We start from the raw sequence: 55982 nt of genomic DNA, 5'->3' as shown, positions 1-55982 counted from the left end.
GCTATTCCAAGTCAATTGAGATGCTTCAGGCATCGATTCGCTTGTTGATTTACTACTTGAAGCATCGACAAGTGCCTGCTTTGAGATGATCATTCATCCATTGTGCAACGCCCAGCATCAACTTAGACAATGTTCATTTCGTAAAGTCCAAGTGTCATGAACACGACATTGCTATTCATCGAACTGCTGATTACGGGTCTACAGGGTAGCACCTGGGTCTTTTTGCTAGTTCTAAGTATTTCAGGATATGGTTGGTTACAGACTCAACAGCTACAAAACCTTGGTGATTGGTCTGCTTTGCTCACAGTGTTCGTACTTTCCTTTGCTTATGCCATTGGCATAATTATTGATAGACTTGCGGACACTATTTTTAATAAGTGGAATAAACAAATTGGTAAGCAGATACTTCCAGATATAGCTCGTCCTTCTATCAGAAGATTTGCGTTGGGTAAGGAAAATGAGTATTTAAACAATCAATTTGAGTACACACGCTCAAGAATAAGAATTGTCAGAGCTTCATCTCTCAATTTTGCTCTCATCGCTATATTCGCGACTATATTTATCTGGATACAACTTCAATTTCTCAGCATTGGGCAGAAATTGATATATACACTGATTATTTTAGTAGGGGGAGGCTTACTTTCAGGTTTCTCTATATATGCTTGGCTTAAACTAACCCAAACTTACTACCGCTTGATACAGTCAAACTACAAGGAGTTAAGCTGAGGTTTATGCTCTGAGCAGAGGGCTAACATCCTGTTGCACGCCGACTTTATCAAGGTTATGGTTGTGCCAAAAAGTTACTAGCGGCGGGTGAACGGGAACATTAAGCGGCTTTCCATTTATGAACGACCATACTCGCAAGTTAAATGGCAGGTTACGCGCTCTCAAGGTGCAGCCCCCTCCTAACCTTGGGAGCGTGTATCCACTCATGCCGTTAATGGACTCACAGAGGTTGGGTACGCTGAAGGCTCGGACTGGCTGCTTGTGGTTTCTTCTCAATGTAGAGGTCTGTTCGACTGCCTGAGCGGTGAGCGAACGGATAGGGATTACGCCGAGCCTGCCAGCGACGTTGCTTGGTATGATGATGTCCGCTTAGTAGCCTACGGCATCGGTGCTATCGAGAGGCAACTCGTGCGTTTGTCCGGGCTACATGGCGGCGGGCTACCGCGCTGCACGTCCGCCAGATGGAGCTTAGAGTTGGTCGCACCAGATTGGCCGATTACCGGCGTTGTCCTTTCGCCTCCGCATCAATCGGTGTACATTGAGTCTCATTCAGCGGGGTGCGTTAAGGTGGCGGAGGACTACGAGATTCGGGCGTACGGGTTTTCTGACACGGGGCGTAGTTTCGCCGTGGCTATGAATCACACCCTAGAAATCTACCCCGACCAGACGTTAGCCAGCTTAAGTTTCGAATTGAGACGTAATTGCAAAGTTACTTGTCGACATTTAGCAACAAGAAAGATATAAAAAAAGATATGTCAGTTTCAATGAGCCAGGGTAACCGTTATGTCCTAATTTCTGCTTTGCCGTTTGTAGTAGTGCTGTTTGCAATCTATATTTATAGGTGGGGATGGCAGCATTTTCTCATTGGAATTAGTGACCTCTCTAGGCATCCTATTCTTTGCCTTATGAGTTATTTTGCAGGGCTTATCGTACATGAATTGATACACGGATTGACTTGGAGGTTTTTGGGAAATAAGCCTTCAAGTGCAATCAAGTATGGTGTCAACTGGAAAGCACTCATGCTATACGCTCATTGTAAAGAGCCGATGGACGTAGGAGCTTATAAGCTAGGAGTAGCTATGCCGGGAGTACTCTTAGGTCTATTACCTGCATTTTTGGGAATATTGACAAGTAATAGTTTGTTCCTGACCTTTGGCTTATTTTTTACGCTGGTAGCAGGTGGAGATATTTTAATATTATGGCTATTAAGAAAAGTAGAAGCTGGGATGCTTGTTGAGGACCATCCAACGTGAATTGGCTGTTATGTTATTAATCCAAATGACCAATAGTAGTTCATATAAGCTAACAAATCGCTAAACCGGAACAGTGCGATCGCTATCTTGTAGGGTGCGTCATGACGCACCTTTAATTATGTGTAGTCACAACCAGAATAATCGTTGAATATTCAAGCATGATGGGCTGGTGCGTTTGCTTATCCGCAACGAACACGACCCTAATTTGAATCTTGATTGTCTACCCAACCACCTAAACAGGCGTGTTATACAGGAAGTTTCTGTCTAAATAATAAGTAGCTTGCCAAATTGGCTATGGGACAATCACAGCAAGCTCAGTTGTCAGTATTCAAAGACAGAGTCCTTCCAGGATATGTAGGAGCGATCGCATAATTCAATGCAACATACGATTAAAGGGTGGTTGTTTGAAGATATTCTTCTGGAGTTTTATCGCTATGCTCCGTGTCCTCCAGAGTGGCTGCCGGAACACTGTCACGACGAATACCAGTTTTGCTTGAGTCTTGACTGTCCTGGCGAATATTACTATCGAGGCACTCACTATTGGGTGCCTACCAATAGTCTTAGCGTGATCCATCCAGGAGAAATGCACACAGGGCGTGACATCGAAGATCGTCAGACTGCTGCTACATTTCGAATGTTGTACATCAGCTCTAATGCTGCCACGTCGATCGCTTCAGATGTGGCAGAAAAGGAAATAAACACCCCCTTTTTCGCAGAGCCCATTATTCTGAATGTCGAGCTTGCACAGCACTATTTAGAGTTTCATAAAGCGACACAAGGGCTGACTTCAAGATTAGAACAGGATTCGTTGCTGCAATCGTTGATAGCGCAATTAGTTGTCAATCATACTAATGCTGCAGTGGAGTTAAGACTGACCGGCAGCGAACGGAAAGCTACCCAGCGAGTGCGCGAATATCTACAAAACCACTATGGGGAAGATGTCACCCTCAATCGTTTAGCAGAAATTGCAGGTTTAAGTTCGTATTACCTCAGTCGCGTATTTAAGGCTGAGGTTGGTATCTCTCTAAAACAATATCAGTCTCAAATTCGGATCAACCGTGCCAAGATTCTGATTTCCCAAGGAATTTCACTTCAGCAAGTTGCGACCGATACAGGGTTTGTCGATCAGAGCCACCTGACCCATCACTTTAAGCGTTTCGTTCAAACCACACCAGGGCAATATCGTTTACAAGATCGCAAAAATCTACAAGACAGGACTGATTAGATTGAGTATCCTGCGAAAGGGAAAGTTTAGAAAAGCTTGGATATCTTGTAAAAATGTCAAACCAGTTTGTGAATTCTGATATTAATGCAGGCGATCGCCACCCAAAATCTACAGAAGGATTGACTCGGCGACAGATAGTAGTCGGTGGTGCTGCCATTGCTGGGCTGACAACAGCAGTGGTGAGCGGAAAAGCTCAGGCAAACACACAAACCCCACCTGAACCTGCATCAGCTACCAACCCTAACGGCAGGTTTGCAGGCAAGGTTGTGTTAATTACGGGAGCTACATCAGGAATCGGTGAAGGAACCGCCTATGCCTTTGCTAAAGAAGGTGCCAAAGTCTTCTTTTGTGGTCGGCGTGAGAATCTAGGAACTCAGGTCGAAGCTCGCATCAGGGAATTCGGCGGCGAGGCAACTTACATGCGGGCTGACGTGAGACGCGAGGAAGAAGTTAAAGCCTTCGTTGATAGCTGTGTCCAAACCTACGACCGTTTGGATATTGCATTTAATAACGCAGGCATTGTGAATCCAGAACTCGTTAGGCTGCATGAACAGTCAACCGCAGATTTCTTAGATACGCTGAATACAAATGCGGTTGGGGTATTCTACTCACTCAAATACGAAATTCCTTACATGCTAAGGCAGGGCGGTGGCTGTATCGTTAACACTGCTTCGGTTTCAGGTCACAAGGGGTTCACAGAAATTGGACCTTACAGTGTGAGCAAACATGCTTTGCTGGGACTCACAAAAGTAGCAGCCTTAGAATATGCCAGAGACAACATTCGGATTAGCTCCATTTCTCCTGGAGGCGTAGATACACCAATGTTGCGCTTTGCAAGAGAACAGCGTGGTATTTCCTTTGAGGAAGGATCAAACGCGATTCCAATCGGACGCACCAATACCGTAGAAGAAATGGCACGGGCTGTCATGTTTTTAGCATCTGATGACGCAACTGCATTTCATGGCTCACTGGTTGATGTAACGGGTGGATTCTTGAATTAGTGCGATCGCCCTAATTCAAAATTACTATCAGCAGCAACGCTTATATCTCTTTAGAAAGTCTCCACAAGTATTAACACTTGTTAAGATTTTGAAGTTGGCAAGTAATGATCGGCACATGTTCAACCAGGCTTCAACGTCACAATCTCTACTGAGCAATCATCACATTGATTTGAATGATTGCAGAATTTCCTATACACAAGGTGGGTTAAAGTCGAATTCAACACCCATCGTGTTTTTGCACGGTTGGGGAATCTCCGCTGAGCCTTATCACGAAATTCTACAACTGCTGGCGCAGCAACACGCCGTGATAGCTCCTGACCTGCCTAGTTTTGCCCGCTCATCCTATTCAAAGCTTATTCCAGATTATGACAGCTACGCTCAATTGCTGCTTTCGTTTCTTGACGCCCTAAATCTTCAACAAGTGCATTTAGTAGGACACTCACTTGGAGGAGGAATTTCAATTACTTTATCTACTCTTATTCCCAATCGAGTAAAAAGTTTGGTTCTTGTGGATAGCACAGGTGTTCCCTCTGTATCTATCCTAGAAATCATACCGCGCAGAGCTTTTGAAATGACCGCTCAGTTCCTTTTGCCAAAGCTGGAATTGAAACTATTTGATATTCCTCAAGTCTTTTCACACAATCTTTTGTTCAATACGGGCAACGTAATTCAAGCATTACTCCTTTCATTACACGGAGATCTCAAACATCTGTTGCCGAAAGTTCAAGCGCCTTGTCTGTTGTTGTGGTCGGAGAAAGACTTAACTACACCACTTGATGTAGCCCGAGAGATGGCTGCAACGATTCCAGATGCCAGCCTCACTGTTGTAGAAGAAGGTTTTCATGAATGGGGACTTTGGTATCCCGAAAAATTTACATCGATTGTGCTTGATTTTGTTCGTCAAGTTGAGCGTAAAGAGGCGATCGCAACTAGCCCTATGTGAAAATTCTCAGCCAACATAGATTGTGTTACAGCAGTGTAGGAGAGACCCCTTAACTAGAATCTTTCTACATCTGGGAACTGCCCTTGCGCCTGTGTTCTTGCCGCTTCGCCGCAGGTGCGAGGAGTGGGGAAGATTTTCTCAGGGTTTGCCAGACCTTGCGGGTTGAACACTTGACGTACCCACTGCATGGTTTCTAGATCGGTCTCACTAAACATATTGGGCATATAGCAGCGCTTGTCGGCTCCGATGCCGTGTTCTCCAGAGATGCTGCCACCAACTTCTACGCAAAGTTTGAGAATGTCACCACCCAGTTCCTCCACGGTTTCTAGCTGACCGGGAATCGAGTTGTTATAAAGAATCAGTGGATGCAAATTGCCGTCACCTGCGTGAAACACGTTTGCCACTTTGTACCCATGTTTCTCACTCAACTCTTCAATTTGCTTTAGCACATACTGCAATTTGGTACGCGGAATTACGCCATCCTGAACGTAATAATCAGGGCTGATTTTACCCATCGCAGCGAAAGCGGCTTTGCGCCCTTTCCAGAGCGTTAAGCGTTCCGCTGGGTCAGTGGCAGTGCGAATGCTGCGGGCTCCGTTGTGGCGGCAGATGGCTTCGACGCGTTCACTATTTGCGGCAACTTCTACCTCTAACCCATCGATTTCGATTAGCAGAATTGCTTCGGCATCGCGGGGATAGCAGTTTGTGGCGACGACATCTTCTACCGCATTAATGCTGAAGTTGTCCATCATCTCCATGCCAGCGGGAATGATTCCAGCACTGATGATGTCCGAAACGGCTTGTCCGGCAGCTTCGACACTGGTGAAGTCTGCTAGCAAGACGTGAATGGCTTCGGGTGCTTTGAGAATTCTCAGGGTGATTTCGGTGGCGATGCCCAGTGTGCCTTCGGAGCCAACGAATAGTCCTGTCAGGTCATACCCTGGCATTTCAGGAATTTTGCTGCCCGTATCGATGATGGAGCCGTCAGGCAGGACAACTTTGAGTCCCAGTACATGGTTGGTCGTAACGCCATATTTGAGGCAGTGAACGCCACCAGAATTTTCAGCGACGTTGCCGCCGATTGAGCAAACGATCTGGCTAGAAGGGTCAGGCGCATAGTAAAAGCCGGAGCCGCTAACTGCCTGCGTCACCCAGTTGTTGATCACACCGGGTTGAACGACAACGCGCTGGTTTTCCAGGTCGATGTCGAGAATTTGGCGCATCAGGGCGGTGACGATGAGGACGCAGTTTTCGATGGGCAGAGCACCACCTGATAGCCCTGTGCCAGCACCTCGCGCAATGAAGGGAACGTTGTACTGAGTGCAAATTTTTACGGCGGCGGCGACTTGCTCGGTGGTGCGAGGCAGGACGACCACGGCAGGGCGCTGGCGATAGCTGGTTAGCCCGTCACATTCGTAGACCAGCAGTTCTTCACGCTTCTGAATTACGCCGCTTTTACCGATCGCCTGCTCAAAGGCTTTAATGATCAGTCGCCAATCTTGGGACGTGACTTGAGTAACCATGACCTACACCTCTAGAGGATCTGACAGCTTTTCAGGTCCCTATTCAGATTGTAGGCTTACATTTGCGCCTAATTCATATCGTTTAACGCGATCGCCCCATCGCAGCGATACCAATTCCAGCCCAAATGCCGCCTAACAGCATCCAGGTGCCGTCAAACCCGACATTGATTCGATGAGTGTTTTCTCGATGCGCTGCGATAAACAATTCTTCCTGAGTAGCTGATTGACGAACCAGCCGATCGAACTGCTGGTTTGCTTCCGTCAAAGCTATAAAATCGTTAACGCCCCACCAAGCCCCCAGACCAAAGCTGGCAATTCCAGGAACGACCAGAAGCAGAAGCAACAGCAAGTTTCGGACATTCACGCGATCGCTCTCCATTGAAAAAGCCCCCGGACGTCTTGCCATGTTTCGACTCCAGGGGCTTCGTCATTCAGTTCACTCCTCACAGTTACTAATATAGAACCCTGCTACGGGGAGAATGGCGATCGCGTGACACTTTGTTCAAGTGTCCCTTAAGCGATGACACTTGAAAGACACACACTGTCGCCGCAAAGCCATATTGCAGTAGGAGAAACAGCAGATTTGCCTCAGAGCTGTCACATTGTTTTCACACCTGCGGACTAAGCTCTGGGAATGGTTGAGGGGCAAAAAGGTTTAGAAATTCTGCTCAATCACCCGATCAGATGAGACGGAGGAGGGAGGTGCGATCGCCCTTACCCCATTTAATCTGATAACATCCTGCACTCCGACTCAGGGAGTCGAGCTAAATCGATGAAACCGACGTTGCGAAACCGATTGATTCAGTTCCTCCAGGAAGAGTTGGCAATTCCTGCGAATGGAATTGCGATCGCGCTGCGCCACGACGAGGAAATCCCTAACCTGTTGCCAATGGTGCTGTGGCAATATGGGCTAGTGACGCTAGAACAGCTCGACAAAATTTTTGATTGGCTAGAGACAGCGTCGACGACGGTGTAGGGAGTCAGGGGCACTCATCCTTTTGAAAGCCGCTGCAATTCGCTAATCTGCTGAAGATCGACATTGCCACCGCTGATAATTACGCCAATGCGAGAATCTTTTGCTTTGACAATGCCTTCTAACAGAGCAGTGGCGGCTAAGGCTCCGGTGGGTTCGACGACGATTTTGAGCCGTTCCCAAAGGAAAAACATAGTTCGTAGGAGCGCTTCGTCAGGCACAGAAACGATATCGTGAACGTAGCGCATCACTAGCGGAAAGGTAATTTTGCCGAGGGAAGGAGTTCTTGCTCCGTCCGCGATCGTGGCGGGGTTGTGAACAGTTTGCAAGGTTTTGCTGTGAAAGGAACGGACGGCATCGTCGCCCAAGGCTGGTTCAACCCCAATCACTCGACAGTTAGGGGAGAGGGTATGAGCCGCGATCGCCGACCCCGACAGCAAGCCACCGCCTCCACAGCAGACCAGTAGCAGATCCAAATCGCTAACGGTTTCAAGCAATTCTTTGGTGGCAGTGCCCTGTCCAGCAACAACATGAGGATGGTCAAAGGGAGGGATGATGGTGAGTTGGCGAGCGCTTGCTATTTGCTGAGACAGCGCCTCTCGGGTTGTTTCATGTCGGTCGTAGAGAATCACTTCTGCGCCATAGTCACGAGTAGCAGCTTGCTTCACGGCAGGAGCATCCTGAGGCATCACGATAGTTGTGGGAATTCCCAGAAGTTTGCCAGAGAGGGCGATCGCTTGAGCATGATTGCCAGATGAGTAGGCTAGAACCCCTCGCTGCTGTTGCTCTGCGGGAAGTTGTGACAGAGCAGTGTAGGCTCCCCGAAACTTGAAAGAACCCGTCCGCTGGAAGTTTTCGCACTTAAAGAAAACTTGATTTCCGGTAAGTTGGTTAACTGTTCTAGAGGTTAGCACGGGAGTTTTATTGGCTGTGCCCTGCAAACAACTGGCAGCTTTTTCGATATTGGCGTAAGAAACTTCACTGATATCTGGCATCTCAATCCCAATCCTCAAAATGAGTGGTCGGTTTATCGAATTTGTGACAACACACTTTCAGGAATCAATACCTGATCGATGACATGAATGACTCCATTGGAAGCTTCAATATCTGCCTCAATGACATCAATGCCGTTCACTGAAAGGCTGCGTCCTCTTCTGCTGACGGTGATCTCGCTGCGTTCCAACGTTCTGAGTGACTGTGAGCCAGAGAAGTCATCTACAGAATAAGGCTCTCTTTCCGCTACAACGTGATAAGCCAAAACCTGTGCCAACAGTTCGCGATCGCCTGCCAATGCTTGCAAAACGTCATTAGGAATTGCCTCAAAGGCAGCATTGGTGGGCGCAAATACAGTGAATCGTCCGTAGCCTCTCAGATCTTCTGCCATGCCCAGTTCTGTCAGCAATCCTATTAAGGTGTTGAAGGAATCGCTAGCTGTAGCTACATCAACGATATCATTGTTGGACTGAGCCACTAGTATTTCGGACTGAGGTGTAATCTCAGAATAGCGATTGTGTTGGGGAGAATGGGCGATCGCTGGGGTCACCAGCGCTACACTTATTCCGGCAAACCCAACTAGACCGATCGCACCCAGACAAAACCTGCGATTGTTGGCTTTCATCACATTCCCTCTGTTGAAGTTGCAAAACCTGCCTCATTCAATCAGATATTTCTGTCGCTAGACCTCCTCCAATTGGGGCTATAGCAATCTGTTGAAATAAAAAATCAGCCGTATTCATAACCGAATAAGCTACTTTTTCTTTTTACCTTTTTTGTTAGATTTTGCCTGCCCAAATCCCTGAACTGGTTTAGCGCTTAGTTTTGGCACTTCTAAAAATCCCTCACCGAATTTAGCAGGTGCTTCTGATGAAACTCCCCAATTTGCAGGGGCTCTCAATGGACCTGAATCCTCATAGGAGTCATATTCAGGATTCCGAATCAAGGCAGCCGCATGGATATTTTTGACAAATTGAGGGCGAAAGTCTTCTTCTGAGAAATCTGCTTTTGACTTCAACCCCAAATCAACCTGAACTCTTGCCCAAGTGCCTGCCACCATATCATCAATCTTTTTGTCTGCGTAAACCTGCTCCATCAAAGGAGCTGCCTCTACTGCCTTTAACTTGATCAATGCCGACACCAGCATACCGTTCAAGGATTGCCCGTTATCAGCATACTGTTCGAGTTGTTTAACCAACACATCAATACAGTTCTCCCGGCATTCGGGATAATGTTCCGCAATATGCCCGATCCCTTCGGCGATCGCAAAGCGAGTCCACTCCTGATATGAAGCATCGGCTAAAGATTCCGTCAACTTAGGTAATGCCGCTTCACCCATGAGTTCAAATACTTTGGGTGCATCAGCGTGTAGCCAATCGTCATCCTCATATTTCTCTAATAAAGATAGAAAAGGGGCGATCGCCTCTACTGCCTTAAGCTGCGCCAATGCCCGCCAAGCATGAGCAACACCCCAAGACTCGAAACCCTCAAAGTCGCTCTCCCAAAGTTCATCATCTATCATCATCCGAATCAGTTCGGCAATGTGGGTTTCAGTTAATCCAAGGTCTGTCACATAATCGAACCAAGGCTGATTGGCTGGTTCGAGTCCCCCATAGCTAAGCAAATCGGTAAGAGGCGGTTGGTAAACGCTGACGCTTTTCTCTGACATAGCGGTAATGATAACTCTCCTGACTTCAGCCATAATACCAATTCCAAAAACTAGGGCTGGGCAATATCAGGGACTTCCGTGCGAAGGGTAAAATCTGTAGGCTGATCAGACATAATATTAATTCAATATCTGCCGCTCTTGGTTATTTGAGCTTGCCAGAAAGCGATTCCGATTGCATTAGAGGGCAACCCACCGCTAGGTCGCATATCAATATCGGGTTGTGCTCACCACTACTTTCCAGCGCAGTGCAGTCTCACTCTTTGGCAGGATACCTGCCTGGAACTAGAGACGGACTTCAACTATAAAACGCCTGACTAGGATGAGAAGCATAACAAGCTATGAAAGAGGTCATTGGTCATTGGTTGCGGGTCAATGGCTATTGGTTATGAGTTGACGACCGATAGTTCTTGATGTGACAAATGACTTGTGTTTCAACTTATGTTTCAACAATCTGAAATCACTCATTTAATCGTTAACCTGTCATTAGGACAGGTGGTTACTCCGGATGAGTACTCGGCGCTCACATTTCTTTCAGGACCACAGTTTTTCATTGCCCTGATTGCAGGCGTGGTCATGGCGTTTGCCTTTCAATTTTTGCTCAGCAACCTCTCTATTGCGGCTGGAATTTCTGCTGGCATCAATCCAGCGGATACAGACGACGATCAGAAAAGTTGGGGAAAGAAGATTCGCAAAGTTGAAGCAAAGGTTGGCAGCGCCACAGTTTTTATTGTCAATACAGCTCTGTTTGCTGCTTGCTTTTTGGCAGTGAAGCTGACGCTCATTCATCAGGCAGGGTTAGGGGCGATTGTTGCAGTGGTGATCTGGTCGGTCTATTTTTTACTGCTGCTGTGGTTGAGTTCGCAGGCGATCGCCTCCCTCTTAGGAACTGTGGGAAACACTGCCAGTGTGGGTGTACAGGGTGTAATGGCAACTGTGGCGACTGCCTTGAGTGGTCAGGCGGCAAGTAGCCAGATCACCAATACGGTACAAGCCTCGGTCGATGCCGTTAGCAAGGAGTTGCGATCGACCCTGTCTTCCAATCAGCTACGCGAAAACTTGGAGAACTATATCTCGACATTACAGCTACCTCAGCCCAATCTGAAGAACCCACCCAATCAGGCATTGAGTTTATTAGGTGGCTCAGGTTTGTTATCTGGTGCAAGTTCAGAATTGGTTGATTTAATCCAATCGGCAAGCTCAGAAGATTTGGCATCGGGTAAGCTGCGCGATCGCCTGACACAGATTCTAGGACTCAAACCTGCCGAAAACGGCAATGGACACCAGAGTGATGAATCAACCTCTGAGCAACAGTCTCATAGAAATGAGCAACCTGAAACTCAGCAAGGTGCTCAGCAAGGTGTAGGCTTACGGGAACGCACTTTAGAACTGGGAATGAGTGCGTTGGTAACAATGCTGACGGGACGAGGTGGTGTTTCGGGTCTGAGTTCTGAAGCCTTGAAAAAGTCGCTGAGTTCTCTTAGTCAGCAGGTGGGTAATCAGGCTCAGCAGGTAGCTGCTCAAGTGACTCAATCTACCCCTTCCCTGGTGATTCGGTCAGATGTGGAACACTACTTGCTCCATTCTCCAACCTGGTATCTCCAGCCGGACAGCCTCGATCGCGGTTTCCGAGAAGTGTTGTTTGATCCAGAGGCAGATGCAGAACTGGTGCATCAACAGCTTGCTCAGCTCAACCGCCCTTACTTTGTGGAAGTGTTGAATCGTCGAGAAGAGCTAAATCCTGAGCAAATTAATAGCATCGCTGATGGGCTAGAACTAATTCGTCGAGAAGTTTTGGATCAGGTTCAGGTAGCAGAAGAACAGGAGCGATCGCAAGCATTGCGCCATCAGGTTGAAACCTATCTCAGTTCTGCTCCGAAGGAAGCGCTGAATTCAGATCAGATTCAACAGGACTTTACAGCACTGTTGGCAGATCCAGATGTAACTTATGAAATGCTTGGCAATCGGCTGCTTCAGTTTGACCGAGATACGCTAACACAACTGTTGTTAGCAAATCGGCAAGATCTGAATCCAGACGAAACTGAACAGATTCTAAATGACCTGGAAGGGGCACGCGATCGCTTCTTAAATCAATCCCAGGAAACCTGGAATCAGTTGCAAGCGCAAGCTGGTGAGTTTCGTCAACAGGTTGAGTCCTATCTGCGAGAAACTAATTCAGCAGAGTTGTCGCCTGAGTCCATTCAGCAAACATTCCAGATGTTACTGGAATCTCCTGGTGGTGGTTTGCTAGCCCTGCGAACCGGACTGAGACAGCTTAATCGCAGTTCGTTAGAGCAGATCCTTTCTCAGCGGCAAGACCTGAATCCGCAACAGGTCAATCAACTGGTTGATCAGATTGAAACCATTCGAGATGGCATTCTACACGCTCCACAAGCGCTAACTGAGCAAGCAAGAAAACAGGTTGATCACATTACTCATCAACTTGCGGATTACTTGCGCGGCGTTTCGCAAAACACAGGTATAGGAGAACTCGACCCAGAACAGCTTCAGAATCAGCTACAGCAGCTTTTGGACGATCCACAGGCAGGAATCTCAGCCTTAAGAACCTGGCTTTCTCACTTTGATCGAGAGACATTGGTGAGACTGCTCAGCCAGCAGCAAGGAGTGAGTGAAGAGCAAATTGATAGAAGGATTGATCAAGTCCTGAATGGAGTGCGAGGGCTCGCCCGTTCTCCCCGTGAACTCGTCAATCGTGCTCGCGATCGCGTTCAGGATGTATCTCGTGATGTTTCTGACAGTACTCGAAATTATCTCAACTCACTAGAGCAGCCAGAGCTCAACTATGAGGGAATCCAGCGCGATATTCGCAAATTGTTTGACGACCCCGAAGCAGGACTAGAAGCACTGCGCGATCGCCTCAGCCAGTTTGATCGCGACACACTGGTTGCTCTGCTCAGTTCCCGACGAGATATCTCTGAGGAAAAGGCTAATAAAATTGTTGACCAGATTGAGGCGGCACGAGATAGCGCACTGAGCCGGGCTGAACAAGTGCAAACAAAAGTTCAAGAGCGAATCAGTGCTCTCAAACATCAGGCAAAAGAACAGGCAGAAGAAGTCCAAAAAACAACGGCCGCCGCCGCCTGGTGGGTGTTTGGTACTGCCATTACCTCTGTCGCAACAGCGGCGATCGCAGGCGTCATCGCCTCTAGCGGATTTCACCTGATCGATTAAACATCGAAGTGCTGCGTAGGATGCGTTACCGACAGCGTAACGCATCTCCCTTTCCTCCAACACAAGCAAACTTATCACTCACAAAGCAAAGTAAATCATGGAACCACAACAGCTTAGTAAAGAGCTTCGCGAAGGCACCAGTCCCGATCTAGAACGCCGTCGCTGGATTGTTGGACTCTCAATGCTGGGAGGAACAATGGCTCAAATCGTCACCCTCTATCAGAGCGGTGTACTGAAAGAACTCCCCGATCTGCCCATTCCATTTGTGGATTCCGATCGCGTCGATGCTTCCAACTATGCCTACAGTCGGCTAAACACACCCGACGGACCCCTCATGATGATTAACTATGGCATCACAGCCTGGTTAGCCACAACAGGTGGCGAAAACCGTGCCAAAGAAAACCCACTGGTGCCGATCGCGATGGGTGCCAAAATTCTGGTTGATGCGATCGCATCGGCTGAGTTGGCGCGTGAAGAATGGAGTGAAAACAAAGCCTTTTGTGAGTACTGTCAGGTTGCAACACTCTGCTCCTTTGCTTCCCTAGCGCTAGCGATGCCTGAGATAACAACCGCCGTTCAGACCTTAATGGGACAGTCCGAAATAGAGCAATCCCGATAGCTTGTGACCAAAACACGGTTGTCTATTCTTCTGTAGGGGCGGTTCGCGAACCGCCCCTACGAATATGTATCAACTCCAAAGGTGAGTTTTTCTTGAATTAGCGCTCCTAAAGCCTATATTTCAAACAGCCACTCACGCTAAAACACGGCTGAGAATACTCATTACCTTTCCAGGACAGTTAGTCAGCGGCAAAGGTTTACTCCATAGCCCCGCCTCAGCCACACCTAACGTATGCTGCCTGAGAATATGCGCTCTCACATTCTCCTCAGTGCCAATCACAATCAAAGTGAGAATACGCGGGTCAGCATTATCAAAGCGATCGAAATCAAACAAAAGGCTGTCCGTCATAGCAGTAAAGCTCCATGAGGTTAAGAGGTTAACCCCCCAAAACTCAAAGCCACCCCCGGTGCAATTTTGTGCAGCAAAACAAGGGTGGCTAGAGGAAGTGCTAAACTGCCTAACTAGCCCACCAGACTGCTGTGATCAGTTTGGGGGTTAGTTCCTTGAGGGTGTTACCAGCACCTTCAGGGAGCGCTTTAAGTCCGAGGTATTTTAGGTTGTGAGATACGAGACTACGCTAAAGAAAAGCTTTTGGCAAGCCCTTGATGCAAATCGGAATACGCAGCATCATTGGGAAGCACTGGTTGAACAAAATAGGCTCATTAACGCTAGAAAAAGAAACTGAGCTTAGCGCAACTGGAGAGGGCGATCGCATTTTTCCTTAGCTCAACGAATCGATTGGTTCTCTCGACAGGTCGATTCAGTATCTTTACGGAGCGATCCAACCTCTCGGCATAGAAGAACGAGAAATGCGGGCTTCTGCCGTGATTTCGATGTGAGCGCAGTTAGAATCTTAGGCAGGTATAAACTCAATCATTCCTCCAATGTCAGATACCCTAGAAGTCCTGATTGACCTGAGCCAAGCAAACCTTGACCTGGAGCCAGAAGCCTTAGAAACCTACACTCGACGATTGGTTGAAGAACTCAAAGATGGACTGGCTGAAGAGGCTAGCCTAATGCGCTTTACCGAAACTCCCGAAGGCAGCAAATCAGGGGAAGCAGGCTTTGACCTGGGCATTCTCAAAGCCGAAGTGAACCTCAAAAACATTAAGGCATTGCTGGACTGGCTGGGCGATCGCATCTACGGCAGAAACCTCATCCTGGAATACGGCGAGGTCCGCCTCGAATATCGCAACACCCAGCAGCTAGAGCAACAGCTTCAGGCGCTAGAGCGAATAGACAAACTCAAGGTTAGAGTAGTCAAAAGCGAGTCTGAGTAGCACAGATGGCAAAGGTTGCGCTGCTGATCGGAGTGAGTAATTACGGGGATGGTTTAGCCTCCCTGCCTGGACCCCAAACAGATATCCAGGAGATGCAGCGTGTCCTACAAAACCCTAAAGTTAGCGAGTTTGATGTGGTCGCTCTGTTACCTAATCCTGACCCGTTCGAGATGCAGTTGGCGATCGAAAAGCTGTTTAGCGAGAACCGCAGTCGGGATGATCTGATTCTGCTCTACTTCTCCGGTCATGGAGTCAAAGCTGATGATGGCACCCTTTACTTTGCCACTCGCGTTACTCAGAAAAATCAGCAGGGACGCATTTTCGCCAGCACTGCCGTTTCCAGCAGCTTCATTCAAACCTGCATGAGTCAGAGCTGCTCAAAGCGCCAAGTTCTTATCCTGGACTGTTGCTTTAGCGGAGCCTTTGCCAACGACATGAAGGCAAAACAGGCAGTAGATGAGGCGATCGATGTCAAAACACAGCTAGGCGGCGAAGGTCGAGCCGTGCTAACCTCCTCAACCGCAACTCAGGTTTCCTATGAAAAAGAAGGAATCAGCATCTACACCCGATACCTGGTGCAAGGGCTAGAAACCGGAGCCGCCGACCGCGATAGCAACGGACAAATTACAGTTGATGAACTGCACGAATATGCCAAGGAAAAAGTGCAGGAAGCCGCTCCGACCATGCAGCCTGAAATTTATGCAGTGAGGGAAGGCTACAAAATCCTGATTGCTCAAGCGCCCCAGGATGATCCAAAACTGATTTACCGCAAAGAGCTAGACGAACGCGCCAAACTAAAACGGGGCAAACTCTCACCGATTGATCATCGTGCCTTTGATTATCGTCGTCGAGAGTTAGGACTCTCTGTTCAAGAGGCAGAGCAAATTACCAATGAAGTGTTACAGCCCTATCAAGAGTTTTGGGAAAAACTGAATGAATTTGAGCAGGCTGTAAAAGAGACGCTAGATTACGACCCAGTGATGAGTCCCGCTAGCTTAGATGACTTGCGGTATCTCCAGCGGGTGTTGAAGTTGCGGGACGAAGATATTGCTCCGATTTTAAGCGTCAGTCACGTCAGTTTGACATCATCTGAACATACTCCATCTGAATCTGTAGAATTGTCCCTTTCAACAAGAGTAACTTCAATATCCACACCTTCATTCTTAGAAAACGATTTGAGTTCTCAGGAAAACGTTGACTATACTAACCTACGAGGTTTATTGGCAAATGGTGATTGGCGGAAGGCAGATGAAGAAACTTACTTAATCATGATTTACATAATAGGGAAGAGAAGAGGAGATTGGTTTACAGAGGATGAATTGTTAAGGTTCCCCTGCACTGATTTGAGGACAATTGATCGCCTCTGGGTGAACTATAGTCATGGAAAATTTGGTTTTAGTGTGCAAAAACAGATCTATGTCGATTGTGGTGCAAAACTCAATGGCAAATACCCAGGCGATAGAATTTGGGAGCAGTTCTGCGATCGTACAGGATGGCGATGGAACAACACGTACATAACACCTCACCATGTAACTTACGATGTTATTACAGCATCTCAAGGTCACCTTCCAGCATTTGGTATGATAGGTGGGTTTTGGCTAGGAGTTATTGGGACAGAGAAGTTTTCTTCCCTTGCATTGAGGCTTGTGGATTGTAAGATAATGTAGCCGCCTTTTCTGGTTCCCAGGCTGAGCCTGGGAATCCAACTCTAGAGGCTCGCCTCTAAATCATGAGGCAGAGCCTCAAAAGCAGCATTCTCGGTCAGAGTCCGGGAACGAGGAGTTTAATGTTGCGACTAATCGAATTACTTTTGGGCGATCACCACTTTCAACGTGAATACGGCGATCGCCCCTCAATCAAGCGACTTCAGCAAAAACTGGTGAAGGCGGACTAATACCCTCATCCTCGCAGTATTCTAGATAGCTAGCGATCCTCAATAGAGTTTCTACGCTGAGAATTGGGCGTTGCTGAATGTGGGCATGGCATTGCCATGCCCCTACAGGGAACCTGCTATCCAACCTGAGCTTCAAACTGACCATAACGTTCAATGTAGAAGTTTTGAGACTGGGCGATCGCTCGTACCGAGTCACGGGCGGCAATAGCTTCCCACCATTGCTTTAGGCGATCGAGTCCCGTAGGAAATTTAAACCCTCGGTACTGTTCTAGCACAGTCCATTGCTCGAACCAGGGATAATAGGTCAAGTCAACCAAACTCACCTCTGACCCTAACCAGTAGGGACCTACCGCTGCCGTTGTTTGTAGTCCGGCTTCAATAAACTGTAGGTGCTTGGTGAGTTCCTGAAGTGCCTCTGTTGGTGGTTGCGAATCACGGGCATATAAAACTTTGCCAGTAGTAGCAAACAATCGGGTATCGGCAAAATTGATCCAAATCCTTGCTTGAGCACGCTGAATCGGCTCTTTGGGTAACAGAGGACGCTCTGGGAAGGATTCCTCCAAATACTCGTTAATGATGGCAGATTCCCAGACGCGATTCTTGCCATGCTTGAGTACAGGCACCTTACCATAAGGAGAAATTTCCTTGAAGTTTTCAGGTTTATTGCGCAAATCGATCTCGATTAGCCTAAACGGTAATCCTTTTTCAATTAGAGCCAAGCGTGTTCGATGAGCAAACGGGCATAGAGCCGCACTATAAAGTTCAATTTCAGTCATGGAAGAAGCCCCTTTTTGATTGAGGGTTAGATGATTGTTGTTTGAAAGTTGGGTGAGAAGAATGTAGGGATCGCCCACCCCACTCCTAAACCACTACAGGTTGAATCGGCTGACCTAAAATTTGCTCAATCATTTCAGGTTGCATCGTTTGCAAATATTGGGGTTCAAACCCTGGTGGCAAAAACTCAAATAGGATGCGATTCTCTACCCAAAACTCGACTAGCCGGAAAGGTCCATCTCCCTGCTCACGAGTCAAAACGCGCCATCCTTCCCGTTGCCCAATCTGCTCAATCTGCTGCTGGGTTGTAGGGACTGAGATCGCAGCATGAACAGCGACCAAATCGGTAGACACAGCGGGGAGCAGGTGAGCTGATTGAGTATCAGCACCAGGAACCCATACCGTTCCTTTAGGGAACACCACAATCCCTGTACCGTAGCGATCGCAGGGCATCACGTGATAACTGTTGGGATAAAAGAATTGATAGGCTTTGCCATTCCAGATTTCTGCAAGAACACTAGCAACCCGTAATGGATTGTGAGCATCAATCGAAATATGGTGAATCATGAAAGTTACTCCGTTAAATTAAACAATCAACTAAACAGTGGGTGAGAATGCCTGCATCAGCATCATGAGTGTGAGAAAGGCAGAACCCATGATGCTAAAGGTGCGGGGCCAGTTATAGCGGATTAATTCTTGGATCACTTCCTCCTGTTTGCCACCTTTTTCCAGGCGATCGTGACGCGGTATTTCTAATGCCACTGTTACAACGAGGGATAACAGCCCACAGGCGGCATTAGCTAAAGCAATTTCTAGGGATACAGACTCAGGATGATAAAAAATTAGGGCGATCGGCAACAGAAAGTTAGCGAATCCTGGAAGAATCACCGGAAGCGGTATTTGACGTGAGTAATACGTGTGGTAGGTGATATATTCTTCTGCACCGACTTTAGCAAAGAGAGGATAAACTACAATTTGCCCAAACCAAGTTATACCAAGGTTGTAGAAGCCGAGCAGGGTACAAAGCAATAACAATCCGTGAGCAAAGTCCATAAATGTGATGCCCATTCTCAACGAATTTTTGAGATTTCCTATTTAGCAGTAAGGATAGCCTGCAAGTTTTCTGGACGGGTTGCAGTCAGGTATTGCTCACTCATGGTTGGCGGCAGTAGCTCCAACAAGACTTCGTTCTCCAGCCAAAATTCAATTAGTTCAAAATCGTCAGATCGTTTGCAGCGAACAGCTCGCCAGCCTTCTCGCTCGGCGATCGCATAAATTTGTGCCTCGCTGAGCGGCACCATAAGGTTTGCATGAGTTGCAGTATGAACTGGCACCTCAGAGGACAGATCAAAGAACTGTACACCTTTACCAACTGGATTCGGTTGGAGAACAGTCTTTTTGGGTAAAAACTCAATCAAACTGCCAAAGGAATCCATCGCGAAGGTAATGTAATAACCAGGGTGATTGGGAAATGGAGCCGCTTGCCCCTGCCATAATTCTGCAACGACTTTAGCGACATGAGAGGGATTGTTAACTGCAAGTGAGATGTGATTAATCATGTTGGAAATTCCTCAAAGATATAGTTCTGAACGTATTCAAACTGATGAATAATTTCTCCTGAATGATAGAAATATCTGCACTCTATTAATGAATTGTTCAACCATCATCGTTAACAAGTGATGATTGATTGATATAAAGAACTCAGTTGTCTTTACCTATCACTAGAATAAATAGTGATTCCAAGATTGCCAGCCAGAAAAAGTCAGAAAAAGTCTGAGACTAAAACCAATTCTTTTTAAGGTCACACAGTTTGAAGCGTGTCCCGCTCACGCAGAACATGCTTCAAACTGTGCAGTTTCATGTAGAAACGGTACAAGTTAGAAGAGATTTAGAGTTGGCGATCGCCCTCATATCGGGCTACTTCAGCCTTTTCTTTCAAAGGTTTTAACTACGACTGCAGCAATGTATCGAGCATTTTTCATTTGGTTAAACACACTAACCATTCTTCGAGAGTCTAGTTGTAAGAATAAATTATGAGAGGCGCACCCCTAAGGGGTGCGCCTCTCATAATTCTATTTAAATTGCCACATCTACAAGGATTCTGGTTCTTGCCCAGCTACGACGGGGGCGATCGCATTCAGCTTTAGCTCCGGATGTTCGCCCTCAACCTGCTGACAGTTCCACTCATTGCGGAACAGCAGCACCGGACGGCCCCAACTATCTTTTACCGTCACCGTGTTGAATAGGCGACCGACTTTTTGCAGTGCCTCCCAACCGCCATCTACCCAACGGGCAACGCTGTAGGGCAACAGTTCTATTGTGGTTTCTACACCGTACTCATTCTGTAGGCGAAACTGGACGACTTCAAATTGCAGTTGCCCTACCGCTGCCAATATTGGGTCACGTTTGGCTTCGTCCGCCGAGTACATGATTTGCACTGCGCCTTCTTCGCGTAGCTCCGTTACACCCTTGCGAAACTGCTTGAACTTGGAAGGGTTGGGGTTTCTCAAATAGGCAAACAGTTCTGGCGAAAAGCAGGGAATGCCTTCATATTCCAGCTTTTGACCGTTGTAGATCGTGTCACCGATCGCAAATACGCCAGGATTGTTCAAACCAATCACGTCGCCAGGGAAGGCTTCGGTCATCGACTCGCGCCCCTGCCCAAACAGCTTTTGCGGGTGCGAAAGGCGCACGGTCTTACCAGAACGGGCATGGCTCACCACCATGTCTTTCTCAAATTTGCCAGAGCAGACGCGGATAAAGGCAACGCGATCACGATGCTTTGGGTCCATATTCGCCTGTAGCTTAAACACAAAGCCAGAAAACTCTGGATGAGTTGGGTCAATATCACCCTGGCTGCTGCGCCGCGCCCCAGGCTTGAGCGCATAGTCCAGAAATGCATCCAAAAACGGCTCTACGCCAAAGTTGGTCATGGCGCTGCCAAAGAAAACTGGGGTCATTTTTCCCTGATGCACCAGATCCAAGTCAAGCTCGGTGCCAACGCCTTCCAGTAGTTCCAGGTCTTCCTTGAGCTGGTAGTACAAATCCTGGTCGAGCAGGTCTTCGATGCGCGGGTCGCCGAGTTCCACAACCGTATCGAGGGCTTCGCGACTACCATGAGCGCTGCGCTCAAACAGGTGAATTTGCCGTTTGCGGCGATCGAATACGCCTTTGAAGCGATCGCCCATGCCAATCGGCCAGTTCACCGGGTAGGTCTGTAAGCCCAATTCCTGCTCAATCTCGTCTAAAAGCTCCAGCGGATCGCGTCCCGGTCGGTCGAGCTTGTTGAAGAAGGTGAAAATCGGAATGCCGCGCATCCGGCAAACCTCAAACAGTTTGCGCGTCTGCGGTTCTAGACCTTTTGCCGCGTCTTCCAGCATCACCGCATTGTCTGCGGCTGCCAGCGTGCGGTAGGTGTCTTCACTAAAATCTTGGTGCCCCGGCGTGTCGAGCAAGTTAATCCAGTAATCGTCGTACTCAAATTGCAGCACTGTCGAGGTAATGGAGATGCCCCGCTGTTGCTCCATTGCCATCCAGTCCGAAGTGGCGTGACGCTGTGCCCGTCGCGCCTTGACCGCACCTGCCTCGTGAATTGCGCCTCCGTACAGCAACAGTTTTTCGGTTAGCGTCGTCTTACCCGCATCCGGGTGCGAAATAATCGCGAAATTCCGTCGCTTTTCAACCGCTGTTTGCAATTCTGCTTGAATTTCTGTGGACATGCGAGGATTTGGTGAATAGTCTCAGTATTCTATGGTAACGGGTATTGGGGGTTGGGGGTTGCGGGAAATACCCGATTCTAGAGTCTGATTCCCGTACTGCTTCACGAAAGCTTCCTGGTTCCTAAGCTGCCCCTACAAAAACCATTCGTCAAATGTACAACGCCTAACTAACGTTCTAGAAATTCTTAGATGAAGTTTGCTATGGAAATTCAGATTTCCATAGCTTTAAAGCCTTAAAGAAAAACTTGAACCTGTTTGGAGTTACTCCTCGCTGGCAAGCGAATACTAAAAACACTGCCTTTGCCCATTTCACTCTGTACCTGAATTGTGCCTTGATGAGATTGCACAATTGCCTGTGCGATCGCTAAACCTAAACCTGCTCCTCCAGTTTGACGAGAGCGATCGCTATTGACGCGATAGAAGCGATCGAAGATACGCGCTTGTTCTTTAGGTAGAATGCCGATTCCAATATCTTCGACCTGAATCAGTGCATGATGATCGTCTCGCTTGAGATGAACGATGACCTTGCCGCCACTAGGAGTGTATTGAATGGCATTCGTGATGAGATTCGCAACGAGGCGATAAAGTTGCTCCTCACTGCCGAATACCGTAATCGGTGTGTTTGTCTGAACGTCTGCAATGAGTGAGATATGTGAAGCAAGCGCGAGTGCCGAGAACTCTTCCACTAAATCATTCACTAAATCATTGAGATTACAAGGCTCCTGTTTAGCAGAAAATCCTTGTAAATCCATACGCGAGAGGAGCAACAGATCATGAACAAGCCCAGATAAGCGATTGTTTTGGCGTTCAACAGTACGCAGCGTATCCCAGGCATCCGCATCGGTTGCATCGGGTGTGAGAGTTGATTCTAAATTCGCCTGAATTGCCGCTAGTGGTGTTCGGAGTTCATGGGCAGCATCGGCGGTGAACTGCTGCATTTGACGGTAAGACCGATAGACGGGTTGCATCGCTTGTCCAGCAATCCACCAACTGGCAACAACAACGAGAAACATCGCACTGGGCAAGCCAATTAGCAGAATCAACCGAACCCAAACCATATGTCCATCAATGTCAGAGAGCGATCGCCCGACCTGCATATATCCCCATGCATCTTGGTTAGCCGTCTTCAGCAGCAAAGATAATTGCTTATAGCGAGTCCCGTCAGAAGCTTCTAATGTTTGCCAGGGTTCCGTTTCGACGCGCACAGGTAAGTCAGTTGTGATCTCACCGGCACTGGCTAACAACTGCCCAGATAGGGTGACAAAGCGAATGTAATATCCATGTTCTTGAAAGACCCCTAAATAGTGAACGGCTGTGGATTCATAGGCACAAGTTGTTCCAGCAATACAAAGCGATGGAATAAACTTTTGCACAATCGGTTCTAGCTTGCCCGGTTGTTGTAATGAAGCTTCTAGCCCATCATGCAGTGTGCCAGCTACCGACTCAATTCGGTGGCTTAACTCAGACACATGGCTATGTGCCATCGCTTTGTAGAAACCTACGGCACAAAGGGTGAGAATAAACCCCATCGTTCCGGCATATAGCCCTGCTAAGCGCAGTCGAGTGGTATGAAAAACTCGGCTATGTTTCATAGGTGTTGAGCTTGTAGCCCATGCCGTAGACGGTTTCAATTAGGTGATCGTAACCATACTCAGTTAACTTCCGTCGCAGTAGACGCATTTGAGCCGCGACTACATTACTGTTAAAGTCTGCTTCTGTTTGCCAGATACGGCTAATAATCTGGTCACGCGAAAGAATTTGGTTGGGGTGCTGCATAAAGTATTCCAATAGTTGAAATTCTTTGGCAGTGAGAGGAATGTTTTGCAGTTTTCCTGTATTTGTAGAAATTGAAACGGTTGATGTGGCGTAATCAAGAAGGAGATTGCCAACCTGAAGTTGAGGAGGTTGGATCTGAAGCGATCGCCGCTGCAATGCCCTGAGCCGTGCTAATAATTCTGCTATGCCAAAGGGTTTGATCAAATAATCATCGGCTCCGGCATCCAGTCCCATTACGCGATCTTCCATGCGATCGCGTGCTGTTAACATCAAGATGGGAAGAGGATTTTGCTTTGCTCGAAGCCGTTGGCAGAGTTCAATCCCTGACAATCCTGGGAGTAGCCAGTCAAAGATGGCAACCGTGTATTGGTTCCAGCCATTTTCTAGGAATTGCCACGCTTCCGTCCCATCCTTCACCCAATCCACAACGTATTTTTCGCGTTTAAGCGATCGCTCCAAGGCTGCACCTAAATCGGGTTCATCTTCAACTAATAGAACGCGCATGAGGTTTCATTTCTTCTGGAGCGATAGGTTGAACAGACTGCGTTTGGTTCGATTTGGGCATTAACATCTTACCGAATCGGGCATAGAGAGCGGGCAGCACAACCAGCGTCAGAGCTGTGGAGGTGAACAATCCACCCAGAACAACGATCGAGAGAGGCTGCAAAATTTCTTTTCCGGGTCCTCCGGCAATGACGAGCGGCAGTAATCCTAATGCTGAGGTAAAGGCAGTCATTAAAATTGCGTTTAGCCGCTCCATTGAACCTTTAATCAGTGCTTGTCGTAGAGGCACTCCTTGAGCAAATTTATTGTTGTAGTTATCGACTAACAACAAGCCATTGCGCGTTGCAACGCCAAACAGGGTGACAAATCCGACTAACGAAGCGACAGAAATAACCCCGCCTGTTAACGCAACAGAGAAGACTCCACCCACCAGTGCCAACGGCAAATTGATCATGATCATGGCAGTGGAGGCGACGGATTTCACTGAGAGATACATGATCACGGTGATGACCACAAAGGCGATCGCACTAAACACCAAAATGTTTTGCGTCGCCCGTTGTTCTGCCTCAAACTGCCCACCATAGTTTAGGAAATATCCAGCAGGAAACTGAACTTGCTCTGCCACTTTCGATCGGATTTCATTGACCACCGATCGCACATCTCGCCCATCCGTATTAGCAGCAACCACGATCAGTCGAGACACATTCTCCCGATTAATCGTGTTCGGTCCTGTCCCTGTGCGAATTTGAGCGACCTGCGCCAAAGGGATTTTCTGCCCTGTAGGGGTGTCAATAAGTAAATTGCTGATCGTATCGAGGTTGTTCCTGGCTTCTGGTTCCAGCCAAACCACCAGATCGAAGGTTTGTTGCTGCTCTAAGACCTGGGAAACGACTTTGCCGTTGAGTGCTGTTTCGATCGTATTGGAGAGTTCACCCACGGTTAGCCCATAGCGACCCGCAGCAGCGCGATCGAACTGAATTTGGATTTGCTCGATGGGAATTTGGGGTTCGAGTTGCAGATCCACTACTCCCTCAACCGTTTGCATGATCGCTTCCACTTCTTGTCCGAGAGAATGTAGTTGCTCTAGGTCAGCACCAAAGATTTTGACGGCGATCGCGCTACGAACGCCCGACAACACTTCATCCATCCGATGTGAAATAAAGCCACCAATGTTTGGGGCTACGCCTGGCAATTTAGCAAACTCTTCTCGTAGTTTCTCAATGCTGCCCTCTCGGTCTTTTAGCCCTTCTTCGCTTAAATCCACATCCAGGTGGGCGGTATTCACCGCAGCCGCATCACTGTCTCCGGGGGCACGTCCCGATCGCAACTGCACATATCGAAAGCGAGGATCGTCTTTGAGAGCATCTTGAATCGCAAACCCTGCACTATTGGTTGCTTGCAAGGATGAGCCAGGGTAGAGCATTAATGTGTTGACCAGATTTTCTTCCTGAAACTCTGGCAAAAACTCTCGTCCTAACGACGGTGCGATGACCAATGCCGCAACGAGAGTCGCCGCCGCGACGGTCAGAATCAAGCTAGAACGACGTAGGGAGAAGTCGATCAACGGTTGATAGATCCGCTTGAAAAAACGGGCTACCCAGGGTTCTGTTTCTGGTAAACGACCATAGGGCAGCAAAATCGCACACAAGGCAGGCGTAACCGTGAGGGCAGTCACGCTAGATGCCAACACTGCCACCATGTAGCCCAATCCCATCGGGATAAAAATGCTGCCTTCCACACCGCCCAACGCAAACACAGGAGAGAAAACAACAATGGTAATGATCGTCGCTCCGAAAACGGAGTCCCGAACTTCCTGGCACCCTTCCAGAACAACCTCTAACACTGGACGGGGATGGGCAGAATGCTTGTTTTCTCGTAAAGCACGGTAGACGTTTTCTGCATCAACGATCGCATCATCCACAGCAGACCCGATCGCAACGGCGAGTCCCCCCAGTGTCATGGTATTGAGTCCCTGCCCTAACCAATTGAGCGCTAACACCCCAAGCAACAAAGACAGTGGCAGTGCCACCAGACACACCAGCAAATTCCGCCAGTTCATCAAGAAGGGAATCAAAATCAGAGCAACAATGATGCTGCCTTCAATCAGTGCGGCTCGAACATTTTCGATCGACGCATCAATGTATTTGTCCTGACTAAAGGTGATATCCGCTTTGATATCTTGGGGCAACCCTGCCTGAATCTCCTGCATTGCAGACTCAATTCCACGAGCAACCGTGGGGGTATCGGCAAGCGGCTGTTTGTTCACCATCACGACGACAGCTGGTTTACCATTCAGACTGCTATCGCCTCGTTGAAGAGCTGCCCCAATCTGCACCGTCGCCACATCTGACAATCGAATCGGTGTACCACTGCGAGCTGTGATTACAGATTGCCCCAAATCATCAATGGTTTCTAATCGTCCAATACCCCGAATTAGGGTTTCTTTGTCTGGTGTGGTTAAAAAGCCACCAGGTGCGTTGACGTTCGCCGCCTCAACAGCTTCTGTCACGTCTTGCAACGACACATCAAATGCTTGCAGCCTTTTGGGATCAACTAACACCTGATATTGCTGGACTTCACCGCCATACACAACGACCTGAGATACGCCGGAAACTGCCAATAGCCGATTTGTAACTTGCCAATCTGCAATTCGTCGCAATTCCATTAAAGAAGTGCGGGATTCCTCTGGTGCTGTTTCATCCACCGTCTCGTCCACTGTAAAGGCAACCATCATCACGGTGCTAATCGGTGATGTGATTGGAGAAATTTGAGGCGTTTCAACGTTTTCAGGAATTTTGTCCTGCGCCTGCTGCAAGCGTTCAGTTACAAGCTGTCGTGCTTGGTAGATGTCGGTATTCCAGGTAAAGATGACTTTGACAACCGAAATTCCAGCGGCAGAGGCAGAGCGAACATCAGTCACGCCAGGAGTGCCATTAATTGCGCTTTCAATCGGCAGCGTCACCAGAGATTCCACTTCCTCTGGAGCTAATCCAGGCGCTTCGGTTTGAATTTCGACCTGGGGTGGAGCAAAGCTGGGAAACACATCCAGCGGCATCTGCATCACGGTACGAACGATCCAAATCGTTAGCACCATTGCGCCTAAGATGACTAGCCACCGACGCGCGATCGCCCACTTGATAATGGCATTGAGCATAGCAGTTTAATTTTTAATAGCGGTAGCAACCATCAATCCCCACACCCATCCAAATCGCAGTTTCTTTGCAGCCTGAATGTTGAATTGGGATGAGGTGAGAAAGTTGTGAAACTCTTGTTGCGTGTAACACTGTTTGTGGGCTGGATCAAACACCTTCAGTGCAACATCACAAAAGCGACACAGCAGAAAGTCTTTGCACCAATCTAGGATGATTGATTTGCCCCCTGGTTTGAGAACTCGGTTCATTTCTGCTAGCGCATCTAAGGGAGCGTCAAAATAGTGGAAAGAACTGGCACAAACGACAACATCAAAGGATTCGTTAGCGGAGGGAATCGCTGTTACGCTGCCCTGATGAAAGGAAACAGAAGAATAAGATTGGAGCTTTCTTTTGGCAATGGCTAGCATTTCTGCCGAGATATCGATTCCCACAATCTGCTGATTTGGGTGATCTTGTAGCAGCAATCGCTCAAACTCCCCTGTTCCACACGCTACATCAAGAACGATCGCCTGCGGAGAAATCTGCGCCCACTGCTTTAAGAAATTGAGAGTGTTTGTAACGTAGCCACGCCAACGTTGATCATAGATTTTGGCAAGGTGATCATATTGTTGCTGAACAACTGCTTCAATCATGTCATTCGTTCCTGTTTAACTGGCGATCGCCTCTCTAGCCAAACTATTGATTGAAGTTGAAACGCCCGTTTACCTTTTCACCATTGATATCCGTCAAAACTGCAACGTTGTACTCTCCAGGTGCTGTATCAGGCAAGGTAGCAACGTAATGTTGTCCCGCAGCATCGTATTCAAACTCAACTGTTTTTTGTGTTCCATCGGGTAGTTGAACTTGTCCCGTTACAGTCGCATCTGGAATCGCTTCGTGAGTATCTCCCTTTTGTAGATAGAAATCGAGATGTACGCCACTGGATTCTTTTAGAGTGACCAGTTCCAGGTGATACGGACCTGCTTCAACCACCTGTCCACCTTGTGAAGCACTTGTATCGTGAGCGGTGTCAGCTTGAGCCGTTGTTGCAGGGCTGGAGGATTCAGCAGCAGGAGACGTTTCCGGAGAGGCAGCAGGACTTTCTGAAGTTGTCGTTTGCTCTCCGCCACTGGCACAGGCTCCTAGAACGAATCCCAGGCTGATTAGAGCGATCGCAAGAGATTTGCTGAGTTTCATGGTTTGATTCCTCGCAGATAAGTGGTTGGTGAAAAAGCTTTAGAAGGCGACTTAATGATGCTGGTGCGGCGGTGCAGGTACTTCAGCATCTCGATGGTGTGGGTCTGCTGAATGCAGCAGTGCAGACTGATTGTCAGGTGTGGCATGATGCCCGTTGTGGGAATCTTCTAGGTGTTCCAGGGCAGTGATTGTCGATGGGAGTTGTCTGCGGTTTCGCCGATTTGACCAAAAAGCTCCTGCGGCAAAGGTGCCGATCGCCACCAATCCCCCTGCCGGAACAACAACCCACCAGGGTAGTGCTCCACCTGTAGCACTGGCTTCTGTGACTTCCGTTGCTGCTGCCTCCTCTGTTGCACTTCCTCCACGCAACGATTGAGCATAGAGTTGATTGGCACGTTGAGTGACGACGCGATCGCCTTCAAACAATCCACTTTTGACTTCAACTAAATCCCCGGCTTGCCGACCCAGCACGACCTCAACAGGTTGGAACGTGTTGCCATTTTGGACAAAAACAAGCTGCTGACCATTTGCCTCAACAAGTGCTGACTGAGGAATCACAACAATGGGTTCTGGGGTGCGATCAGTGAGCACTTCTAGTTCGGCAAACATTCCCGGTTTGAGTGTTCCATCCCCATTGTCTAACTCTGCTTTCACAGGCACGACTCGGCTCTCTCCTTCCACAACTGAGCCAATGGTAATGATGCGTCCTTCAAAGACTTGATCTGGAAGGCTCGATATCGTGACCCGTACTCGCTGACCCTGGGAAACCTGACTCAAATCCTTTTCATAGACGTTTGCGGTTGCGAGGACGGTGCGATCGTCCACGATCGTCATCAGGATTGCCCCTGCGTCTTCCGCCGACTGCCCCAACGTGACTTCGCGATCGGCGATCACCCCTGAAATAGGCGCTTTAATGGTAATCGTGCCATCTGAATTTGCCTCTGCCCCGAGTTGTTGAAGACGAGTTCTGTAAGTACCTGCGCTCAGTTGAGCGCGAGATTGAGCCACTTGAAGAGCAGTTTGGGTGCGCTCTACTTCGGTTCGAGCTTCCAACACTTCTAAGCGACTTTCAGCTTCGGTTAAGGCTTGTCGTGCCGATGCTAAATGTGCTTCTGACTCTAAGAACTCTCGTCTGGGGATGGCTCCTTGCTCTGTCAGTTCTTGATCGCGATCGTACTGCTCCTGAGCAACTCTCAGTTCGGTTCTTGCCTGGTCAATGGCAGTCTGAGCAATTTGCTGCTGGCGATCGTAGCTTTGTTGAGCCAGCCGTAAGTTAGCTTGAGCCTGCTGCACATCTCCCTGTCGCTCTGCGGAATTTTCTAACGCTGTAACGCGCAGTTCTGCCAGTTCGCCGCTTGTAATTACTGCCAGAGGTTGTCCCGCTTCAACGGTATCTCCTGGCTCAACTAGCAGCCTGACAATTGTTCCACCCACAGGATTCGTGACCTCTACTCTGCGGCTCGGAGAGGCTTCAATCTGCCCAGTTGCCTGCACACCAAACGCTAAAGATTGACGAGTGACAGGCTCTACTTTCAGCCCGATCCGCTCTGCGGTTGCATTATCGACCTCGAGCGCACCTGCGGATTGAGCCGACTGATTTTGGTGGAACTCGTCACCATGACCTGTATGAGCCAATACTTCGGCTGAGGTCACTAGCAGCAGCAGTCCAAGGCACGTTCCAGCGACGCGGTCTCTTGCTAATCGATTAGAGCATTTCAAAGTAGGAGCCATCGATAGTTCTGGGGCAGGGATAATGGTGCAAGTCTAGGACTTAACAAAAGTTGAAGAGCAGTATTGCAGGCAAATATAAAATGAGGATGAAATTTCTAGCACAAAACTCCCCCTGCTAGCGGTTAGGCTGAGGTATAGGGCTTTTGTTTCCCGCTAGATTCAGATTTAGACCGAGATCAACAGAGCGATTCAAGGATAGCGAAACGTAAGACAAGCCTCATTTCTATTTCACTCTTGGGTATCGTCAACTCAACCTTTTCAGGATTGGCAAGAGATTACTGGGTTGAAACCTGACGCATAATCTGAGCAACCCTCACTGCACAGGCATAGTTGAGCTTATTTTTTCACCTGCTGTTTTAAGTTGACAGTACTGTTGACAATACCTGATTTACCTGATGTGAAAATTCCTGGTGTTTATTCTTTGCCTGAACTGGTACAGGCGATCGCCCTTCACCCCGACCACTGGCCGCCGCTGGTGTTTACCAATGGCTGCTTTGACCTGATTCATCCGGGGCACGTGCGCTATTTGCGGGCAGCGAAAAAGTTGGGGCGATCGCTCGTCGTTGGCTTGAACAGCGACCAGTCAGTCAGAGCCATTAAACCCCAGACCCTAGGGCGACCTGCCCGTCCAATTGTGCCAGAAATGCAGCGGGCAGAAGTGCTGGCTGCGCTGAAACCCGTGGATGGCGTGGTAATCTTTGCTGAAACAACTGCCTGTCAATTGATTCAGACCCTTCAACCTGACATCTACGTCAAAGGTGGCGACTACAATTTAGAAACTTTGCCCGAAGTGCCTGACGTTTGGGACTATGGAGGAGACGTTAAACTGATCACGATCGAAATTTCAAGCTCCACGACTGCCATCATTCAAAGCATTTTGCAATCTGTCTGGGAGTAGAATAGTTCTGATGGATGAACCGCAGCCGCTAACATGAGTCGTTCAACTACCGATCCCACTTCCGCTCCACTACCCGGTTCAGACCTTGTGACTGATCTGCGTCGTCTCAACACTGAGCCTGAGAAAACCCAATTGCAATTGGTTCAACAACTGGCTGATTCAGGTGATTCAGGCTTAGAGACGTTGATGGAATTTTTGCTAGAGCGATCTCAGCAGCCCTCTACGACAGTAGGCAAGGCCTATCGGCTGTTGCGAACTGCCGACACAGCAAAAGCTAAGGAATTTTGTCAGACTCACTTTCCTCAAGGCGTTGTGCCTTTGCAGTCTGCCCAGGCGATCGACTATTCCCCCCTTCAGGATTTGCTCATTCAGCAAGACTTTCAGGCAGCCGATCGCCTCACGCTGGAGAAGCTCTGTGAATTGGCAGGCGAGACGGCAATTCAAAGGAAATGGATTTACTTTACCGAAGTCGACGGTTTTCCCGCAGTTGACCTAAAAACGATCAACTCGCTCTGGCTAGTCTATTCAGAAGGCAAGTTTGGGTACTCGGTGCAGCGAGAGCTTTGGCTGGGCACGGGCAAAAATTGGGAGAAGCTATGGCCGATGATTGGCTGGAAGTCAGGAAACAACTGGACACGCTATCCACAGGAGTTTACCTGGGATTTGTCTGCTCCCAAAGGTCATCTACCGCTGTCAAATCAACTGCGGGGAGTACGGGTGATTGCTGCAATGCTGATGCATCCAGCTTGGACAGAAAAGTAAGGGCGAATGGGCGTTTGCCCTTACTTGGGGGGTCTTTGAATCAAGCTGTTTGTGGCGATCGCTTTCTAACAGCAAATGCTTTAATCCAAAGACTTCTTCTGATCGTTCAACACCTAAGTTCTGTAAATTTAACCTGCTTGAAGGTTTAATCCGTTGAATTGATCTATCTAAGTAGACAGATTTTGCATCTTTTAATCGTGTCTAAGATGGGTTTACGTATCATTTAATCCCGACTGGAGTTCGTTAATGCAAGCGTATGATGTCGTGATCATCGGTGCCGGACACAATGGTTTGGTCTGCGCCTCATATTTGCTGAAGGCAGGATACAGCGTGTTGCTGTTAGAAAAGCGATCGGTGCCTGGTGGAGCGGCAACGACCGAGGAAATTATGCCTGAGGAAGCTCCTGGGTTTAAGTTCAATCTTTGTGCGATCGACCACGAGTTCATTCACTTGGGTCCCGTCATCGAGGAATTAGAGCTAGGCAAGTACGGGCTGGAATACCTCTTTTGCGATCCAGTTGTGTTTTGCCCTCACCCAGACGGCAAATATTTTTTGGCGCACCGTTCGGTCGAGCAGACTTGCGCTGAAATCGCCCGATATAGCGATCGCGATGCCCAAAAATACGCTGAATTCACTGCATTCTGGCAGCAACTCACCAACGCGATCACGCCGATTTTTAACGCTCCTCCCAAATCCATTCCTGACATCGCAGGCAACTACAACATCAAAAGCTTGCAGGATCTCTTCTCAGTGGTGGGTGGAATCGACCAAAGCCTGGACATGCTGCACATGATGCTGACCAGTCCAGAAGACCACTTGAACGAGTGGTTTGACTCGGAATTTCTCAAAGCACCGCTGGCAAGACTCGCTTCAGAACTGGGTGCGCCACCTTCACAAAAAACGATCGCCATCGGCGGCATGATGATGTCGATGCGCCACAACCCCGGTATGGCAAGACCCAAAGGAGGCACAGGCGCATTGACCCAAGCATTGCTCAACCTGGTCAAGCATGAGGGTGGAGAGGTGCTAACGGATCAGCACGTTAGCCAGGTTCTAATTGACGATGGACGAGCCGTCGGGGTGCGAGTAGCAAACGGTACGGAGTATCGCGCCAAGCATGCTGTAATTTCTAACATTGATGCGAAACGGCTATTTTTGCAGTGCATGGATTCAGCCGATGTGGATTCAGCCGATCCAAAATTGCGTGAGCGTTTGGAGCGCCGCATCGTCAACAACAACGAAACGATTCTCAAAATCGACTGCGCCCTTTCAGAAGCTCCTCGATTTGAGCATCACAACCACCAGGACAGCAACCTGATTGGCTCCGTACTGATTGCCGACTCTGTGCGTCATGTGGAACTCGCCCACAGCCAACCTACCGCTGGCGACATCCCTGACTCTGATCCATCCATGTATGCGGTCGTGCCCACGATGCTCGACCCCTCAATGGCACCTGATGGCAAACATACCTTGTGGATTGAGTTCTTTGCACCCTACCAAATTGCTGGAGCTGAAGGAACCGGGTTAAACGGTACTGGTTGGACGGATGACTTGAAAAACAAAGTCGCCGATCGCGTCATCGACAAACTAGCAGACTACGCTCCCAATCTAAAAAACTCCATCATTGCTCGCCGAGTCGAAAGTCCGGCAGAGCTAGGTGAACGTCTGGGAGCCTACAAAGGCAACTACTATCACATTGACATGACGCTCGATCAAATGATCTTTTTGCGTCCGCTACCCGAATTGGCAAACTACAAAACACCCATTCAGGGACTCTACCTCACGGGTGCAGGCACTCACCCAGGCGGCTCGATTTCAGGAATGCCAGGACGTAACTGCGCTCGGGTTTTCCTTAGTTCACAGCGACCGATCGCCCAGGCAGTCAACAAGGTTAAAGACTCTTTTGCGGCTGTAACTCGATCTGTTCTGGGGACTACCTAACCTATCCCTTCACCAGTTTTCACAAGGTGTTTGAGAACTGGTGAGGGAGGGGCGATCGCCAGCTATCTAGAATACTGTAAGGACAAGAGTATTAGTCAACCCTCACCGGTTTTTGCTTAGGTTGCTTGATGAGGGGCGATCTTCCTATTTGTTTCATGTTACGAATGGCGATCGCGGCTTCTACTGTTGCAGGCCTTTCCTTCAATGAAGCTTGGTTGTCATATCTATTGTTCTTTTTGTTATGTCCACTGGCCTTGACGAGTACCAGTGGAGATTGAGTTCACAGCCCCATTGTTTCAATTTTACTCAACGTTCGACAGGCACAGAATGTCCCTAAATAGACTTTAGGCACTGTTCCAACCGGGACTGAGAGCCCCTTAAAATCAATCTCGTCATTATCTCCACGCCCCTCAAGGATCACTAAATCCTTCAATGTGGTGACCCATACCAAAATTACTCGCATCAATATTACCAATTAAGGTGCACTAGAGAGCAACAGAGGTTGCAGCACTAATATCTATAAGGTGTGAATGTTCTACGTTTAGCTGAAAATTAGTTAGAAAAGGACTTGCATCCCTAGTTAATCAACGTAATTCCTCGATATTCCAAACTCTAATTACTCCATCTATACTGCCGGTAATTAGCTTTTGACCATTAGGGGTGAAGACAACAGACCTTGCCAACTTGGAGGAGCCACTGAGGGAACGTATTAGTTCTCCAGTTTGAGTTTCATAAATATTCACCGTCTCAACTGAATCTTGAGTGCCAGCAGCGGCGACTAGGCTGCCATCTGGGCTAACGGCAACGGCTGCTAGGTCTAAGGGAATGTTTTGTGTGATAACTAACTCTGCAGGACTTGTTTGAAGACTCCAAATTTTAATAGCTGAGCCAGGCTGAGCCAGATCCCTACTTCTTGTTTTATAACCCAGGACCAGTAGACCGTTTTGACTAACAGCGAGAGTTGAAAATCCGTTGCGGTCTAAAGTATTATCCTGGTTCATCGAGCTTAGGAGGTTAATCTGCTCTCCAGTACGCCAGTCCCAAACTTGTACTTCGGGTGAAATAGTGCCACCCATTACAGGTGAAGTCGCAGTAAGAAGAGTATTATCACTTGGGTTAAAGCTGACCGAGTCAGATCTGGCTTGAAGGGTTTGAAGAGTTTCCCCAGTCGCAACATTCCAAATGTAAATTTGACCAAACGAACTTCCTGCGAGAAATTCTCCGTCTGGACTAAATTTGACCGATGCTCCAAATGTATTTTCAGCAAGTGTTCGCAGCAATTCTCCAGTTTGAAAATTCCACAACTGCAGCGTACCGCGAAATCGCTCCTGCTCGTCATCACTCAGCTCAATACCGTTCAGCGTTTCTGGATTTGTGGATATATTTATACTTTGACTGGCTAGGGTTTTACCATCCGGGCTAATGGCTACCGAAAATACTGGATGATGACTTGTCAGCGTGTGCAAATTTCTACCTGTCGTTAAATCCCATACTTGTAGGTTGCTGTCGTGAAACTCTTCGGCAACCCCAGAATCAGTAGATGCTCGACTGTCATCATTACCACTAACCAGCGTTCTGCTATCAGGACTGATCGTTAATGTGACGACCTGCCCACGGGCAGCAAGGACTTGTGTTGGTTGAACTGGGTTTGTGAACTTTGGACCTGGCTCATCGTCGTTTGGAGGCAACCCTATAGACCATCGTGGATCGGAAATGTGAGAACGGTCATGTGGAAGAAAAAGCAGAAACGACCGCACCATAAAGAAACCAGATACGAACATAAGTGCTATCAAAAAGATCATCACTGCTATGTTGCTAGAAGTACGCAGATTTGTTGGTCTTGGTGAAGTCTCTATGAGTGATGGTTTCTGGGGTGCTCTGGTCTGTTCTATAGGGGCAAGCTTGCCTCCCGCCTCAAAATTCGCGTTTATAAGCGCTGATTGCTCTTCAAGTCTCGGCTTAAAATCTGCAGAATTAGAAGGCTTTGAAGCGTATTTAGAGGTTGCACTAGGTTGCCGGAAATTCTCATTGGTGGGAAAGCCGGAGTCTTGCCTCTGATCCAATTGCTCCAAATCCATGAGTATCTCATTTGCCGATTGATAGCGTCGATTGGTCGGAGCCTCCAACATTTTGTTTAAAGTTCGACTGAGCAATTCAGAGATCACACGAGGTGCATAATCTAGCCAGATCCATCGACCTTCACTGCTGTCATATAGATCAAAGGGAGATATGCCAGTCAGTAGGTGAACGCAGGTAGCTCCCAGACTATAAAGGTCGCTAGCAAATACAGCTTTCCCTCTCGATTGTTCGGGTGCAGTATACTCAGCACTTCCAATGACCGTCCCGGTCATTGCCAGAGCAGTTCCCGTTGCGTATTTGGCTGCGCCCAAGTCGACTAGAAAGAGTTTTTGGTCTGTGGCTCGACGGATGATGTTAGCAGGTTTGATGTCTCGATGGATGACCTGATGCTCATGGATATATTGCACCACAGGTAGCAGATCATTCAATAGCTGACGAATTTTGGCTTCGTTAAAAATGCCGTCTTCTTCCAGTTCCTGCGTTAGATTCTGACCATCAATAAACTCTTGGATTAAGTACTGACAACCATGCTGCTCCAAATACGCCAGTAGATCTGGAATTTGGGGATGCTCCCCTAACTCCTTCAGGCGCTGAGCTTCCTGCCGAAACAGTTCAGCTGCTTTTTCCAGGTCCTTCGTACCTTGTTGTTGAGGAAGGAATTGCTTAATAACACAGCGAGGTTTTAATAGGCGAGACTCATCAATTGCCAGAAATGTTCTACCAAACCCTCCTTGTCCAATAGGCTTGAGAGGTAAGTAGCGGCTGTGCAATCGCAGAACTTCATCACACTGCTGGCAGTGTTTTGCATCCCCTAAATTTTCTGGATGGGGGCAAGCTGGATTAAGACAGTAACTCATAATAATCGGCACCTTGAAAGCTAAGATGTGTCATTGACCAATCAAGTCAGGAATAGTCAAAAACTTGTAACGCTTTCTGATCCCAATCTTCACTTCCTCCACACTAAGTTTCGGCTTCAGCGTGAAATCTTAATGTTTCAACGTATAGTATCCTGCACGATTTCAGGGAGGAAGCAATCGCCCCCTCTCCCTCCCCCTTTCTCTTCTCTTACCTTCTCCGATCGCGAGTCAAGATACTCATCACTTCACCAGGACTCGGAGCAGGTAACAACGGACTCCACATTCCGACTTCAGCAAAGCCTCGATGATATAAGTCGTGAATCGTTTCAATTACACCATCGCGAGAGCTAATGATCAGAACTCGGATGCGATCGCGCTCACTATTCTGAAGTGCAGAAACTTCTCTCTCCACAGTGGGTACATTGGGAGATTCCAAGAAACATTGAGACATGAGTTGTGACTCCTGTTTAGGTTTTTGAGGAAACCCCAAAAACCTAGCCACCCCGCTTTTTTTGACACGACAAGTCGGGGTGGCTAAGGGAGTGTTAAAATTCACCATTAGCCGCCAGACTGCCTCAGACAGTTTGGGGGTTAGTCGCTCATCGCTGCGCTAACAGCTTTGAGCGGCGCTAGATCTTTGGGTGTAGTGGGTTGCCGTAAGTCAAAAAGACAACCTTAACGTGAGAGCATATCTGAGTGAGCGGTATCTCGTCAAGGTGACAGGCTACGGATTCTTTTGAGCAGAGAGAAGGGGCGAGCGCTCTGACACGTACTAAACGACCCTTCAGCAGTTGAATCACCTTGTAATATGGTTAAGCTAAAGCATTTAAGCTGGTACACGAGTAGTGCAAAACCATACACAAGTCATCATTATTGGGGCTGGTCCAGCCGGTGTAACCCTGGCACTACTCCTCGCGCAACAGGGCATTACCGTCAAACTCATTGAGGCCTCACGTACCTTTCGCCGCACCTTTCGCGGTGAGGGACTCATGCCCAGCGGATTGGACGCACTGGCGCAAATGGGCTTTTCATCGATCCTTAACCGCATTCCTCATCGCCCTCTGGATGCCTGGAAAGTTCTAATCAATGGTCGATTGCTGTTTCAGGTAAAGGAGCCGATCGAACCAGAAGGACAGCCCTGTACGCTGGTTTCACAACCCGCTCTGCTAGAGGCATTGGTAGAAGAAGCGATCGCCCTTCCTAACTTTGAATTACTCCAAGGAACTGCGGTTCAGGAACTGGTGTGGGAAGGTGAGAGGGTAAGCGGTGTAAGAGTGGGGGGCGATCGCACTCTAACTGCCGATCTGGTGATTGGGACAGATGGGCGTAACTCACTTTTGCGCCAAAAAGCCAATTTATCACTAGAGCAGCAGAGCAAGAATTTTGATATTCTCTGGTTCAAACTGGCAGATAGCCCTCAGCTTGAATTAGAGAATGTTTTTTACTCCATCGTTCAAGGACCACACACCTTTGGGCTGTTTCGCAGTTCTGAAGGCAATTTGCAGGTAGGATGGGCACTACGGGATAACACGACCGATTGGAAACAGGTTGATTGGACTGAGCAGTTAGCATCGGCTTCACCACCGTGGCTAGCAGACCATTTCCGCACTCATGCTGACACACTAGAACATCCTGTGTTGCTGTCAGTTGTGGTAGGACATTGCCCTCGCTGGTCAATTCCAGGACTGTTGCTACTGGGTGATGCAGCCCATCCAATGTCCCCCATTCGCGCTCAGGGAATTAACATGGCGTTGCGAGATGTTTTAGTTGCCGCAAACCACCTCATTCCCCTGTTAAAGCAAGGAGCAGGACAGGGAGCAATTGATCAGGCGATCGCCCAAGTACAGGAGGAGCGATCGCCCGAAATCCTTCGAGTTCAGCAGCTTCAGGCAGAAGAAGCGGCTCAGGCAGACAAATTAGGCAACAGTGCCTTGTTGCGGTGGGGAGTTAGCCAGTTCGCGCCGCTGCTGAGATATCCCGTGCGTTGGTCGTGGCTCAAACGACAGCGCCAGTTGCGGCAAGGAACCGCACCCATTCGGTTACACAGCGTAGAATGAAAGCAGCTTAAAGGTGTTGCCCACTCTCCCACAACATCATGACTTATACAAAACCTCGATTTCTCAGTTTTGAAGAGTATCTGTCTTATGACGATGGGACGGAAAACCTGTATGAGTTGTTTAACGGAGAGTTAATTGAAGTGCCGCCAGAGTCAGGAGAGAATGTTCAAATTGCCAATCGTCTTTTTCTTTTCTTTGCTTTATTGCTTGGCACTGATCGAGTTCGAGGACACGGTTTAGAGCTTGAAGTGAGAGGAGAACCTAGGAATCGTTATCCTGACCTAACTATCATTCAGCCGGAACATGTGCAACTACTCAAGTCACGGAATACGATTCGGTTTAACATGGTTCCTCCTCTACTGGTAGTTGAGGTTGTCAGCCCTGGAGAATTGCAGCGAGACAGAGATTACATTGCAAAGCGAATGCAGTATCAAGACCGAGGCATTCCTGAATACTGGATTATTGACCCGCAGCAGGAAACTATATTGGTTTTAGAACTCACTAATGCAGTTTACACAGAGGTTCATACCTTTCAAGGCAATGAGTTGATGCGATCGCCTCAACTGGGAGAACTCACCATCACCGCAGCCGAAATCATTGCAGCAAGCTAAGGTCATTGCGTTAAGACACAGTTCAGAAACTCTCAATCCGGTCTTGCCTAAAAGTTTATATTGCATGATTATTCCAATGAAGTAAATTCAAGGTAGGACAACAATTTTTCCAAGTTGTTGACCAGATTCGACGTATTAAAAAGTGATCACGATTTTGCCGAAGTGTAATCCTTGCTCCAGATACTCAAAGGCTTGCTGCGTTTGCTCCACCGTGAAGGTTTTATCAACCACAGGGTGAATGTGGTGAGTGGCGATCGCCCCATTCATTGCCTCAAAATCTGCTGTACTGCCTACTTCCATTCCACGAATTGTTGCCTGTTGATGTAGCAAAGTGAGTGTATTGAGTGTTGCCTCAAAGCCGTCTAGCAAACCTACAACGGAGATGTATCCACCCATGCGAAGGGCATTGAGCGATCGCTGTAGATTCCGTCCTCCCACTGTTTCTACCACCACATCTGCACCTTGACCCTCTGTAGCCTGGTGAACTACCGTTTCCCACTCAGGTGTAGTTTTGTAGTTGATCAAAACATCAGCGCCTAACTGCTGTGCCCGTTTCAGCTTCTCATCACTGCTAGAAGTGATGATCACAGTTGCGCTCAGAGCTTTGGCGAATTGCAAAGCAAAGATAGAGACGCCACCGGTGCCGTGTAGCAGAACCGTCTCTCCTGGCTGAAGCCCGCCATACTGCAAGGCATTCCAGGCAGTCAAACCAGCAATTGGTAAGGTCGAAGCTTCAGCCGCAGAAAGGTGAGTCGGATAATGAGTGAGTTGGTTTGCCTGAAACAGTTTGTATTCACTCAATTGTCCTGCAACAATCCCTAATCCTGGCCGAGTTTCATAGGAGGTTGCACTGGCAGTCGGTTTGCCGTTCAGCCAGTCAGGAATAAAAGTGGTGACAACGCGATCGCCAACCTTAAACGCGGTTATTTCATTTCCCACTTGCTCAACCACACCTGCGCCATCACAGACTGGAATATAAGGAAGCGGCAAGTTAGGATTTAATTGCCCTCTCACGACTAACAGATCCACGTAGTTGAGAGACACTGCTTCCAGCCTGACCAATACTTCTCTTGGTCCGGGAATTGGGATAGATTGTTCGCTGAGTTGCAGGCGATCGATACCAAAACTGTCTCGAAGTTGAATTACTTTCATGACTGTTCTTCAACGCTGTTATCCCTATCATGGGAGGGTTTTCACAGCTTGTCCAAGACCTGTTTTGAGCTATACTGATACCCAAACAGTATCAGCAGTCATGGAACTCCGACATCTCAAATATTTTGTAGCGGTCGCAGAAGAGTTAAACTTTCGCCGTGCAGCCGAGCGGTTGTTTATGGAGCAGCCACCGCTGAGTCGTCAAATTCGCCAGCTTGAAGATGAGTTGGGTGTGGAGTTGTTTTATCGCAATCGACAGGGTGTATCGCTGACTGCGGCGGGACGAGCCTTTTTAGATGAAGCCCGATTAGCATTAGCACAGGCTGAACGTGCCGCTCAAGCCGCCAGACAAGCAGGCGAGGCACAGCAAACCAAACTGGTGATTGGCTTCTCCATTTGTGTGTTTAATCGCTTGCTCTCTAATGTGATTCAGACGTTTCGTGAGATTGCTCCAACCATATCAATTTCCCTAACCGAAGCGAGTACTGCAGCACAGGTGCAGGCGATCGCCACCAAAGATATTGATGTCGGCTTTGTGCATCTCCCGCTCGACCATCCCGATCTCTGTTTTGAAACCGTTTTAACCGAACAGTTAGTCGCGGTATTGCCACAGGGACATTCTCTCGCTGCATTACCCGCCATTCCGCTGCACCTGCTTGCAAATGAACCGTTTGTGCTGTGTCCAGAGCAGGTGAAACCCGATTTTTATTACCAGATCATGCGCCTATGTGAACAGGCAGGATTCCAGCCCAAGGTCGCGCAAGAAGCAACTCCACCCGAAGTGGTCATCAGCTTTGTAGAAGCGGGTGCTGGCGTTTCCCTGGTCGCATCGGGTGCCCAAACGCGACACAGCGCTGGAGTAGTATATCGGGCGATCGCTGAATCAACTCCTCCAATTGAAGTTGCCGTAGCATGGCACAAACAAAACCAGTCACCCACTTTATCCCAGTTCTTAAAAGTTGTTCGTGACGCTCGATCCAAGCAAATTTCTCTACCAGGTCATGACGTTTTTGCTCAAATGCTTCTTTAAGTAGAGGCAGTGTACAAGTCCTGCGATCGCCTTCAGAATACTGGAGCTAAATTCAATCCTGGCGTGGTGCTTAGCCTTAGCAAATGGGTCAGTTGGATGGAGTGAACCAGGCTAATTTCATCCAGGGATTCACAAATGGAGCCATCTGACGGTTATGGTGTTGCTCCCGACTTTTGTGCGTAACAGAAGCTTGTATCGTGCGATAGATACACAGAACCTGAGAAAGAGAGTTATATAGGACTTTATAGTTGCGGTTCATATGCCTCTCAGCAACAACCAGTTGACGGTAAAACAACCAACGATTGGTAAATTAGTCCGTGCCCTACGGCAGGAGATGAAACTCTCTCAACAGAAGTTTGCTGCCGAGTTTGGAGCCACTTTTCCAACCATTAATCGTGGGAGAATGGAAAAGTGATGCCTTCTCCACTAGCAAGACAGCGAATTGATTCCCTGCTCGAACGGTTAGGAGCGCAGGGCGAAATCCTGCGGTCAGCGTACCTCTCAAGCGAGGAGGAGAGGGATGACTAATGGCGTTTCTGAAGATGATATCCTGATCACTCATGAGTTATTTGAGCGATCGCCCAGGCAACCTGATCTAGCAGCTGAAAACCAGGTATTGCGAAGCCTGGGGCAACAGCTAATTAAACCGCCTCACATTATCCTCAAGCATTTTGCGGAGATTGCCAGAGAGCTATGTCAGGCAGGTGCAGCGGGGGTCAGTCTCGTTGAAGTAACTCCAGACGGGGAGGAAGTTTTTCGCTGGGTTGCCTTGTCAGGAACCTATGAACCGTTTCAGGGAAATACAACCCCTCGCAATTTCAGCCCTTGTGGGAGTTGCTTGGATCAAAGAAACGCCCAGCTTTATTCCCATCCTGAGCGCTACTTCACCTATTTACAATCCTTGACTCCGCCACCTGTGGAAATGCTGATGGTGCCGCTGCTGTTGGCAGATCGGAATCTGGGCACCATCTGGGTTGTGACACACGAGCCGCAGCGACAGTTTGATCGTGAGGATGCGCGGGTGCTAGCAAGGTTGACAGAATTTTTAGCCGTAGCTTTGTCTAGTGCCCAAGCCCGTCAGATTGCTGAAGAAAGGCAAGAAGCTTTGCGTGAAAGTGAAGCTAGGTTTCAAACGCTCGTCACTAATATGCCAGGGATGGTGTATCGATATAACGGAAATACAGAGTCCTTCACTTATGTCAGTTCTTGTTGCCGTAAACTCCTTGAATTAGAGCCAGAGGCAATCCTTGAGGATGCTAATGCACTGTGGACGTTAGTTCATCCTGATGATTCCCAATCTCTAAAAGATTCGATTGCTGCCGCCATTCGAGATTTTTTGCCCTGGCAGTGGGAAGGACGCATCATTACTCCGTCGGGGCAACTCAAATGGATTCAGGGCAGTTCCAGTTCTGAAGAAACAGGTGAAGGAGCCGTTTGGGATGGTTTGCTCTTTGACATTAGCGATCGCAAACAAACTGAAGAAGCACTTCGTGATCAAAAAGCTCGTCTACATTTAATCCTTGAGAGCGCTAAAGACTATGCCATCTTCACCCTAAATCTAAAAGGGCGAATTACTAGTTGGAACGCAGGAGCAAAACGACTGCTGGGATATGAAGAAGCTGAGATTGTCGGAGAAAGTGGAAGGATCATTTTTACACCTGAAGACAGTGTCTTAGGGGAACACGAAAGGGAACTGCAAATTGCCTTTACCCAAGGGCGGAAAGAAAACGAGCGTTGGCATGTGCGAAAGGATAGGAGCCGCTTTTGGGGCAGTGGTCTAGTCATGCCTCTGCGCGATGAGGACAACTCGGTTCGAGGGTTTGTCAAAATTATGCAGGATAAGACGATTCAACGACAGTCAGAAGAAGCTTTACGCCAAAGTGAGTCCCGTCTCCAGCTTGCCCTACTAGAGCGGGAGCAGTTACTCGCCCATGAGCAGTCAGCACGGGAGGAAGCAGAAGCCGCTAACCGGATTAAAGATGAGTTCTTGGCAGTGCTGTCCCATGAGTTGCGATCGCCCCTTAACCCTATCCTGGGCTGGATCGGGTTACTTCGCAACGGTAGGTTAAACGCAGCAAAGACGGCTTATGCCCTAGAAACAATTGAGCGCAATGCCAGACTGCAAACACAGCTGATTGAAGATTTGCTAGACATTTCTCGAATTTTGCGCGGCAAACTCACCTTTAATCGGGTTCCTGTCAACTTAGCCGCAATCATTAGTGCTGCCCTGGAAACTGTGCGGCTTGCCGCAGAAGCGAAATCCATCGACTTGCAGTTCACAATTTTAGCTTTTGGCTCAGACAGCGGGCAGTTCTCAGCATCTATTAAGGCTGATCAGCCGCCCAATCAACCAAATCCTGGAACCCAAAATTCCATTTTTTTGGTTTTAGGTGACTCTGCTCGGCTGCAACAGGTCGTTTGGAATTTGCTCTCCAACGCCATCAAATTTACGCCCAACAGAGGTAAGGTTGAGGTACGTTTGACGCAGATTGAGTCGGACAGAAGTGAGTCGGAACGTAACATCAGCTCTCCCGCTGCTCCTACCTACGCTCAAATTCAGGTCAGCGATACAGGCAAAGGCATTCCTGCCGATTTTCTACCCCATGTATTTGAACATTTCCGTCAGGCAGACAGCACAACAACTCGGCAGTTTGGTGGGTTAGGGTTAGGCTTGGCGATCGCTCGTCAATTGGTCGAGCTACATGGCGGAACTATTCAAGTAGAAAGTCCTGGAGAAGACCAGGGGGCAACGTTTACGGTGAGGCTGCCACTGTTCAGAGATGAGCGAGAAGCAGCAAGCAATGAAATGACCAATCTTTTCCGCTCCCCTCTTCCTTCCCTGCTTTCAGGCGTTCGGATACTGTTAGTTGATGATGAAGCTGATGCGAGAGATTTAATTAGCTTCATATTAAAGGGAAGTGGCGCAGAGGTATCTACTGTGGGCTCTGCGTCTGAAGCATTAGAAGTTTTCAGACAAACCAAAGTGGATGTATTGGTGAGTGATATTGGAATGCCGGACATGGACGGTTATATGTTAATGCAGCAAATTCGAGCGATGCCACAGGGAGAGCGAATTTCGGCGATCGCTGTGACAGCATACGCAGGCGAAGTAAATCAGCAACAAGTGCTTGCGGCTGGATTCCAGCAACATATTGCTAAACCGATAGAACCTGTCGAGCTAGTTCAGGCGATCGCCCGCTTAAAGAATGCTGTTGGTCGGTAATTACCCCTTTCACCAGACCTCCTGGTAAATCACTTTTTGACGCAAAATAGTAATGTAGTTCCGTCTCACTACATTTACACGAGAGGTCTACCTAAGGATGACTTGCAAATGGCTCAACTTCTCTCTTCCTACTGAGTATGAGAGAGAGGCAATTTTTATAGGCTGGGGTTGAGCTAAAATTAGAGGTGTGAAAGGAATGAGTTCTTGGCGCGATCGCCTCAACCGAGCCAGCGGCAAAACCCGTTTTGCAGTCTGTCGTATCCTGCTCCACTTGGCAGGCAAGGAAGTTGCACCCCTGCTAGGAGTGCTTAACCAGACAGGGCGGCAAGCGGTAGAGCATGAGGGAGATATGCATGTTTTAGGAGAAGGGTTGGCTGAGATTTGCCAAACGCTCCTACAGTACGACCTTTACTGGCAGTCAGCCACCAATGAGGGAGATGTCTTTTGGGATGAAGGAGAGGCTGGTGACTACGTCGATGAGTTGTTTACAGACTCTGCTGGGCGTTATCAGAGTGTTTTAGACCTGGATGCTTCTCCGGAAGACGCTTTATCCTTACCCATCACTCATAACTTAGTTGTCATGCTGACAGTAGCGTATGAGGGAGAATCACCCGATTTAGAAACTGACCTGGCTGATCTAGCCGCTCTTAAAGCAGGTCTGAAAGCAATGATCAATCTTCACTATCAGGGCAGATTACGAGCGGTTCAGGTTCACTTCTCTCCTGCACAGTTGGGAGATGAACTGACTTCAGAACAACTATTGCTCAACTTTCCAGAACTTCTGCCTCTCTAGCTTCAACAACTTTAAAAGAACAACTATGAATAGTATTCAAACTTTAACCACTAAAATTCGCCAATTCCTAATTTTTTCAATGGTTCTAGCCTTAGGAGTGACGACTGTTTCTTGTGGCGTTCCTTATGCTGGAGATCCCTATTCCGGTACTTCACCCTCGCCTCAAAGCCAACCTGCTAACTCACCAACCGCTCAAAGTCAGTTGTCGGATGGACAATATCCTGTACAGCAGGTGACATATGACGATGCTTCAGGGGAATACAGTGCGATGCTTCTCAATACGGCTCCTGGTGAGTCTTCGGTTTTTCGGACGACCAACTTGGCGATGGCGCGGTTGACCGACGAGGAGATCAACAGTGGGAAACAAAGTTATCTGGCGGTTGAGCAAGGACAGCCAGCTCTGCATCTCACAGAAGACTTTAGAATTGAGTATGTTCACAATGTGGCTGAGACGGTCACCGATCCTCAAACGGGTCAGCAAGAGACGGTAATTGTTCAAAGGGACACAAGCTTCTGGACACCGTTTGCTGGAGCATTGGCAGGGCAAGCTTTGGGCAGTCTACTGTTTACGCCCCATTATTACGTGCCACCCGTTTATAGTCCTGGAGTAGCTCTGGTTGGCTATGGCGGATATGGCAGAACTTATAATCAGGCAGTGCAGCGCTATCAGACTCGCTATCAGGCTCCTCCGGCTGAAGTTCGCAACCGTCAAGTGTTGAGAACCAGCGGACGACTGCGATCGCCTACAGCCGGTCAAACCAGAACTCGCCGAACAACCAGTGGCGATCGCGGGACGGGTTCAGGCTATGGTTCCTCGACCTTACGTCGCAACCGTTCTGCTCCGAGACCTACTTACCGTCAACCTAGCGGTTTTGGCGGCAGGTCAAGTAGACCCCGTAGACGACGTTAAAAACCTACGGTTCCAGGATCTCGACCAGAATTTGCAAAAGATCTTCTAAAACTCCCAGGATGGTTTGGGCGATCGCTGCCATTAGTGTAGTCGTTTCTTATACTCTTCTAAAAATTAGGGCTACAGATGGAAGGGCACCCCGTTAAGTGGGGTGCCCTTCCATCTGTAGCTTGTTCTTGTGGAAACGGTATTACAGCAATTTTTTTCGGGGGATTACGAATGAAAAAATGGAGGTAATTCCAGAAGAAGTTGGTCGTAGCAAAGAGGTACAGACGGTTCGGTAAGGTTAGACACGGTTAAACCCAACAATCTGACTTTTCGGGAGCGGTCAAGATGCTCTAGCAGCAAAGCAGTTGCCAGGTTGGAGAGCACGCTGGCTTCTCGCAACAATACATTCACCGTTTGAGCACGAGTAATCTGCTGGTAATCAGCGTATTTGATTTTTAGGGTTAACGTGTATCCATATCGCTGATGTTTGTTCATCCGTTCGACGACTTCCTCAGCCAATTTCTTCAACATTGCCGTCATTGTCTCAAGCTCTTCCAGATCTTCCGCAAAGGATTCCTCTGCCCCGATTGATTTACGAATTCGATTAGGGTTGACGGGTCGATCATCCTCAGCCCTAGCGACTCGGTAGTAATAGCGTCCTGCCTTACCAAACCGCTGCACCAAGTCGGTTTCTGACCATTGCTTCAAATCCAAACCGGTGTGAATACCCAAAGATTCCATCTTTCGCGCAGTTGCAGCCCCCACACCATAAAATTTTTCGATGGGCAAACTCTCTACAAAAGATGCGGCCTGTTCGGGTGAAATCAGATACAGTCCATCCGGTTTATCCAACCCTGAAGCAATCTTTGCAAGAAATTTGTTGATAGATACACCCGCTGAGGCGGTCAGGTGAGTCTCCTGCAAAATCGCTTGTTTGATCTCACGGGCGATCGCCATTGCAGAAGGAATACCCAACTTGTTTTGAGTCACATCCAGGTATGCCTCATCCAGTGATAATGGCTCCACCAGGTCAGTGTAACGATAAAAGATTTCTCGAATTTGCTGCGAGACAGCCCGATAAACCTCAAATCGAGGTGTGACAAACAGCAAATGAGGACACCGCTGTTTGGCAATGCGAGAAGGCAGCGCCGAGTGAACACCATACTTGCGGGCTTCATAGCTAGCCGCAGCTACCGCGCCTCGTTGCTCTGGCTTGCCGCCTACTGCGATCGGTTTATTGCGATAAGGGGGATGGTCACGCTGCTCGACGGAAGCAAAGAAGGCATCCATATCAATGTGGATGATTTTGCGAGGAGCAGACATACTCAGAGATTGTTCAGCGGCTCCAATATTTTAGTACATTTGTCCTCTCAACTCTCACTAGAGTCGGTGATTTGGGGCGATCGCAGCGCAGCAAGAAACACCCAAAGTCGCTGAGTTCCAACGATTAGAAGGATAAGCAACAAAGCTCCTGCAACCAGGGGCACAGTGACAGCTAAGACTGAAAGCGTGACGGCTAACACTAACTCGATCGTTGCCAAAATCGGATTGGTTAACCCGCCTGATGCAGCAGTTGAGGTAAGCCGAAACAGGTTCATCACTCCTTTTGTCAATCCGGCGGCTCCACCCCCCGCTATCAAAGCAAGGGTCCACTGGGCGACCGGGTTAATATCTGGAGTTAGGGAAGCTGCAACCACGGTCCCAGTAATTACGGCTGCTGGGGTTGAGACAATATCAAGTAGATGATCAAGCCAGGGAACATAGTAACCCGTGATTTCTAGAACGCAGGCGATCGCAAACACAGCGAGTGCTTGGGGTGTTTCAAGCCAATCAAAGTCTGTTGGCAGATTTAGGTGAGCCACGACAGAAGCCCCACTCAGCACCAACAGCGGCACAAATACTCGAAAGCCCGCAGCCACACTCAGGCTAATCCCCAATAAAACTTCGATCAGCGTATCCAGGCTAAAGAAGTGACTCATGACTCTAACAGATATCTCTTCACCGACTTATTGTCCTAGTCTATCTAATGCCAATTCTTAGAATTAGGGCGATAGGTGGAAAGACCTTCTCGGTCGGGGAAGATCTTTTCACCTACCGCGCGTTTCTATTGAAAAGGTGTGCAAACACAGGTATTTTTCAGCCTATCAGCCGACTTTTGTCTGTCCATATGAAGAGTTTGATTAAGACCCAGATTAGCTAATGTGCAGATATAGATACCGAGGCTTTGCAGGATGACCAGTATGGAAAATGCTAGAGAACCAGAACAAAATGCAGACTTCGAGGCAATTCGAGAAGAAGTTGAGCAAGAATTTGAAGCCGAGTTTCCTTTGAAGGATTCAATTAGCTCAGAGCCAGGAGCACTTCCCGATATTGAAAACGAAATTGGTTTAAAGCAGGTTGACCTTAATCAGGCTGTAATTGACACCGTTGCAACAGACGACACGGATGACAACCTGGATGATGATGATGGTGTTGTGGATGCTGATGACAATGAAGAAGCAATTAGCAACCTTCCACAAGAATCTACTGAATCCTACGGTACTGGGCTTCAAGGACAACCGAGCGATCGCGCCGGTCGATACTCACGTCGTGGCAGCCACACATTAAACGAACCCGACTACGTCCTAACGGGTGGAGATGTAGATGCCAACTATGAAGATGCAGAGGCAGTAGGTGAAGAGGGAGTCGGTGGAACTGTAGACACTCCTGATCAAGATGTGGTTGAAGAATTGGCCGCAGCGGTAGGGATTCAAACCGACGATCGCAGCTTTTTGAGAACAAATGACATGTTAGAAGAGCGCGACGATCGCCGCTGGGAGCTAGACCCAACATCCTCAGAAGACTATCAAGACCGTCGAGGTTAAGGATATAGCTGAGTCTGTTTCTTAAGACAGCACTTTAGTGTAAGAAAGCTCCCGTACATGGGAGTTTTCTTACACTAAAGTGCTTTAACCAAGGCGCGTAGTACTATAACCCTCTTTTTATGATCGCCTCGTTTCCATACTTTGCTCTAGAAGTGAGCGATCGGAAGTAGAGCCTCAACATTGGATTCCTAGCTAGGAATTACAGCAGTTTCCACTTGCATGAACCACAAATCCCTGCAAGAGCGGTTCGCGAACCACCTCTATGCTATGGTTTACCCACTTCAAAGTAGCTGTAGGAACCAGGGAACAAGCCAGGAACGAGAGAACAAAGGAAATTGAAGTCAGAATACAGATAGAAGGGCACCCTGCAAGTAGGGTGCCCTTCTATTTATAGCCCGTTTTATTGCAATGACAGAACTACAAAAGCTACACCGTCATTTCCTGCTGAATCCTGCTTTTAGCAGCTTTGAACTCCGTCGCCATTTGTTCCTTTTGCTCAGTACTACAGTTCTTATCAATCGCTGCAAACAAAGTACTTTCTTCCTGACGAATGTGATCACCTACAACATCCATCAAGTCCTTAATCCGAGAGCGAAATTCATCCGCGTTTGAGTTGGGATCAAGCGATCGGATCTGATCCAACATCCGCTTCATTTCAGCTTGCTCGTCATAAAGCTCTTGCGTATCACCATCCCCATAGAAGGGGCGTACTTTTGGATAAACCAACTCTTCCTCAGCTTGAGCATGGGTGAGCAAATCTTTGTAGAGCTGCCCAAAATACTCTTGCAGCTTTTGCGGATCTTTAGTCGCACCAATTTCGGTGAAAATTGTATTCACCTTATTGTGATCTAGCCGGATCAAGGTCTGGATGTTCATATCCTGCTTGTCCGTGTTTTGGGTGACAACGCTGCCAGCCACACCCGAAAGGGCAGCGATCGCATCCTGTACCCGTGCCCATAGCCCCTGATCAGCATCCTGCCCAGTCATTTCCCGGACACCGACCTGCTCTAACATTCCTTTAAGCTGTTCCTGATGGGCACGTCCTTCAAAGTTAACAGTGTTTAGAGGGGCGATCGCCACTTCGATATCTGCCCCTACTTTTTGGGCTGCTTTGTGAATAGTTATCCCACTCATAGCTTGACCATGCTTCATCAACTCATGGTGTATGAGTTTTTGGTAGAACGTAAACTCATCACCCGACATCATCTGCTCAAACTGCTGAGTAAATGTCTTAGTTGCAGCACTGGGTTCAACTTGAATGCCGTATTGAACAATCACAGTTTCGATAATGCCCAGATTTTTCTGGTCATCCTGGAGCATATTTTGGAGGCGCTCACGCACATCGTTATACGGGCAAGCCTTAATCAGTTTTTGATCGTTAGAGATAATTAAATTTTGAAAGGACTGCAAGTCTGCCAGCCTTTCACCAATCATACGTCGCTTTTCGTCGTTCAACGATACAGCCATGCTAAATAACTCCTGCAAAAATAACTTGAAATACCATCGCTGGAATACGGCATCAAGCTTTGAATTGCTTAATGCCGCAGTACCCAGTACCTTAGATTCTGCAAATGCATAGATTTATATCCACCTAGCCAAAGTTAGATGTAAGTGTTCTAAACAGGTGACTTGTAGGTACAACATAACCCACCTGACTCTCCCGCTAAAGGGGGATAGCTCCGATCAACCGGTTTGCTAGCGTCTAGATAAGCCTGTACTCCACAGGATGAAGTAGTAAAGTTACGAATTAGAGGTACGAGTCATGACTCAAGATAAGAATAGAGAAGGTATCGATCTTGGAGGTGCTCCCTCACCTCAAGAACAAGCCCCTGCGGCATATCAAGATGAGCAAGAAAGAGAGGAATACAGAAAAATAGGAGCTGAACAGGTGAAAGCTGAACAAAAGAAAAATGAGGTTGAAGGGTCTCCTAACCAGGGAACAGACTCTCGCTAGTTTTTGTGAAGTCGCTGACCTGATAAACGCAATGGCCCGATATAAGACTGTTTTTCGGATTTTTCTGGCGATCGCAATGGTTGTGATTGGCATCAAGCATTTCACTGACCCGGCTCCCTTCGTCAGCATTGTGCCATCCTCTCTTCCTCATCCGCTGGCACTGGTTTACGGCAGTGGCTTCTTTGAAATATTGGGCGGAGCTGGATTACTCATTCCTCAATTTAGTCGTGCAGCAGCCTGGATTCTCGTCATTTTATTTATTGCCGTTTTTCCAGCCAACCTGTATCAGGCCATCCATAACATTCCAGTACTCGCTCTACCCAATGATCCGCCCTTGATTTGGCTGCGGCTTCCCTTCCAAATACTTTTAGTCGTTTGGGCAGGGTGGTTTACTCGTCAGGATAGTCACGAGTTCTAGTATCACCGCAGCAATTTCACGTTCAAAAACATACGCCGTTGCTGAATGCGGGTATGACTCACGGATTTCAATCCCCTCTGTAGGGGCATGGCAATGCCATGCCCCTACGGAATTCATACTATGTGCTACTGAGGTGTTGAAGATTGGCAAGCGATCGCAACGAGCAACACTGAATGAAGCAATTTAACCACTCCCCTCATTATTGGACTCGACGACGGCTACTCCGGTTGGGAGTAACAGGTGCTATACCAATCGCTGTTGCTCAAATATCAAGTTGCACAACACACAACCTGCTAAGCATGGGATCTTCAAAGCAAACCAATTTAACCACAGGGCGATTGCGTGCCCGCCCTACACAACCTACAGAGACTGGTTCTGCGGGGCTTCATCCCCTAGGGCTAAGTGATAGCCGAGATGGTGTTATTTATGTACCTGCTGGTTATCGTGGCGATCGCTCCGCTCCCCTAATCTTGATGCTACATGGGGCGGGAGGAGATGCCGAGGGAGCCATGAATATACTCCAAGACTTGGCAGATCCATTCGAGACAATCTTGTTGGCTGTAGACTCACGTCATCAGACGTGGGATGTCATCATGAGCCAATATGGGCCTGATGTTGCCTTCATCGATCAAGCATTAACGCAGACGTTTAGTCGTTATGCCATAGATCCAAACCGCATTGCGATCGCAGGTTTCTCTGATGGGGCTTCCTATGCCCTCTCTATTGGACTCACCAATGGAGATTTGTTTAAGCACATCATTGCTTTTTCACCTGGATTCATGGCACCAGCAGATCAGGTTGGTTCACCCCGGCTGTTTGTTTCTCATGGTCAGCAGGATACAGTTTTGCCTATCGATCGATGTAGCCGTCGAATTGTACCTCGGTTGCAACAAGCAGGTTATGACATGCTGTATCAGGAGTTTGACGGCCCTCACACTGTTCCAAGTGAGATCAGACGTGCTGCTTTGGAATGGTTTATGAATGAGACTGCCGCTACTCTCTAAGCCACTACAGGCTACGCTCACTCACGTAACGAGTTCTAGGTAATGAGCTGCATCATTCGCTTAACCTGTAGTCAACGCAGCTCTTGAACCAACAAAACAATCCAGGTGCAAATAAAAAGTAGTGGCACCACGACCGCAGGCATCTGAGCCAAACGGCGAGTGGTTGTCGTACCTTGAATTGGGGGAAAATGTTCTGTAGTGTTGTCTGAGGGATAGGTTTGAAATGACTTTCGCAAGCTAGCCATGTAAACCAGAGAAGTCAAGATACCCACATAAATGAGCAGGCTGGTAATCAGAGAAATGCCAGGAATAATCCAGAGTAGAAGATCATGCAGATCAGCATAGCCATCATTCTCTGGCTTTGGAGGCGAACTGAGTAACGTTGCGAACCCACTAAAGAAAAAGGATTGTGAAATAATGAGCCAGTTCACCCGTTGATTCATTGAGTCATCTTCATTGCTGATCTGCTCATGAATCAGCTGATAAAAATCAGCCGTAGGTAAAGATTTAGGCGGGTCAATAACTTCAGGCGGCTTTTCTACACTCTCACGGTCAATTACCATTTTTAGCAAACCAAGATTTTGTAGAATACAATCGTCCTCCTGTAGAGTAGCCAGCGATTCTCTATTGCGGCTCTACCCCAGGAATAATAACGTTTCTCTAAAAAGAAGCTACAGACGGAAGGGCACCCCGCTAAATAGAGTGCCCTTCCATCTGTAGCCCTAATTTTTGGAATTGGTATAACCTAAGATCGCTAGAGAAATGAACTTTAATTGAGCGACTTGTGAGAGGAGTATTGCATGATCCAGGTTTTACAGAGTTGGTTGGAGATTGGCAATGCAACACTGTCATTGCAACATCAAGAATTACCGACTCACATCACGGTTCAAAAAAATTGGGATCAGTTTTTGCTAGCTCAACAACTCCTGCACACGCCTGAACAGTCTGCAATTCTAGATCTTGGCTGTGGCGACTGCTGCACCTTGAAGTTTTTAGCCGCATTAGGTTTCACCAACTTATCTGGGATTGACCTTCATCTTCCCCCATCGTCCTCCACGCTGCCTTACAAGCTGCATCAGGGAGATCTAATGAATACATCTTTCCCCGATGAATCTTTTGATTGGGCAGTTAGTATCTCTGTGATTGAACATGGAGTCGATCTAAAAGCCTTTTTCCATGAAGCTTACCGAATTCTCAAGCCAAACGGGATGCTTTTTGTCACGACTGATTACTGGGAAGACAAAGTGGAAGTAGATTCCTCTATTCAACCGTTTGGGCTTTCCTGGCAGATTTTCTCCAAGCCTCAAGTTGAAGAAGCGATCGCCATCGCCCAGACTTGTGGTTTTGACCTCGAACAAGACAACATCCCAGCTTGTACGGATAAAACTGTCACCTGGTACAAAAAAGACTACACCTTTATTGCTTTAACCTTCAAAAAAACAACTTGAAGTTGCTCCAAATGTAATTTTCATTACTTTAGAGAGTTGCCTCTAATTCAGGCTGGTTACTCCTTTAGAGCTAGCCGAGTTCGGTACTTAGGATGAAGTAGTTCAATCGAAATCATTCTTGAATGAACTCTAGTCACGTTCTGATTTTTAGCCTCGTGAACTGAGAAACCGGAACTTGCCCTTGTTTGTAAAAATCCATCACACCTCAATTGCACCTGAAAGGAGCGCAACATAACTTGGCTTACGACTATGACCTTTTTGTAATTGGAGCGGGTTCTGGAGGGCTGGCAGCAGCGCAGCGGGCAGTAACCTATGGCGCGAGTGTCGCGATCGCAGAACAGTCCAAACCGGGGGGAGCCTGCGTTAACCACGGGTGCATTCCAGAAAAATTGCTGGACTATGCGGCTGGCTTTCGTAATTTGGAGCAAGTAGCGGTGAGCTATGGCTGGAAAGAGAGCAACCGTGAGTTTGACTGGTCGCAGTTTGTCAGGGCAGAGGAACAGCATATTGAGCACCTCAATGGGGTGCATCTTCGTCACCTGCAAGAGGGGAATATTCAAGTCATTCAAGGACAAGCTCACTTCCTTGATGCTCATACGGTAACTGTGGGCGATCGCTCCATCACAGCAGAAAAAATTCTCATTGCCGTTGGTGCAAAACCGAGCAAACCATCAATTCCAGGAATCGAACATACGATTACCTGGCACCAACTTTATCACTTACCCCAACAACCTAAATCGCTTGCTGTAGTGGGTGGTGATCCGATCGGGGTAAAGATTACCGGAAGCATAAACGCGCTAGGGACAAACGTGACTCAGATCATCCCTGAAGACCACATTCTTGCTGCTTTTGATGCAGAATTAGCCGAGGAAATTCAGGAGCAGTTGAGCAAACAAGGAGTGCAGATTCTACTCAAAACTAATGTTGCCAAAATTGAGAAAACAGAGAAAGGTTTGTGTCTCACTCTGTCTAATCAATCGAACTCCAAACAGCCAAGTTCCCTAACCGTTGATGCGGTCCTAATGAATGTACCTCGCAAGCCCAATTTAGCAGGACTGAATCTAGAAAAAGCGAATATCCAGTTGACCGAAGCAGGGGCAATCAGCGTTGATGAATCGAGTCGTACCATTCAGAGCAACATTTTTGCGATTGGGGATTGTACAGGACGTATTCCCCTTACTCCCAGTGCGATCGCCCAGGGAAGAGCCTTTGCAGATGCCGAATTTGGAGGAAAATCTTCCAGCGTCAGGCTCGACTGGGTGCCCATTTCGCTCGCGTCACAGCCGGAAGCTGCGACAGTTGGCTTATCTGAGTCGCAGGCACGTCAAAAGTTTGGTGATGCTGTTTTCTGCTATCAGACGCGGTTTCGTCCCCTGCTCTATTGCTTGGCGGCAGGGAATGAGCAGATGTTTGTGAAAGCAGTAGTGAATCGGCAGGATTCAGAACGAGTCTTGGGAATTCACATTATGGGCGATCGAGCAGTAGATATTGTGCAAAGTCTAGCCGTTTCGCTCAGGCTGGGTGTAACAAAGCATGACCTGGATAGTGCGATCGGAATTCACCCGTCTAGTGCTGAGGAAATCTTTTCACTATAGAACTGGCACAAAGGGCGATCGCAAGAACCCCTCTACACCACCAGTGCCGTTATACCAACTCCAAAACTGGCGTTGCACAATAGAAGTATGATGCAATGTTCACACTGTCAATCCAACCAAACCGTCAAGAACGGACGACGCAAGGGTATCCAGAACTATCTGTGCCACAGTTGCGGTCGTCAATTTCGTGAAACTCACACCCCTCAAGGTTATTCCTTAGAGGTCAAGGCACACTGCTTGAACCTCTATCTCAATGGCATGGGCTTTCGTGCGATAGA

Annotated in this window: 50 protein-coding genes and 1 pseudogene; 27 read left to right on the top strand and 24 right to left on the bottom strand. The window is 48.1% G+C overall.

What is annotated here, in order from left to right; translation table 11 throughout:
* Nucleotides 1-156 precede the first annotated feature (156 nt).
* The 5 genes from H6G00_RS21335 to H6G00_RS21315 all read left to right on the top strand — a co-directional run bounded on the left by H6G00_RS21335 (nucleotide 157) and on the right by H6G00_RS21315 (nucleotide 5148).
* On the top strand, nucleotides 157-726 hold the full coding sequence (locus H6G00_RS21335) for a hypothetical protein (RefSeq protein WP_190798291.1): 570 nt from the start codon (nucleotides 157-159) through the stop codon (nucleotides 724-726).
* 713 nt (nucleotides 727-1439) lie between these two features.
* Nucleotides 1440-1979 (top strand): DUF3267 domain-containing protein, encoded by a 540-nt coding sequence (locus H6G00_RS21330; protein WP_190798290.1) that lies wholly within the window; start codon nucleotides 1440-1442, stop codon nucleotides 1977-1979.
* A gap of 376 nt (nucleotides 1980-2355) precedes the next feature.
* Complete coding sequence (locus tag H6G00_RS21325; protein WP_190798289.1) at nucleotides 2356-3204, top strand: AraC family transcriptional regulator; 849 nt, start codon at nucleotides 2356-2358, stop codon at nucleotides 3202-3204.
* 53 nt (nucleotides 3205-3257) lie between these two features.
* Nucleotides 3258-4205, top strand: a complete 948-nt coding sequence (locus tag H6G00_RS21320) for an SDR family oxidoreductase (RefSeq protein WP_190798288.1) — start codon at nucleotides 3258-3260, stop codon at nucleotides 4203-4205.
* A gap of 115 nt (nucleotides 4206-4320) precedes the next feature.
* Nucleotides 4321-5148, top strand: coding sequence for an alpha/beta hydrolase (locus H6G00_RS21315; protein WP_190798287.1), 828 nt, complete (start codon nucleotides 4321-4323; stop codon nucleotides 5146-5148).
* 53 nt (nucleotides 5149-5201) lie between these two features.
* Here the strand turns inward: H6G00_RS21315 and glcD are convergent, their stop codons facing one another.
* Nucleotides 5202-6671 carry a glycolate oxidase subunit GlcD gene (gene glcD / locus H6G00_RS21310; protein WP_190798286.1) on the bottom strand — a complete coding sequence of 490 codons (1470 nt, stop codon included), beginning with the start codon at nucleotides 6669-6671 and terminating at the stop codon, nucleotides 5202-5204.
* Nucleotides 6672-6753: 82 nt separating this feature from the next.
* Nucleotides 6754-7077: a hypothetical protein gene (locus H6G00_RS21305; protein WP_190798285.1), complete on the bottom strand. Its 324-nt coding sequence runs from the start codon at nucleotides 7075-7077 to the stop codon at nucleotides 6754-6756.
* A 366-nt stretch (nucleotides 7078-7443) separates the two neighbouring features.
* On the opposite strand from H6G00_RS21305, the gene H6G00_RS21300 reads away from it, so the two are divergent.
* Complete coding sequence (locus tag H6G00_RS21300; RefSeq protein ID WP_190643849.1) at nucleotides 7444-7647, top strand: DUF2949 domain-containing protein; 204 nt, start codon at nucleotides 7444-7446, stop codon at nucleotides 7645-7647.
* Nucleotides 7648-7661: 14 nt separating this feature from the next.
* Here the strand turns inward: H6G00_RS21300 and H6G00_RS21295 are convergent, their stop codons facing one another.
* The 3 genes from H6G00_RS21295 to H6G00_RS21285 form a co-directional block, all read right to left on the bottom strand.
* Entirely contained in the window at nucleotides 7662-8639 is a 978-nt protein-coding gene (locus H6G00_RS21295; protein WP_190798284.1) for a threo-3-hydroxy-L-aspartate ammonia-lyase, read from the bottom strand.
* 32 nt (nucleotides 8640-8671) lie between these two features.
* On the bottom strand, nucleotides 8672-9262 hold the full coding sequence (locus tag H6G00_RS21290; protein WP_190798283.1) for a fasciclin domain-containing protein: 591 nt from the start codon (nucleotides 9260-9262) through the stop codon (nucleotides 8672-8674).
* 129 nt (nucleotides 9263-9391) lie between these two features.
* Nucleotides 9392-10306: a hypothetical protein gene (locus H6G00_RS21285; RefSeq protein WP_190798282.1), complete on the bottom strand. Its 915-nt coding sequence runs from the start codon at nucleotides 10304-10306 to the stop codon at nucleotides 9392-9394.
* Between the two features lie 438 nt (nucleotides 10307-10744).
* Between H6G00_RS21285 and H6G00_RS21280 the strand changes: the two genes are divergently transcribed.
* A complete protein-coding gene (locus H6G00_RS21280; RefSeq protein ID WP_190798281.1) occupies nucleotides 10745-13495 on the top strand; it encodes an MFS transporter in 2751 nt (916 codons plus the stop codon).
* A gap of 97 nt (nucleotides 13496-13592) precedes the next feature.
* Nucleotides 13593-14114: a vitamin K epoxide reductase family protein gene (locus tag H6G00_RS21275; RefSeq protein ID WP_190798280.1), complete on the top strand. Its 522-nt coding sequence runs from the start codon at nucleotides 13593-13595 to the stop codon at nucleotides 14112-14114.
* Nucleotides 14115-14246: 132 nt separating this feature from the next.
* On the opposite strand, the gene H6G00_RS21270 is transcribed toward H6G00_RS21275, so the two are convergent.
* On the bottom strand, nucleotides 14247-14462 hold the full coding sequence (locus H6G00_RS21270; RefSeq protein ID WP_190798279.1) for a hypothetical protein: 216 nt from the start codon (nucleotides 14460-14462) through the stop codon (nucleotides 14247-14249).
* Between the two features lie 536 nt (nucleotides 14463-14998).
* Between H6G00_RS21270 and H6G00_RS21265 the strand changes: the two genes are divergently transcribed.
* Both H6G00_RS21265 and H6G00_RS35635 read left to right on the top strand, forming a co-directional pair.
* Nucleotides 14999-15394 (top strand): hypothetical protein, encoded by a 396-nt coding sequence (locus H6G00_RS21265; protein WP_190798278.1) that lies wholly within the window; start codon nucleotides 14999-15001, stop codon nucleotides 15392-15394.
* 5 nt (nucleotides 15395-15399) lie between these two features.
* On the top strand, nucleotides 15400-17061 hold the full coding sequence (locus tag H6G00_RS35635) for a GUN4 domain-containing protein (RefSeq protein ID WP_190798277.1): 1662 nt from the start codon (nucleotides 15400-15402) through the stop codon (nucleotides 17059-17061).
* Nucleotides 17062-17404: 343 nt separating this feature from the next.
* On the opposite strand, the gene H6G00_RS21255 is transcribed toward H6G00_RS35635, so the two are convergent.
* The 11 genes from H6G00_RS21255 to H6G00_RS21205 all read right to left on the bottom strand — a co-directional run bounded on the left by H6G00_RS21255 (nucleotide 17405) and on the right by H6G00_RS21205 (nucleotide 30120).
* The gene (locus H6G00_RS21255; RefSeq protein ID WP_190798276.1) at nucleotides 17405-18064 is read right to left on the bottom strand and encodes a glutathione S-transferase family protein; all 660 of its coding nucleotides are present in this window, start codon (nucleotides 18062-18064) and stop codon (nucleotides 17405-17407) included.
* An 85-nt stretch (nucleotides 18065-18149) separates the two neighbouring features.
* Complete coding sequence (locus tag H6G00_RS21250; protein WP_190798275.1) at nucleotides 18150-18629, bottom strand: hypothetical protein; 480 nt, start codon at nucleotides 18627-18629, stop codon at nucleotides 18150-18152.
* 30 nt (nucleotides 18630-18659) lie between these two features.
* Nucleotides 18660-19130: a hypothetical protein gene (locus H6G00_RS21245; protein ID WP_199318633.1), complete on the bottom strand. Its 471-nt coding sequence runs from the start codon at nucleotides 19128-19130 to the stop codon at nucleotides 18660-18662.
* Between the two features lie 23 nt (nucleotides 19131-19153).
* Nucleotides 19154-19621: a hypothetical protein gene (locus tag H6G00_RS21240; protein WP_190798274.1), complete on the bottom strand. Its 468-nt coding sequence runs from the start codon at nucleotides 19619-19621 to the stop codon at nucleotides 19154-19156.
* 531 nt (nucleotides 19622-20152) lie between these two features.
* Entirely contained in the window at nucleotides 20153-21781 is a 1629-nt protein-coding gene (prfC, locus tag H6G00_RS21235) for a peptide chain release factor 3 (protein ID WP_190798273.1), read from the bottom strand.
* Between the two features lie 233 nt (nucleotides 21782-22014).
* Nucleotides 22015-23373, bottom strand: a complete 1359-nt coding sequence (gene rppB / locus H6G00_RS21230; protein WP_190798272.1) for a two-component system sensor histidine kinase RppB — start codon at nucleotides 23371-23373, stop codon at nucleotides 22015-22017.
* Nucleotides 23363-24061 (bottom strand): two-component system response regulator RppA, encoded by a 699-nt coding sequence (gene rppA / locus H6G00_RS21225; RefSeq protein ID WP_190798271.1) that lies wholly within the window; start codon nucleotides 24059-24061, stop codon nucleotides 23363-23365. Before rppA ends, rppB begins: the two co-directional genes overlap by 11 nt.
* Nucleotides 24042-27215, bottom strand: coding sequence for an efflux RND transporter permease subunit (locus H6G00_RS21220; protein ID WP_190798270.1), 3174 nt, complete (start codon nucleotides 27213-27215; stop codon nucleotides 24042-24044). Before H6G00_RS21220 ends, rppA begins: the two co-directional genes overlap by 20 nt.
* A gap of 6 nt (nucleotides 27216-27221) precedes the next feature.
* On the bottom strand, nucleotides 27222-27845 hold the full coding sequence (locus tag H6G00_RS21215; protein ID WP_190798269.1) for a class I SAM-dependent methyltransferase: 624 nt from the start codon (nucleotides 27843-27845) through the stop codon (nucleotides 27222-27224).
* A gap of 43 nt (nucleotides 27846-27888) precedes the next feature.
* On the bottom strand, nucleotides 27889-28389 hold the full coding sequence (locus tag H6G00_RS21210; protein ID WP_190798268.1) for a hypothetical protein: 501 nt from the start codon (nucleotides 28387-28389) through the stop codon (nucleotides 27889-27891).
* Between the two features lie 51 nt (nucleotides 28390-28440).
* Nucleotides 28441-30120 (bottom strand): efflux RND transporter periplasmic adaptor subunit, encoded by a 1680-nt coding sequence (locus H6G00_RS21205; protein WP_190798267.1) that lies wholly within the window; start codon nucleotides 30118-30120, stop codon nucleotides 28441-28443.
* Between the two features lie 361 nt (nucleotides 30121-30481).
* On the opposite strand from H6G00_RS21205, the gene H6G00_RS21200 reads away from it, so the two are divergent.
* The 3 genes from H6G00_RS21200 to crtO all read left to right on the top strand — a co-directional run bounded on the left by H6G00_RS21200 (nucleotide 30482) and on the right by crtO (nucleotide 33721).
* Entirely contained in the window at nucleotides 30482-31018 is a 537-nt protein-coding gene (locus H6G00_RS21200; protein ID WP_242042418.1) for an adenylyltransferase/cytidyltransferase family protein, read from the top strand.
* A gap of 33 nt (nucleotides 31019-31051) precedes the next feature.
* On the top strand, nucleotides 31052-31780 hold the full coding sequence (locus tag H6G00_RS21195) for a GUN4 domain-containing protein (protein WP_190798266.1): 729 nt from the start codon (nucleotides 31052-31054) through the stop codon (nucleotides 31778-31780).
* 246 nt (nucleotides 31781-32026) lie between these two features.
* The gene (gene crtO / locus H6G00_RS21190; RefSeq protein ID WP_190689910.1) at nucleotides 32027-33721 is read left to right on the top strand and encodes a beta-carotene ketolase CrtO; all 1695 of its coding nucleotides are present in this window, start codon (nucleotides 32027-32029) and stop codon (nucleotides 33719-33721) included.
* A gap of 584 nt (nucleotides 33722-34305) precedes the next feature.
* Here crtO and H6G00_RS21185 read toward each other — a convergent pair.
* Nucleotides 34306-36657 carry a serine/threonine-protein kinase gene (locus H6G00_RS21185; RefSeq protein ID WP_190798265.1) on the bottom strand — a complete coding sequence of 784 codons (2352 nt, stop codon included), beginning with the start codon at nucleotides 36655-36657 and terminating at the stop codon, nucleotides 34306-34308.
* Nucleotides 36658-36865: 208 nt separating this feature from the next.
* Entirely contained in the window at nucleotides 36866-37108 is a 243-nt protein-coding gene (locus H6G00_RS21180; RefSeq protein WP_190798264.1) for a hypothetical protein, read from the bottom strand.
* A gap of 394 nt (nucleotides 37109-37502) precedes the next feature.
* Here H6G00_RS21180 and H6G00_RS21175 point away from each other — a divergent pair, with 394 nt between their 5' ends.
* Complete coding sequence (locus H6G00_RS21175; protein ID WP_190798263.1) at nucleotides 37503-38714, top strand: FAD-dependent monooxygenase; 1212 nt, start codon at nucleotides 37503-37505, stop codon at nucleotides 38712-38714.
* Nucleotides 38715-38752: 38 nt separating this feature from the next.
* Nucleotides 38753-39325 (top strand): Uma2 family endonuclease, encoded by a 573-nt coding sequence (locus H6G00_RS21170; protein WP_190798262.1) that lies wholly within the window; start codon nucleotides 38753-38755, stop codon nucleotides 39323-39325.
* Nucleotides 39326-39460: 135 nt separating this feature from the next.
* Here the strand turns inward: H6G00_RS21170 and H6G00_RS21165 are convergent, their stop codons facing one another.
* Nucleotides 39461-40477, bottom strand: a complete 1017-nt coding sequence (locus H6G00_RS21165) for an NAD(P)-dependent alcohol dehydrogenase (protein ID WP_190798261.1) — start codon at nucleotides 40475-40477, stop codon at nucleotides 39461-39463.
* Between the two features lie 100 nt (nucleotides 40478-40577).
* On the opposite strand from H6G00_RS21165, the gene H6G00_RS21160 reads away from it, so the two are divergent.
* The 5 genes from H6G00_RS21160 (at nucleotide 40578) to H6G00_RS21140 (ending at nucleotide 46433) form a co-directional block, all read left to right on the top strand.
* Nucleotides 40578-41507: a LysR family transcriptional regulator gene (locus H6G00_RS21160; protein ID WP_190798260.1), complete on the top strand. Its 930-nt coding sequence runs from the start codon at nucleotides 40578-40580 to the stop codon at nucleotides 41505-41507.
* A 259-nt stretch (nucleotides 41508-41766) separates the two neighbouring features.
* Complete coding sequence (locus tag H6G00_RS34825) at nucleotides 41767-41922, top strand: XRE family transcriptional regulator (protein WP_199318632.1); 156 nt, start codon at nucleotides 41767-41769, stop codon at nucleotides 41920-41922.
* 105 nt (nucleotides 41923-42027) lie between these two features.
* Nucleotides 42028-44730: an ATP-binding protein gene (locus tag H6G00_RS21150; protein WP_190798259.1), complete on the top strand. Its 2703-nt coding sequence runs from the start codon at nucleotides 42028-42030 to the stop codon at nucleotides 44728-44730.
* A gap of 196 nt (nucleotides 44731-44926) precedes the next feature.
* Nucleotides 44927-45523, top strand: a complete 597-nt coding sequence (locus tag H6G00_RS21145) for a DUF1517 domain-containing protein (protein WP_190798258.1) — start codon at nucleotides 44927-44929, stop codon at nucleotides 45521-45523.
* 25 nt (nucleotides 45524-45548) lie between these two features.
* Nucleotides 45549-46433, top strand: coding sequence for a hypothetical protein (locus tag H6G00_RS21140; protein ID WP_190798257.1), 885 nt, complete (start codon nucleotides 45549-45551; stop codon nucleotides 46431-46433).
* 213 nt (nucleotides 46434-46646) lie between these two features.
* Here H6G00_RS21140 and dinB read toward each other — a convergent pair whose 3' ends face one another.
* Together dinB and H6G00_RS21130 are read right to left on the bottom strand one after the other, a co-directional pair.
* The gene (gene dinB / locus H6G00_RS21135) at nucleotides 46647-47744 is read right to left on the bottom strand and encodes a DNA polymerase IV (RefSeq protein WP_190798256.1); all 1098 of its coding nucleotides are present in this window, start codon (nucleotides 47742-47744) and stop codon (nucleotides 46647-46649) included.
* A gap of 47 nt (nucleotides 47745-47791) precedes the next feature.
* The gene (locus H6G00_RS21130) at nucleotides 47792-48400 is read right to left on the bottom strand and encodes a DUF4126 domain-containing protein (RefSeq protein WP_190798255.1); all 609 of its coding nucleotides are present in this window, start codon (nucleotides 48398-48400) and stop codon (nucleotides 47792-47794) included.
* A gap of 252 nt (nucleotides 48401-48652) precedes the next feature.
* On the opposite strand from H6G00_RS21130, the gene H6G00_RS34820 reads away from it, so the two are divergent.
* Nucleotides 48653-49285 (top strand): DUF6335 family protein, encoded by a 633-nt coding sequence (locus H6G00_RS34820; protein WP_199318631.1) that lies wholly within the window; start codon nucleotides 48653-48655, stop codon nucleotides 49283-49285.
* Nucleotides 49286-49711: 426 nt separating this feature from the next.
* On the opposite strand, the gene H6G00_RS21120 is transcribed toward H6G00_RS34820, so the two are convergent.
* A complete protein-coding gene (locus H6G00_RS21120; protein WP_190798254.1) occupies nucleotides 49712-50752 on the bottom strand; it encodes a hemerythrin domain-containing protein in 1041 nt (346 codons plus the stop codon).
* Nucleotides 50753-51047: 295 nt separating this feature from the next.
* On the opposite strand from H6G00_RS21120, the gene H6G00_RS21115 reads away from it, so the two are divergent.
* The 3 genes from H6G00_RS21115 (at nucleotide 51048) to H6G00_RS21105 (ending at nucleotide 52661) form a co-directional block, all read left to right on the top strand.
* Complete coding sequence (locus H6G00_RS21115) at nucleotides 51048-51239, top strand: hypothetical protein (protein WP_190643818.1); 192 nt, start codon at nucleotides 51048-51050, stop codon at nucleotides 51237-51239.
* Nucleotides 51240-51270: 31 nt separating this feature from the next.
* Nucleotides 51271-51657: a DoxX family membrane protein gene (locus H6G00_RS21110; RefSeq protein WP_190798253.1), complete on the top strand. Its 387-nt coding sequence runs from the start codon at nucleotides 51271-51273 to the stop codon at nucleotides 51655-51657.
* Nucleotides 51658-51956: 299 nt separating this feature from the next.
* The gene (locus tag H6G00_RS21105) at nucleotides 51957-52661 is read left to right on the top strand and encodes an alpha/beta hydrolase-fold protein (RefSeq protein WP_199318630.1); all 705 of its coding nucleotides are present in this window, start codon (nucleotides 51957-51959) and stop codon (nucleotides 52659-52661) included.
* A 71-nt stretch (nucleotides 52662-52732) separates the two neighbouring features.
* Here the strand turns inward: H6G00_RS21105 and H6G00_RS21100 are convergent, their stop codons facing one another.
* Nucleotides 52733-53224: a hypothetical protein gene (locus H6G00_RS21100; protein ID WP_190643815.1), complete on the bottom strand. Its 492-nt coding sequence runs from the start codon at nucleotides 53222-53224 to the stop codon at nucleotides 52733-52735.
* Between the two features lie 237 nt (nucleotides 53225-53461).
* On the opposite strand from H6G00_RS21100, the gene H6G00_RS21095 reads away from it, so the two are divergent.
* The 3 genes and pseudogenes from H6G00_RS21095 to H6G00_RS35010 all read left to right on the top strand — a co-directional run.
* Nucleotides 53462-54109, top strand: a complete 648-nt coding sequence (locus H6G00_RS21095) for a class I SAM-dependent methyltransferase (protein ID WP_190798251.1) — start codon at nucleotides 53462-53464, stop codon at nucleotides 54107-54109.
* Between the two features lie 236 nt (nucleotides 54110-54345).
* Nucleotides 54346-55704, top strand: a complete 1359-nt coding sequence (locus H6G00_RS21090; RefSeq protein WP_190798250.1) for an FAD-dependent oxidoreductase — start codon at nucleotides 54346-54348, stop codon at nucleotides 55702-55704.
* A 90-nt stretch (nucleotides 55705-55794) separates the two neighbouring features.
* Nucleotides 55795-55982: pseudogene (locus H6G00_RS35010) on the top strand (IS1 family transposase); the annotation flags it as partial.

The organism is Leptolyngbya sp. FACHB-541 (genome assembly GCF_014695875.1).
In the GTDB taxonomy this organism is placed as follows: Bacteria; Cyanobacteriota; Cyanobacteriia; order Elainellales; family Elainellaceae; genus JAAUTN01.
Note: the sequence above shows the minus strand (reverse complement) of the source record. Positions and strands in the feature narration are given on the sequence as shown.

Coding starts and splice junctions, on each gene's coding strand:
- H6G00_RS21335 (WP_190798291.1), top strand. CDS start 157: ATGAACACGACATTGCTATTCATCGAACTGCTGATTACGGGTCTACAG.
- H6G00_RS21325 (WP_190798289.1), top strand. CDS start 2,356: ATGCAACATACGATTAAAGGGTGGTTGTTTGAAGATATTCTTCTGGAG.
- H6G00_RS21320 (WP_190798288.1), top strand. CDS start 3,258: ATGTCAAACCAGTTTGTGAATTCTGATATTAATGCAGGCGATCGCCAC.
- H6G00_RS21315 (WP_190798287.1), top strand. CDS start 4,321: ATGTTCAACCAGGCTTCAACGTCACAATCTCTACTGAGCAATCATCAC.
- glcD (WP_190798286.1), bottom strand. CDS start 6,671: ATGGTTACTCAAGTCACGTCCCAAGATTGGCGACTGATCATTAAAGCC.
- H6G00_RS21305 (WP_190798285.1), bottom strand. CDS start 7,077: ATGGCAAGACGTCCGGGGGCTTTTTCAATGGAGAGCGATCGCGTGAAT.
- H6G00_RS21300 (WP_190643849.1), top strand. CDS start 7,444: ATGAAACCGACGTTGCGAAACCGATTGATTCAGTTCCTCCAGGAAGAG.
- H6G00_RS21295 (WP_190798284.1), bottom strand. CDS start 8,639: ATGCCAGATATCAGTGAAGTTTCTTACGCCAATATCGAAAAAGCTGCC.
- H6G00_RS21290 (WP_190798283.1), bottom strand. CDS start 9,262: ATGAAAGCCAACAATCGCAGGTTTTGTCTGGGTGCGATCGGTCTAGTT.
- H6G00_RS21285 (WP_190798282.1), bottom strand. CDS start 10,306: ATGTCAGAGAAAAGCGTCAGCGTTTACCAACCGCCTCTTACCGATTTG.
- H6G00_RS21280 (WP_190798281.1), top strand. CDS start 10,745: ATGTTTCAACAATCTGAAATCACTCATTTAATCGTTAACCTGTCATTA.
- H6G00_RS21275 (WP_190798280.1), top strand. CDS start 13,593: ATGGAACCACAACAGCTTAGTAAAGAGCTTCGCGAAGGCACCAGTCCC.
- H6G00_RS21270 (WP_190798279.1), bottom strand. CDS start 14,462: ATGACGGACAGCCTTTTGTTTGATTTCGATCGCTTTGATAATGCTGAC.
- H6G00_RS21265 (WP_190798278.1), top strand. CDS start 14,999: ATGTCAGATACCCTAGAAGTCCTGATTGACCTGAGCCAAGCAAACCTT.
- H6G00_RS35635 (WP_190798277.1), top strand. CDS start 15,400: ATGGCAAAGGTTGCGCTGCTGATCGGAGTGAGTAATTACGGGGATGGT.
- H6G00_RS21255 (WP_190798276.1), bottom strand. CDS start 18,064: ATGACTGAAATTGAACTTTATAGTGCGGCTCTATGCCCGTTTGCTCAT.
- H6G00_RS21250 (WP_190798275.1), bottom strand. CDS start 18,629: ATGATTCACCATATTTCGATTGATGCTCACAATCCATTACGGGTTGCT.
- H6G00_RS21245 (WP_199318633.1), bottom strand. CDS start 19,130: ATGGGCATCACATTTATGGACTTTGCTCACGGATTGTTATTGCTTTGT.
- H6G00_RS21240 (WP_190798274.1), bottom strand. CDS start 19,621: ATGATTAATCACATCTCACTTGCAGTTAACAATCCCTCTCATGTCGCT.
- prfC (WP_190798273.1), bottom strand. CDS start 21,781: ATGTCCACAGAAATTCAAGCAGAATTGCAAACAGCGGTTGAAAAGCGA.
- rppB (WP_190798272.1), bottom strand. CDS start 23,373: ATGAAACATAGCCGAGTTTTTCATACCACTCGACTGCGCTTAGCAGGG.
- rppA (WP_190798271.1), bottom strand. CDS start 24,061: ATGCGCGTTCTATTAGTTGAAGATGAACCCGATTTAGGTGCAGCCTTG.
- H6G00_RS21220 (WP_190798270.1), bottom strand. CDS start 27,215: ATGCTCAATGCCATTATCAAGTGGGCGATCGCGCGTCGGTGGCTAGTC.
- H6G00_RS21215 (WP_190798269.1), bottom strand. CDS start 27,845: ATGATTGAAGCAGTTGTTCAGCAACAATATGATCACCTTGCCAAAATC.
- H6G00_RS21210 (WP_190798268.1), bottom strand. CDS start 28,389: ATGAAACTCAGCAAATCTCTTGCGATCGCTCTAATCAGCCTGGGATTC.
- H6G00_RS21205 (WP_190798267.1), bottom strand. CDS start 30,120: ATGGCTCCTACTTTGAAATGCTCTAATCGATTAGCAAGAGACCGCGTC.
- H6G00_RS21195 (WP_190798266.1), top strand. CDS start 31,052: ATGAGTCGTTCAACTACCGATCCCACTTCCGCTCCACTACCCGGTTCA.
- crtO (WP_190689910.1), top strand. CDS start 32,027: ATGCAAGCGTATGATGTCGTGATCATCGGTGCCGGACACAATGGTTTG.
- H6G00_RS21185 (WP_190798265.1), bottom strand. CDS start 36,657: ATGAGTTACTGTCTTAATCCAGCTTGCCCCCATCCAGAAAATTTAGGG.
- H6G00_RS21180 (WP_190798264.1), bottom strand. CDS start 37,108: ATGTCTCAATGTTTCTTGGAATCTCCCAATGTACCCACTGTGGAGAGA.
- H6G00_RS21170 (WP_190798262.1), top strand. CDS start 38,753: ATGACTTATACAAAACCTCGATTTCTCAGTTTTGAAGAGTATCTGTCT.
- H6G00_RS21165 (WP_190798261.1), bottom strand. CDS start 40,477: ATGAAAGTAATTCAACTTCGAGACAGTTTTGGTATCGATCGCCTGCAA.
- H6G00_RS21160 (WP_190798260.1), top strand. CDS start 40,578: ATGGAACTCCGACATCTCAAATATTTTGTAGCGGTCGCAGAAGAGTTA.
- H6G00_RS34825 (WP_199318632.1), top strand. CDS start 41,767: ATGCCTCTCAGCAACAACCAGTTGACGGTAAAACAACCAACGATTGGT.
- H6G00_RS21150 (WP_190798259.1), top strand. CDS start 42,028: ATGACTAATGGCGTTTCTGAAGATGATATCCTGATCACTCATGAGTTA.
- H6G00_RS21145 (WP_190798258.1), top strand. CDS start 44,927: ATGAGTTCTTGGCGCGATCGCCTCAACCGAGCCAGCGGCAAAACCCGT.
- H6G00_RS21140 (WP_190798257.1), top strand. CDS start 45,549: ATGAATAGTATTCAAACTTTAACCACTAAAATTCGCCAATTCCTAATT.
- dinB (WP_190798256.1), bottom strand. CDS start 47,744: ATGTCTGCTCCTCGCAAAATCATCCACATTGATATGGATGCCTTCTTT.
- H6G00_RS21130 (WP_190798255.1), bottom strand. CDS start 48,400: ATGAGTCACTTCTTTAGCCTGGATACGCTGATCGAAGTTTTATTGGGG.
- H6G00_RS34820 (WP_199318631.1), top strand. CDS start 48,653: ATGACCAGTATGGAAAATGCTAGAGAACCAGAACAAAATGCAGACTTC.
- H6G00_RS21120 (WP_190798254.1), bottom strand. CDS start 50,752: ATGGCTGTATCGTTGAACGACGAAAAGCGACGTATGATTGGTGAAAGG.
- H6G00_RS21115 (WP_190643818.1), top strand. CDS start 51,048: ATGACTCAAGATAAGAATAGAGAAGGTATCGATCTTGGAGGTGCTCCC.
- H6G00_RS21110 (WP_190798253.1), top strand. CDS start 51,271: ATGGCCCGATATAAGACTGTTTTTCGGATTTTTCTGGCGATCGCAATG.
- H6G00_RS21105 (WP_199318630.1), top strand. CDS start 51,957: ATGGGATCTTCAAAGCAAACCAATTTAACCACAGGGCGATTGCGTGCC.
- H6G00_RS21100 (WP_190643815.1), bottom strand. CDS start 53,224: ATGGTAATTGACCGTGAGAGTGTAGAAAAGCCGCCTGAAGTTATTGAC.
- H6G00_RS21095 (WP_190798251.1), top strand. CDS start 53,462: ATGATCCAGGTTTTACAGAGTTGGTTGGAGATTGGCAATGCAACACTG.